Genomic DNA, 49,037 nt, shown 5'->3' on the forward strand with positions numbered 1-49,037 from the left:
CGCCGGTGGTGTGCGGATCGGCTATGCCCCCACCCTCGCCGCGGCACTGGACCAGGTCTTCGGTGGCGGCGTCGGCAGTGCGGCCACCGCACCGGGTGGCGAGTCGACACCCCCGGCACCGGTTGAGGGGGCAGAGGGGACACCGCAGGACGGCCAGGCGGCGGCACCGGCGCCCGCTCCGGCGCCGAACCCCGCGCCCGCTCCGGCGCCGGCGGATCGGACGGCGGCAGTCGCCGAACTCGACGCGGCGCTCGCCGAGCTCAGCGCGGCGCAGAGCACCGGCGACTTCGCAGCGTACGGTCGGGCGCTCGAACGAGTGCAGGCGGCCGTGGAGGCGTACCAGTCCACCGGCGGCTGATCTCCTGCCGCGACCGAAGCGGGGCCCCGCGCACATCGTGCGCGGGGCCCCGTCGTTCGGGGGACGAATCAGCGTCCGGGCAGTGCGACGCCGACCACCTGGTCGAACTGCGCAGCGAAGCCGTGCTGCGCGGCGAACTCGCCGGCGACACCGAGCGCCTGCTCCACGGCCTGGTCGACCGGCGCGGCCTCGGGTGCCGGTGCTGCGGGTGCCGGTGCTGCGGGTGCCGGGGTCGCGGGTGCCGGAGTTGCGGGTGCCGGGGTTGCGGGTGCTTCGGGCGCGGGCGCGGCCTCGCTCCCGGTGGTCAGGTACTGACCGCAGACCGGCCACGCGCCCGGGCCCTGGGTCTGCAGCGTGTTCTCCGCGACGCGGATCTGCTCGGCCTTCGAAGCGGTGTGCGGGCTGCCGGTGCCGCCGTTGGCCGCCCAGGTGCTCTGCGAGAACTGCAGACCGCCGTAGTAGCCGTTGCCGGTGTCGATCGACCAGTTGCCGCCGCTCTCGCACGCCGCCACCGCGTCCCAGTTGTGCGGGGCAGCGGAGGCGGTGCCGGTGGCGAGGCCGAACGGCACCGCCACGAGGGCGCCGGTGACAACGGCCGTGCCGAGGCCACGCTTGCTGAAGAAAGTGGTCATGCGGGATGAATCCTCTCCGCGCTCGCCGACGCCGGACCCCGGGCACCGCTCGGTCGTGGCGGTGCGGACAGTCGGCCGGGTCGCGTCGCTGCCCCCCGAAGGTTTCGTCGTACCGGATCCCGCGGGCAGCTCGGCGGCGGCGGGACGGCGTCGGCTCGGTGGTTTCGAGCCGCGACCGACCGTACCGATGCGTCGCGACCCGGGCTACCGGCCGCAACCGTGCCCCGGGTGTCCATCAGATGGGACGAGCGACCCGCTTCTGCGCAGGTCACCGCGGCATGTCGACCTTCCCGTCACGCGATCGTTATACCTCCGTTATGTGAGGAGGAACATGTGCCGAGTGTGGTCCAGGACACGCGACGACGCCCGAAAAAGGCCTTCGCCCAGGCGATTTGCATTCCGTTCACCGAGCCGTGTAACTTCGTTTCTGCAACGCGGGGTGGAGCAGCTCGGTAGCTCGCTGGGCTCATAACCCAGAGGTCGCAGGTTCAAATCCTGTCCCCGCTACCACGCCGAAGGGCCCGGCACCGGTTCATCCGGTGCCGGGCCCTTCCGCATGAGATCAGGGCTTCATGTCGACGAGTACGCGTCGCAGCAGCTTCCCCGTCGCATTGCGCGGCAGTTCGTCGAGGAAGACGACGTCACGCGGGACCTTGTAACGCGCCAGGTTCGCCTTGACGTACTCTTTGATCTCCTCGGCGTCGCGCGCGGAGCCCTCGGCCGGCACCACGAAGGCGCGCAGCCGGTGACCGAAGTCCGGATCCTCCACCCCGACCACCGCGGCGTCGAACACGTCGTCCCTTTCGACGAGAAGGTTCTCCACCTCCAGCGGGTACACGTTCTCGCCACCGGAGACGATCATGTCGTCGTCCCGGCCGTCGACGAACAGCAGTCCCTCCTCGTCGAAGTGCCCGACGTCGCCCGTCGAGAGCAGTCCGTTGATGCGCTCCTTGTCCCGGCCGTCCGTGTAACCGTCGAAGCTCAGCCCGCTCGCGACGAAGATCCGGCCCACCTTGCCGGGCTCGGTGATGCGGTTGCCTTCCTCGTCGTACAGCTCCACCCGGCACGTCACCGGGGGCCGTCCGGCCGTGCCCGGTGCCCGGCGGATGTCCTCGGGCGTGGCGACGGTGGCCACCGCGCATTCGGTCGACCCGTACAGGTTGTGCAGGACGTCGCCGAAGTACTCGCGGGTGCGCCGGCACACGTCCGGCGACAGCGCCGAGCCGGCGGAGAAGATGATCTGCAGGCTCGACGTGTCGAACCGGCCGATCGCCTCGCCCCCGAGGTCCAGGATCCGCTGCAGCATCGTCGGCACGACGACGAGCACGTTCGCCCGGTGCCGTTCGATCAGGCGAACCGTCTCGAGCGGGTCGAACCGCCGCTCCATCACCACGGTCTGACCCAGCGCCAGCGCGAGTCCGAACTGTGAGATGCCGGTCCCGTGGAACGCCGGCGCCGCCATCAGCATCGTCTGTCCCGGCCGTAGCGGTACCCGGTCCAGGAACTGCGCCGAGGCGAGCGGCGACGTGCGCTCGCGCGGGGCACCCTTGGGCGTGCCGGTCGTGCCGCTGGTGAGCAGCACGAAACCACCGAGTGTGCTCGGCGCGGGAACGGCGGACCGATCGAACTGTGCGAGCACGGACTCGATGCCGGGTGGTCCCGGCTCCTCACCCTCGGGCCACGAGCTGTACGTCCGCACATCCGGCGGCAGGGCTGCGGCCACCGCCGCGAACTCGGCGTCGTAGACGAACGTGCCGACACCTTCACGTTCCGCGACGTCCGCGAGCTGGCGCGGAGCGAACCCGGTATTCATCATGACCAGCTTCGCGCCGAGTTTGGCGGCCGCGAGCATGGTGAGAACGAGTCCACGGTGATTGCGGGCCATCAGGCCCATCACGTCCCCCGCCGCGACCCCGTCGGCCTGCAGCGCCCGTACGAGCGCATTCGACTGTCCCTCGAGCTCCTCGTAGCTCAACCGGCCACGCTCGTCGACGAGGGCGACGGCGTCGTAGCCGCGCGCGGCGTGGGCATGCACCGGTCCGGCGAACGGGCCGTAGCGGCTCACGGCGACGAGGGTGCCGATTCCGTGGTCGACCCGGGGGAAGTGCAGCAGGCCGGAGCGCGCGAGTACCCGCACGGCACCCAGTGTGTCGGTCACCTCCCCGACGGCCCCGGTGATCCTGTCCTTGATGTCCTGCCCGGGCATGCTGTCCCCTTCGAGCTCGTGCCGGATTCGTCACCGCAACCCTAGTGGTGATGCACTTCACAGAAGTGGACATTCGTCCGATCTACCGGGGGTGTCAGGGCCGGGGGATTCCCGCCCGAGCAGTGCCGGTCGCAGCCGTCGGACGGCTGATCGCGGCCACCCCGGTGATCGCGGTCATCGCCCTGCTCGGTGTCGTGGCGGCCACGCCGGCGTCCTGGCTGGTCGAGCGGGTGGGGGAGCAGGACGAGGCGAGCCAGGCGGCGACTCGGGCACAGGTGGCCGCGCCGACGGCCTAGGTGGTCGCGCTCCGCGACGAGCTCCGTCGCGCGCGAGGGTGATCCCGCCCGGCCGCGCGGGTAGCGGTCCGGTCCGGAGCGTGAGAGGGCCCCCGCCGTCGGTGAGTACGGCGGGGGCCCGACCCCTCGGAGAAGTGGTCTGTGACCGGCTACTTCAGTTCGGCGCTCGACAGGCCCAGCAGCCGTCGCGCGATGATGAGCTGCTGGATCTGCTGCGTGCCCTCGAAGATGTCGAGGATCTTCGAGTCGCGCGCCCACTTCTCGAGCAGTGGACGTTCGGAGTAGCCGTAGGTACCCGCCAGCTCGACTGCCTTGAGGGTGACCGCGGTGCCGGTGCGGCCGGCCTTGGCCTTGGAGATCGACGCCTCCAGCGAGTTGGGTTGCTTGTTGTCGGCCATCCACGCGGCCCGCAGCGCCTGCAGGTAGGCCGCCTCCCAGTCGGCCTCGAGCGCGAGGAATTCGGCGGCCGCAGCGTGCTGGTTGCAGGCCGGGACGTCGTAGGACACCTCGACACCGGCCTCGGCGAGGACGCCGCGCAGTTCCTCGAGCGCCGCGCGGGCGACGCCGATGGCCATGCCGGCGACGATCGGACGGGTGTTGTCGAAGGTCTGCATGACCCCCGCGAACCCCTTCTCGACGTTCACCTCGGGGCTGCCGAGCAGGTTGTCCTTCGGAATCCGGCAGTTGTCGAGCACGAGGACGGCCGTGTCGGAGGCCTTGATGCCGAGCTTGTGCTCGAGGCGGGCCACGCTGAGGCCGGGGGCGTCCCGCGGGACGACGAACGACTTGATCGCCGCGCGCCCCTTCGACCGGTCGACGCTCGCCCACACGACCACGTGGGTGGAGCGTTCGCCGGCGGTGACGAAGATCTTCTCGCCGTTGAGGACCCACTCGTCGCCGTCGAGGACGGCGGTGGTGGTCACGGCGGCGGAGTCGGAGCCGAAGCTGGGCTCGGTGATGGCCATCGACGCCCACACCTTGCCGAAGCGCTCGAGCTGTTCGTCGGTGGCGACGGCGGCGATCGCCGAGTTGCCGAGGCCCTGATAGGGGATCGAGAGAGTCAGACCGACGTCGCCCCAGCAGGTTTCGATCACGTTGAGCAGCGACGCCATGTTGCCGCCGTTGACGTTGCCGGCCTGCTTCTTGGGCTCGTCGCCGCGGCCGAGCGCCGCGCCCGAGGCGCCCTGGCCGGAGTCGTTGAGGCCCTCGACCATCGCCGCCATCGTGTCCAGTTCGACGGGGTACACGTGCTCGGCGAGGTCGTACTTGCGTGAGACGGGACGGAAGATCTGCGCGGCGACCTGGTGGGCCTGGTTCGCCGACGCCTTGAGCCTCTTGGGAAGTTCGAGATTGATCATCGCGGGTTCCTAGGTGTGAGGGGACGCTGCCGGATCGGGCGGCTCAGACGAGGACGACGCCCTCGGCGACGCCCACGGCGCGCAGGTCGCGGTACCAGCGCTCGACGGGGTGTTCCTTGGTGAAGCCGTGGCCGCCGAGCAGTTGGACACCGTCGAGGCCGATCTGCATACCCTTGTCGGTGGCGAGCTTGCGGGCCAGCGCCGCCTCGCGGGCGAAGGACAGGCCCTGATCGGCCCGGGCGGCGCCGCGCAGCGTGACCAGCCGGATCCCGTCGAGCTCGATCTTGATGTTGGCGACCATGAAGGCGACGGCCTGCCGATGGCTGATCGGTTCGCCGAAGGCTTCCCGTTCGTTGACGTAGGGGACGACGTAGTCGAGCACGGCCTGTCCGGTCCCCGCGGCGAGGGCGGACCAGCCGAGCCGGGCGAGGCGGACGGCGTCCGCGTACTGCTCGGCGCGCACGTCGGCGTCGGCGTCGCCGAGGAGGGCGGACTGCGGCACGGCGACGTCGGTCAGGTGCAGCCGGCCGAGCCCGGCGGCGCGCAGACCCATCGACGGGTCGGCCTCGATCACCAGGCCCTTGCTGTCGGATTCGACCAGGAACAGCGACGGCTTTCCGTCGAGTTCGGCGGCGACGACGAACAGTTCGGCGCTGCCGGCGGCCGGCACCAGGGACTTGACGCCGGTGAGCCGGTAGCCGCTGGGGGAGCGCACCGCCTTGGTCTGCAGCGCGAAGGGGTCGAACAGGGCGCGCGGCTCGGTGATCACGACGCAGGCCTGGGGGACGTCGTCGCCGGCGAACGCCGGCAGGTACGTCCGCTGCTGCTCCTCGGTGCCCCACTGGGTGAGGGCGACCGCGACGCCGCTCGGCGCGAGGATCGGCAGCGCCAGCCCCATGTCGCCGTGGGCGAGTGCCTCGGCGACGAGGGTGTTGGTGACGGCGCCCCGCTCGGTGGCGGCTCCCTCGAATGCCTCGGGCACGTTGACGAGGGTGATGCCGAGTTCGGCGGCCCGGGCGAGGAGGTCGGCGGGGGCGGCGGCTGCCTCGTCGGCATCGTGTGCAGCGGGCCGCAGGATCTCGGCGGCGAACTCGCGGACGGTCTCGGCGATCATCTGCTGATCGTCGGTGGGGGTCAGGTCGAACAGGTCGGTGCGGACGGCGGTGTCGAGGCGCTGCGGTGTGCCGGATCCGCCGGTGACCTTCTTGAAGGTGCGGGTGGCGGCGCCGAGCGTCTTGAAGCCGGTCTTGGTGGACTGGTAGGTCACCCGGTCGATGGCCTGCCGGAGGTTGTACCGGTCCGCGAGTTCCGAACCGGTGATCCGGGTGAGCACACGCATCGCCGCGCCCATGGCGTCCCGCCGGAGGGGGTTCAGGCCCACGGCGGACGTATCGCGGGGGGTGTTCCGGGCCACACTGTCTTGCTTGCTCATGATCACCAGAGGTTTCTCGATGTGGGGACGGACGCCCACAATCTTACTGCGGAGTAAGATTGCTGTCTACTATCGAGTAAGTTGGTGGTGCGTGCCCTATCCGGCGTGCTGCAGACGGGTGAGCACACCGTCGTGCAGCGCTCCGTTGGTGGCGACCGCGCTGCCACCGTGCGGGCCGGCCGCACCGTCGAGATTCGTGAACCGGCCCCCGGCCTCCCGGACCAGCACGTCCAGCGCAGCCAGGTCCCACAGGGACACCTCGGGCTCCAGTGCGACGTCCACCGCGCCCTCGGCGAGCAGGCAGTACGAGTAGAAGTCGCCGTAGGCCCGCACCCGCCACACCTCGTCGGTGAGCGCGACGAACTCGTCGCGCCGGCCGCGGTCGCGCCAGCCGGACAGGCTCGAGAAGCTCAGCGACGCGGCGGACAGCTCGGCGACCTGCGAGACCGAGATGCGGCGCGGCTGCCCGCCGTCGTACGCCAGCCACGATCCCGCGCCGGCCGCGGCCCACCAACGGCGGTTCAACGCCGGGGCGCTCACCACCCCCACCACCGGCACGCCGTCGTCGAGCAGGGCGATCAGGCTGGCCCACACCGGCACACCGCGCACGAAGTTCTTGGTCCCGTCGATCGGATCGACCACCCACTGGCGGCCGGTGAACACCGCGTCGCCCCCGAACTCCTCGCCGAGGATCGCGTCCCCCGGGCGCTCGGCGCCGAGCGTGCCGCGCACGGCGCGTTCGACGCCGAGATCGGCATCCGACACCGGGGTCAGGTCCGGCTTGTCGGTGACGGTCAGGTCCAGGGCGCCGAACCGGGTGCGGGTGATGGCGTCCGCCTCGTCGGCGAGGCGCAGGGCGAGATCCAGATCGGCCGAGAAGTCCGTGCTCATGCCCCAGACGCTAGTCGAGGCCCACCCGGCCCCCAGCGGTGGCGAGGTCACGCCGCACACCCGGTAGCCTTGAGAATCGTGCATCCCGATGTTTCCGCAGACCTGGCCGAACTGGCGACCACCCTCGAGACCGTCGAGGCGGTCCTCGACGTGGACGAGCTGCGCCGGCGCATCGACGAACTCGAGCACCAGGCCGCCGACCCGGAGTTGTGGAACGACCAGGAGCATGCGCAGCAGGTCACCAGCCAGCTCTCGCACGCCCAGGGTGAACTGCGGCGCGTCGAGGAGCTGCGCTCACGGCTCGACGACCTGCCGGTGCTCTACGAACTCGCCGAGGGCGAGGAGGGGGAGGACCGCACCGTCGCGCTGGCCGACGCCGACGCCGAGCGTGCCGCCCTGCGCACCGACATCGAGGCGATGGAGGTGCGGACCCTGCTCTCCGGCGAGTACGACCAGCGCGACGCGCTGGTCAACATCCGCGCCGGCGCCGGCGGCGTCGACGCCGCCGACTGGGCCGAGATGCTCATGCGGATGTACATCCGGTGGGCCGACAAGCACGGCTATCCGGTGGAGGTCTATGACACCTCGTATGCGGAGGAGGCGGGCATCAAGTCCGCGACCTTCGCGATCAAGGCGCCCTACACGTACGGCACCCTCTCGGTCGAGATGGGCACCCACCGGCTCGTGCGTATCAGCCCCTTCGACAACCAGGGCCGGCGCCAGACGTCGTTCGCCGAGGTCGAGGTGCTGCCCGTCGTCGAGACGACCGACCACATCGACGTCGACGAGAACGACATCCGCGTCGACGTGTACCGCTCGTCCGGCCCGGGCGGGCAGTCCGTCAACACCACCGACTCCGCGGTGCGACTGACCCACATCCCCACGGGCATCGTCGTCACCTGCCAGAACGAGAAGTCGCAGCTGCAGAACAAGGTCTCGGCCATGCGCGTGCTGCAGGCCAAGCTGCTCGAACGCAAGCGGCAGGAGGAGCGCGCCGAGATGGACGCCCTCAAGGGCGACGGCGGGAGCTCCTGGGGCAACCAGATGCGCTCCTACGTCCTGCACCCCTACCAGATGGTCAAGGACCTGCGCACCGAGCACGAGGTGAACAATCCGTCGGCCGTCCTCGACGGCGACATCGACGGGTTCCTCGAGGAGGGCATCCGGTGGCGCATGCGCGAGAACCAGAAGCAGAACCAGTAGTCCGGAACCAGCGACACGGAGGATCGAACCCTGTTTCCCGGTAGCAGGATTCTCGACTGGCTGTCGAGCAGCGGTCTGCAGATCGCGCTCACGGTGCTCGGCGCCGCGCTCGTCGCGCGATTCGTGAGCTGGGTCGGTGGCCGGATCACGCGGCGCATCGACGAGACCTACCAGCAGTCCGACGCCCTGGTGCGCTCGGAGGTCACCAAGCACCGCCACTCGGTGGCGCAGGTGATCACCTGGGTGGTCATCACGTTCGTCTACATCGTCGCGACCCTGAAGGTCTTCGACTACCTGGCGCTCCCCATCGGCAGCCTCGTGGCGCCGGCCACGGTGCTCGGTGCCGCGCTCGGTTTCGGTGCCCAGCGCATCGTCCAGGACATCCTCGCCGGATTCTTCATCATCACCGAGCGGCAGTACGGGTTCGGTGACACCGTCCAGATCTCGGTCACCGGTGCCTCCGCCGATGCCGTCGGCACGGTCGAGGACGTCACCCTGCGGGTGACGAAACTGCGCAACGCCGCCGGCGAGGTCATCACCGTGCCCAACGGGCAGATCAACAAGGCTGTCAACCTGTCGAAGGACTGGGCCCGTGCCGTCGTCGACGTGCCGATCCCGGTCACCGCGGACATCGCAGAGGTCAACGACATCCTGCACGAGGTCGGTGTCGCGGCGTTCGAGGACGAGAAGCTCAGGGAACTGCTGCTCGACGAGCCGACCGTGATGGGAGTCGAGAGTCTCGAGGTCGATCAGGTCAGCGTCCGTATGGTGGCCCGGACCCTGCCCGGCAAGCAGTTCCAGGTGGGCCGCGAACTCCGGGTGCGCGTCGCGCTGGCGCTGCGCCGCAGGGGGATGAGCGTCAACCCCCAGCTGGACACCTCCACCCCGATCCACGGTATCGAGGCGGTGCAGTGAGCGAGCGACGCCGATTCCACATCCCGGACCACGTCCTCGGCGGCCGGGTGCGCACCACCACGTTGAGCCTGTGCGTGCTCTGGGTCGGCCTGTGGTTGCTGTACGTGTACCTGAATCCGGAGGACGAGCAGAACGCGGCGGCGCCGCCGGGCGCGGTCGTCGTCAGCGACGTGCCGTACGTGCCGTACGTGCCGGAGGCCCCGGTCGAGCCCACTCCGACCACCACCGTCCCCACCACCACCGAACCGGCTCCGACGACGGCCGACCCCACGCCGACGGGCACCGGATCGACTCCCGGCGGACGCGGCTCGGAGGCGGTGCCCGGTGCCCCGGCCCCGACGACCACGACGACCCAGCCCGGCCTGCGGTTGCCCGAGATCCCGATTCCCGGCCTCGGCGATTCGTCCCCCACCGAACCTACCGGCGAGTCGGTTCCTTAGGTCACCGTCCGATAACGGCTAGCATGGCGGCGTGATCCGCCTGGAGAATGTGTCCAAGTCGTACAAGACGTCGACCCGGCCGGCTCTCGACAAGGTGAGCGTCGAGATCGACAAGGGCGAGTTCGTCTTCCTGATCGGCCCGTCCGGTTCCGGGAAGTCGACCTTCCTGCGGCTGCTCCTGCGTGACGACACGCCCACCTCGGGTGACATCCACGTGGCGGACTTCCACGTCAACCGCCTGTCGGCGCGCCGGGTGCCCAGGTTGCGGCAGAACCTGGGCTGCGTGTTCCAGGACTTCCGGTTGCTGCAGCGCAAGACGGTGGCCGAGAACGTCGCGTTCGCGCTCGAGGTGATCGGCAAGCCCCGCTCGGTCATCGCGCGCACCGTGCCCGAGGTGCTCGACCTCGTCGGCCTGTCCGGCAAGGCCGACCGCCTGCCCACCGAGCTGTCCGGTGGCGAACAGCAGCGCGTCGCGATCGCGCGGGCGTTCGTGAACCGCCCGCTCGTGCTCATGGCCGACGAGCCGACCGGCAACCTCGACCCGGACACCAGCCAGGACATCATGATGCTGCTCGAACGCATCAACCGAACGGGAACCACCGTGCTGATGGCCACTCACGACCATCACATCGTCGACTCGATGCGGCGCCGGGTGGTCGAGCTCGACCTCGGGCGGGTCGTGCGCGACGAGGCGCGCGGCGTCTACGGCGTCGGCCGCTGACCGCGTTCTCCCGCTCCACCGCACTCGCCCCCTCCGGCAACCGAAGGACTTCGACACTCCATGCGTGCCAGCTTCATCCTGAGCGAGGTCGCCACCGGCCTGCGCCGCAACCTGACCATGACCGTCGCGATGATCCTGACCACCGCGATCTCCCTCGGCCTGTTCGGCGCGGGCCTGCTCGTCGTGCAGATGGCGGACAAGACGCAGCAGATCTTCCTCGACCGGGTCGAGGTGCAGGTGTTCCTCACCGAGGACATCTCGACCCTCGATCCGGACTGCGAGCAGGACATCTGCCGGACCCTGCGCTCGGACCTCGAGAACACCCCGGCAGTGGTGTCGGTGCAGTACCTCAACCGCGAGGACGCCGTCGCCGACGCGACCGAGCGGGTTTTCAAGGACCAGCCGGAACTCGCCGAACTCGTCAGCCCCGAGAGCTTCCCGGCCTCGTTCAAGATCAAGCTTTCCGACCCCGACCGGTTCGGGGTGATCGAGGACCAGTTCGCCGTCCGCCCCGGGGTCGACAGTGTCCTCAACCAGAAGGACCTCGTCGAGAGGCTGTTCAGCGTGCTGGGCGGCGTCCGCAACGCCGCGTTCGCGATCGCCACGGTCCAGGCGGTCGCTGCGATCCTGCTCATCGCGAACATGGTGCAGATCGCCGCGTTCACCCGCCGCACCGAGGTGGGCATCATGCGGCTGGTGGGCGCGACCCGCTGGTACACCCAGTTGCCGTTCCTGCTCGAGGCCGTCGTGGCGGCCGTGATCGGCGCGGCGCTGGCCATCGCCGGGTTGTTCGCCGCGAAGGGCGCCTTCGTCGACGAGGTGCTCTCGGAGGTCTACGAGGCCAACATCGTCGCCCGCATCTCCAACAGCGACGTACTGCTGGTCTCGCCGATCCTGGTGCTGGTGGGCGTCGGCATGGCGGCGTTGACCGCCTACGTCACCCTGCGCCTGTACGTGCGCGAATAGCTCCGCGCCGGTGCGCGGGAATATCCGGTTGTCTCCGCTACCTATGCTGTACACAGATCTGTCGGACGCATCGAGGACCGGAGGGGCCCGAAAGTGAAGGAAAAGGGCCGCAAGGTCATTGCGACCAACCGCAAGGCGCGGCACAACTACACCATTCTGGACACGTACGAGGCCGGAGTCGCACTCCTGGGCACAGAGGTCAAGAGCCTGCGCGAGGGCAAGGCCTCGCTCGTCGACGCGTTCGCCACCGTCGACGACGGTGAGGTGTGGCTGCGCGGGTTGCACATCCCCGAGTACGGACACGGTACGTGGACCAACCACGCGCCGCGGCGCACCCGCAAGTTGCTGCTGCACCGCCGGGAGATCGACAACCTCGTGGGCAAGACCCGCGAGGGCAACCAGACCCTGGTGCCGCTGTCGATGTACTTCTCCGACGGCAAGGTGAAGGTCGAGCTGGCTCTGGCCCGGGGTAAGCAGGACTACGACAAGCGCCAGGATCTGGCCCGTCGCACCGCCGAGCGCGAGGTGACCCGCGAACTCGGCCGGCGGGTGAAGGGCATGCGCTGACGGCGATCGTGCTCGCCCTGGTGGCCGCGGTCGGCTACGGGGTGAGCGACTTCCTCGGCGGAGTCGCGTCCCGGCAGGTGGCGGCGCTGCGGTTCGTGCTCGTGTCGTACCCGCTGTCGCTGCTGCTGGTGCTCGCCGTCGCGCCGCTCGTCGGCGGTGACGTCACGGCCGGGTCGCTCGGCTGGGGTGCGGCGGCCGGTGTGGCCGGCGGCGTCGCGATCTGGTGGTTCTATCTCGCGCTCGCCGCCGGTCCGATGTCGGTGGTGTCCCCACTCACCGCCGTGCTCGTGGCCGGGATCCCGGTGCTCGTCGGCGTCACGGCGGGGGAGCGGCCCGGGCCGGTCGCCTACGCCGGAATCGCGATCGCCCTCGTCGCCGTCGTGCTGGTCAGCAGGGAATCGAGGGAGAGCGTCGCCGGGGACGAGCAGCCACGCTTCACCGCGAACGTGGCGTGGCTGACCGTCGGCTCCGGGGTCGCGTTCGCGCTGATGTTCGTCGCGCTGCACCGAGTCCCCGAGGGCACCGGCCTGTGGCCTCTCGGCATGTCGCGGCTCACCGCGACGCTCGTGGTGTGGGCCGTGGCTCTGGGGGTGCGGCAGCTGATCCGGCCGCCGGGGCGGGTGTACCCGCACATCGTCGCGGTCGCGGTCCTGGACGTGATCGCCAACGGTGCGCTGATGTTCGCCTTCCAGGGCGGCATGCTGTCGCTGGTCAGCGTCATCGGCGCGCTGTACCCGGCGGCGACCGTGCTGCTGGCGATGATCGTGCTGGGCGAGCGTATCGGGCGTGGTCAGACGGCCGGCATGCTGCTCGCCCTCACCGCCGTAGGCATGATCACCGCGGCCGCGTGACGGCTGTGATCCACGTCATCCGCGGCGCGGCGGAAATGGGAATGACGAAGGGGGGTCCGCGCGTTAGAGTGGGTAGTCCTGCGAAGGTCGCAGGTACGTACGGGGCTGAACGGTTTCGACTGCGTACGTTGAGCTAGGGGAAGCGTGTCGGTGCAGGCAAGAGACCACCGTAAGCGTCGCTGCAAACCAATAAGCGCCGAGTCTACTCAGCGCGAGTACGCCCTCGCTGCCTAAGCGAGTGCGTCTCTGTCAGACCGGGTGTGCTCCCGCCCCGGATCCTGGCATCGACTAGGGAGCTTCACCGTACGGCTCGGTCGCGGAGCCGTACGGGACAGCAAACAGCGACTGGGATCGTCATCTCGGCTTGTTCGCGGGACCGGGAGATCCAAGTAGAGACATAGCGAACTGCACACGGAGAAGCCCTGGCGAGGCGGCGGAGGACCCGGGTTCGATTCCCGGCAGCTCCACCGGAACGCGAAGGACCCCGGCCACCCGGCCGGGGTCCTTCGCATCTGCCGGACCTCTACGGTTACCGGCATGGAGTACAAACCGACGGCCGTGGTCGCCGCGGGCGGAGCGGTGGGCGCCGTGGCCCGGTACGCCCTGGCCGTGCAGTTCCCCGGCATCTGGACGATCGCGGCGATCAACGTCGCCGGCTCGCTGCTGCTCGGCCTCGTCGCCGCGCTGCTCGGTCCCGATCGCCTGTGGCGCCTGTTCCTGGGTGTCGGCGTACTCGGCGGCTACACCACCTTTTCCACGTTCGCCGTCGACACCGTCCGCCACCCCGCGACGGCCGTCCTGTACGTGACTGTGACCCTCGTCGGGGCACTCACGGCGGCACGCGTCGGGATGGCCACCGGTGAGGCGTGGCGGCACCGGTCGGCGACCCGATGACCGTCCTGCTCGTCGCCGTCGGCGGCGGTGCCGGTGCGGTCCTGCGCTACCTCGCGGGCCGGCACGTCCGCTCCTATCGCAGCGTCCCGGTGGCGACGATGACGGTCAACGTTCTGGGCTGCCTGCTGCTGGGCCTGCTGTCCGGCGCCGCGCTGGCACCGGCGACGTTCGCGCTGCTCGGCACCGGATTCTGCGGAGGCCTGACCACCTATTCGACGTTCGCCGTCGAAGCGGTCGGTCTCGTACGCGTGCGCCGCCCGGCCACCGCGACGGCATATGCGGTGGTGAGCGTGCTGGCCGGGACGGCCGCGGCCTGGGCCGGGTTCGCCCTCACGTCCTGACCGCCGGCGATCGACGCGCGCGGTGCACGCAGGCCGGGCAAGATGAGCAGGGCAAGGTCGGGTGGACGAGGAGGTCACATGGCGCACGAACGAGCGGGACAACCGGCGGCAGCCGCGGATCTGGAGGATCTCGCGCACCTGGTCACCGCGTACTACACGGTGACGCCGGACCCGCAGGATCCGTTGCAGCAGGTTGCCTTCGGCACCTCGGGTCACCGCGGATCGAGCCTCGACGGCGCCTTCAACGAGCAGCACATCCTCGCCACGACCCAAGCGATCGTCGAATACCGGGCGGCGCAGCAGGTCACCGGGCCGCTGTTCCTCGGCCGCGACACCCACGCGCTGTCGGAACCGGCATGGACGAGCGCACTCGAGGTGCTCGCCGCCAACGGCGTCGATGTGGTCGTCGACGCCCGCGACCGCTACACACCCACCCCGGCCGTGAGCCACGCGATCCTGCGGCACAACGCCGCCGCCGGATCCGGGGCCCGCGCCGACGGGATCGTCGTCACCCCGTCGCACAACCCGCCCCGCGACGGCGGATTCAAGTACAACCCCCCGCACGGTGGGCCGGCCGACACGGACGCGACGTCGGCGATCGCGGCGCGCGCCAACGAGCTGCTCGCCGCGGGACTCGACGGGGTGCGCCGGGTCCCTGCCGCCCGGGCGCTCGCCGCAGCCGGCCGGCACGACTTCCTCGCCGCCTACATCGACGACCTGCCGAACGTCGTGGACCTCGACGCCGTCCGTGAGGCCGGGCTGCGCGTCGGCGCCGACCCCCTCGGCGGTGCGAGCGTCGACTACTGGGGCGAGATCGCCGAGCGGCACCGGCTGGACCTGACCGTCGTCAACCCGCTCGTCGACGCCACGTGGCGGTTCATGACCCTCGACACCGACGGCAAGATCCGGATGGACTGCTCGTCGCCCAACGCGATGGCGTCGCTGATCGGCACCCGCGACCGCTACGACCTGGCCACCGGCAACGACGCCGACGCCGACCGGCACGGCATCGTCACCCCCGACGGGGGGCTGATGAACCCGAACCACTACCTCGCGGTCGCCATCGACTACCTGTACCGGCACCGTTCCGGGTGGTCCGCCGAGGCGAAGGTCGGCAAGACCCTCGTGAGCTCGTCGATGATCGACCGGGTGGCCGCGGGCCTGGGCCGCGGGCTGCTCGAAGTTCCGGTGGGCTTCAAGTGGTTCGTTCCCGGCCTGCTCGACGGCACCCTCGGATTCGGCGGGGAGGAGAGCGCCGGCGCGTCGTTCCTGCGGCGCGACGGCTCGGTGTGGACCACCGACAAGGACGGCATCCTGCTGGCCCTGCTCGCGTCCGAGATCACCGCCGTGACCGGCACGACCCCGTCCCGGCGCTACGCCGAGCTCGCCGAGCGCTACGGCGACCCGTCGTACGCCCGGGTGGACGCACCCGCCACGCGGGAGCAGAAGGCGGTGCTGGGGAAGCTCTCGCCCGAACAGGTCGACGCCACCGAACTGGCCGGCGAGCCGATCACCGCGACCCTCACCGCCGCGCCGGGCAACGGTGCCGCGATCGGCGGACTGAAGGTCACCACGGAGAACGCGTGGTTCGCGGCCCGGCCGTCGGGCACCGAGGACGTGTACAAAATCTACGCCGAATCGTTCCTCGGCCCCGACCATCTCGCGCAGGTCCAGGACGCGGCCCGCGACCTGGTGTCCCACGTTCTCGGCTGAGTCCGTACCGGCGGGACGCGCCTGCCGGACCGGTCGTGCGCGTCGCTAACATCAGGCCCATCATGCGAACACGCGACGCCGCCTTGCCGCGGGAGATCTGGGTCCTGGTCAGCGCGGCCTTCGTCATCGCTCTCGGCTTCGGTCTCGTCGCGCCCGCGCTGCCGCAGTTCGCGCGCAGTTTCGGCGTCGGGGTCACCGCGGCGTCCGTCGTGATCTCCGCGTTCGCGGCCATGCGGCTGCTGTTCGCTCCCGCCAGCGGAAAACTCGTGCAGCGGCTGGGGGAGCGGCCGGTGTACACCGCCGGTGTGCTCATCGTGGCGCTGTCGACCGGCGCCTGCGCCTTCGCGACGGACTACTGGCAGCTGCTGCTGTTCCGGGCGCTCGGCGGGATCGGCTCGACCATGTTCACCGTCTCGGCGTTCGGGTTGCTGATCCGCATCTCCCCACCGAACGCGCGGGGCCGGGTGTCGGGGCTCTACGCGACGAGCTTCCTGCTCGGCAACATCGGCGGTCCGCTCGTCGGCGGCGCGCTGGTAGGACTGGGGTTGCGGGCACCGTTCCTGATCTATGCGGTGGCCCTCCTCGTCGCAGCGGCCGTCGTGTTCGTGAGCCTGCGCCACTCCGCGCTCGCCGCGCCGGACTCGGGCGCCGGCATGCCCGCGATGCGGCTGCGGGAGGCCCTGCGGTCGCCGGTGTACCGGGCCGCACTCGGATCGAACTTCGCCAACGGCTGGGTCGTCTTCGGCGTGCGGGTGGCGATGGTGCCGCTGTTCGTCGTAGAGGTGCTCGGACGCGACGCCGGGCTCGCCGGGGTGGCGCTGACGGTGTTCGCCGTGGGCAACGCCCTGGTCCTGATGGTCTCCGGGCGGTTGTCCGACCGGTTCGGCCGCCGCCCGTTCGTCCTGCTGGGGCTCGTGGTGTGCGGGACCAGCACCATCGCGATGGGCCTGACCACGAACCTCGCGCTGTTCTTCGCGACCTCACTGCTGGCCGGCGTCGGGTCGGGCCTGATGAACCCGGCCCAGCAGGCGTCCGTCGCCGACGTCGTCGGCAGCAAGGCGCGCGGCGGCCCGGTGCTGGCGACGTTCCAGATGACCGCCGACGTGGGCGCGGTGATCGGACCGGTCGCCGCCGGAGTCCTGGCGCAGCACCTGTCGTACGGGGCCGCCTTCGCCGTGACCGGTGCCGTCATGCTGCTGGTGGCCGTGCCCTGGGCGCTGGCGCCGCGGCTCACCCGGGAACCCGCGGTGACCGAAGCCACGGAGCGCTGAGCGTCGACCTCGGTACTGTCGATGACGTGTGGATTCCCCTGCTCAGTCTGATCGCCCGGCTCGGTCTCGCCGCCGTGTGGCTGATCTCCGGCTGGATCAAGTTCGTCGATCCGTCGCAGACCGTGGTGGCCGTCCGCGCGTACCAGCTGCTGCCCGAGGTCCTCGTGCGGCCCGTCGCGGCCGGGCTGCCGATCCTCGAGCTCGTGCTCGGACTGCTGCTGCTGATCGGGCTCGCGGTGCGCGCGGCAGCGGTCGTGGGGGCGGCCGCGCTGCTGACGTTGATCGGCGTGATCGCGTCGGTGTGGGCGCGCGGGCTGTCGATCGACTGCGGGTGTTTCGGTGGCGGTGGGGCCGCCGACGTGGACGGCTGGGACTACGCCGGAGAAATCGCACGAGACCTCGGCTTCCTCGCCCTGGCCGCATGGCTGACCGTGTTCCCCCGCAGTCCGCTCGCGCTCGGTCCCGGCTCCCGGGCGAGGCTCTCAGCACGCACTCAGCCCGCGATGGCAGAGTGATCCCGCATCGATACCCGGACAGCGAAGGGCAGATTTCGTGAGCGCCAAGAAGGTCAAACCGGTCAAGTACACGCCGGAGCCGACGTCGAGCAAGTCCACCTTCATCCTCGGCGGGATCGCGGTCGTGGTGATCGCGGTGCTGGTCATCGGGGGGGTGCTGTGGCAGGCGAACCGGAGCAAGGCGCGCAACGAGGGCTACGGGACGGTGCAGAACGCGGCGGTGCAGGTGGAGTTGCAGGACGACGGGGTCGTCCTCCTCGGCCTCCCCGACGCCGCGACGACGATCGACCTGTTCGAGGACCCGCTGTGCCCGTACTGCGCCGAGCTCGAGCACAAGCACGGTCAGGAACTCGCGCAGGCGATCGACGCCGGCGACGTCGCTGTGCGATACCACATGCTCGCGTTCCTCGATCAGCTCTCGGCGAGCGGCGACTACTCGACCCGCGCGGTCGCGGCCGGTCAGTGCGTCGCGCAGGCCGGGGACGCGACGGCGTTCTCCGCGTTCCACGGTGCGCTGCTCTCGCCGGAGAACCAGCCCGCCGAGCGGGGCGACAGCGACCTCACCAATGCCGAGCTGGCACAGATGGCACGGGACGCCGGGGCGTCCGACGAGGCGGCGCAGTGTGTCGCCGACGGCGCGCGCGTCGAGCAGGCTGCGGTCGACGCGGAGGCGGGACGGCAGGCGCTCGCGGCGGCGGGCGCGTCCGGCACCCCCGCGGTGGTGCACAACGGCACCGTGATCGACGCACTCGGTAACGACAACTGGGTGGCCGAGCTCGGCTGAGGTGGCGGCGACGGTGGTCGGACGGACGACCGCCGTCGCCTCCCGGTCCGCACTGACCAGGCGATTTGTTGTCGTCGACGGCGATGGTGTAATTTTCTCTTCGCACCGGGGAGTAAATCCCGGGCGACGGTACGGGGCTATGGCGCAGCTGGTAGCGCACCACACTGGCAGTGTGGGGGTCAGGGGTTCGAGTCCCCTTAGCTCCACCATCGCGACACGAGGCGAGAGTGAATGCTCTCGCCTCTTGTCGTGAGAGGCCACCTCGGGTGGTCCGGTTGTTCAGGGGCTATGGCGCAGCTGGTAGCGCACCACACTGGCAGTGTGGGGGTCAGGGGTTCGAGTCCCCTTAGCTCCACTCCCGCACCCTCTCCACCCCCTCCGGGACGCCCCGATCGTTGTGCGGCCGGACCGGTATCCCGGGCAATGCCGACATTTTCCCCCTCGGAACCTGCTTCATGCTCTCTCGTAGCGGCGCACACTGTGATGGATCGCTTCGAAAACGGGAGAGGTGAGCTGTCGTGTCCGAAGGTTCGAACATTACCCCGGGTTCTTCTGCCGGTGCCGGTGCCGGTGCCGCACCGGGTGCGGGTGCTACTGCCGGTTCGGGTGCTACTGCCGGTTCGGGTGCTACTGCCGGTATGGGTGCCACTGCGGCAGCGGGTGCGTCTGCGCGCCATGCGGGTGGTGCCCACGAGGGTGGCGGCCCCGCCGCCGCTGTCCGCCACGGATCGGGGCCGGCGACCGGCTCGGGATTGAAGCAGGGTTTCGCCGCCGGCACGTCGATCGCGGCCGGCATCCTGCTGGCCACGGTCGGTGTCCTGCAGTTCCTGCAGGGCATCGCCGCGATCGCCAAGGACGACATCATCGTCGTGGGGCAGGAATACACCTTCTCCTGGGACGTCACGGCGTGGGGCTGGGTGCATCTGATCCTGGGCATCCTGGTGGCCGTGGTCGGTCTCGCGCTCGTCACGGGGGCGACGTGGGCGCGCGTCGCCGCGATCGTCATCGCGGCGCTGTCGATCATCGTGAACTTCCTGTGGCTGCCCTACTACCCGGGCTGGTCGCTCGCGATCATCGCGATCGACGTGGTGGTGATCTGGGCGGTGTCGACCTGGGACGCCGATCGCACCTGGGACGCCGGTCGTACCGAGCCGGGCTACCGTCCCTGATCAATCCTCGTACAAACGCTGCACGACGTCGGCGCAGCGCACGAGCACCCGCTCCGGCAGCGGGTGCCCGTGCGCGTCGACGTCCGTCGGCGGAAGCGGTGCGGGCAGCACGATGAACCGGCGAATGCGTTCCCAGCGGCCGAGGTCCGCGTTGAGCCGGTCGACGGCGGCCGCGGCCTCCGCCGGTGGGATCGGCCGGTCCGACATGGGGACGACCAGTCCCACGCAGTAGGGCCGGAGTTCACCTGCCACGACGAGGTCCGCGTCGGGCAGCAGTGCCCGGAACCGGCGTGCGACGGCAGCAGGCGCGACGTACTTGCCGGTGGAGGTCTTGAACACCTCCTTCTTACGGCCACGCAAGGTGACGAATCCGTCGTCGTCGACGGCGCCGCGGTCGCCGGTATGGAACCAGCCGTCGCGGTCGATGGCGGCCGCGGTGCGTTCGACATCGTCGTGGTACCCGGCCATGACCGCAGGGCTGCGGACGAGCAGTTCCCCGTCGGGGGCGATACGAACCTGCGTGCCGGGCAGGGGCCGGCCTACGGAGCCGAGACGCCGGCTGTCCGGGCGGTTGACGCAGGACGGTCCCGCCGTCTCGGTGATGCCGTAGCCCTCGAGGGCCGGCACACCGGCCCCGTCGAACCACTCGGCCAGCGGGCGGGCGAGCCGGGCCGACCCGGACAGCACGAATCGCAATCGACCCAGATCCGCGGCGCCGGACTCGACGCCGGTGCGGATCTTGCCCAGTACATGGGGAACGGATCCGAGGAAGGTGGGCCGGACGTCGCCGAGGTGCCGCACCACCCGGTCGGCGCGGCCGTCGACGAACGTCGGCAACCCCAGGTGCACGCCCACGAACAGCAAGGCGCGCCCGAAGACGTGGGAGAGCGGCAACCAGAGCAGTTGCAGGTCCGAGGAGGTGAGCATCCCCAGGCGGGCCATCGCCCGGGCTTCGTAGGCGACGGCAGCGTGCGACAGACAGGCACCCTTGGCGGTGCCGTCGGAACTGGAGGTGTAGATCAAGGTGGCCAGGTGGTCGGGGGTTACGCCCGCGATGCGGGCCGCCACCGCTTCAGGATCGGCGGCCAGGAGGCGCCGGCCCTCGTCCTCGAGCTCCCCGAGCCGATTCAGGTACAGCAGTGGCGTGGTGGGCAGCGGCCGGTCCGTGAACGTCAGCACGCTGCCCGAGTGCCGGAGCAGTGCCGCCACGTCCGCCGGCGGGGTAGCGGGGTAGATCGGCACGGTGACCGCCCCCGCACACACGATCGCCAGGTCGGCGAGGATCCACTCGTAGCTGGTGACGGCGCAGACGGCGACGTGCGCGCCCGGGGCGATGCCCCGTCCGATCAGCCCGGCGGCCAGCGCAGTGACCCGGCTGCCGACCTCGCCCCACGACACGCTCGACCAGTCGTCACCCGCGGGATGCCGGAACGCCTCCGCATGGGGCGTGCGGGCGACCCGGTCGAACAGCAACCGCGGCACGGTGCGGGCGGGTTCAGCCATCGCTGCTCGTCAATCCGCCGGGTCGCAGGGCGCGGCCGATCGCACGCGCCGCGGTGCGCACGAGCTGGGTCAATGCGGTGACCTGCGCGGTGTCGGCGGCCGCGACGATCGACAGTGCCGCGACGGCGATCCCGGGCCGCTCGAAGATCGGTGCGGCCACCGAGACTGCCTCCATCGTCACCTGGCGGTCGCTCACCGCGATCTCGGAACGGCGCACCTCGGCCAGGACCCGGCGCAGCTCGGCCGGTGAGGTGAGGGTGCGTTCGGTGAACCGTTCCAACGGCCGCGACAGCACCTCCTCCTGAACGGAGCGCGGGGCGAACGCGAGCAGCACGAGTCCCAGGCCGGACGCGTGGAGGGGAAAGGGACTGCCGACCCGGGCGAGGGTCTTCACCGCCCGCTGACCCCCCAGCCGTTCGACGAACACCACTTCTGTGCCCTCGCGCACGCCGAGCTGCACGTTCTCCTGGGTGATCTGCGACAGGTCTTCCAACACGGGCAGTGCCAGCTCGCGCAGCAGCGCACCGCGGGGCGCGAGGGCCCCGACCTGCCACAACCGGAGCCCGACGCTGAAGCGGCCGGACGAGTCGCGCTCCAGCGCGCCCCATTCGGTGAGATCCCCGGCCAGCCGGTGCACTGTGGTGAGCGGCAGACCCGTGCGCCGGGAGATCTCGCTCAGGGTCAGGCTGGGCTGCTCACGCGTGAACGCCTCGAGAAGGGTGAGCGCCCGTACCGTGACGGAACCGGTGGCCGGGCGGGCGGCGCCGGTAGGGGTCACGGTGTGTTCACCCCTTCCTCGGGAACTGCTCCGGCCGGGCCGGTACGACTCTGAGCGGAATGCTAGTCCAGCACTCGAGCGCGTTGTTCGGTTGCAGCATCGGATCCCGGTCGCGTCGATCCGGCGCGGTGAGCAGCACCGCCGCCCCGGGACGTGCACCCGGCCCGCCGACCTGCGCGCCCGGGGGAGCGCCCACCGAGCGGGGAGCCGGTTCCCCGGGCGTCCGCGCTATCGTGGCCGGAGTGAGCACCGCGATCCCGGCCCCCGACACGCTGATCACGCACCTACGGGACGTGCTGGTCGGGCCGCTCACCGAGATCGGCCAGCGCTTCTCGGCGCTGCTCACCGACCTGGTCCCGCACACCGCCCTGGTGATCTTCACGCGGGAATGCACCGGGCGGCCGCGCAAGGTGGCCGGCGACCCCGGTGTCGTCGACCGGGTGACCATCGCCGAACTCGACCGCATCCGGAGCGAACTCGCCACCGGGCAGATCCGTCGCGGCCCGGCCCGGATCGCGGGCCGGGACCGCGACGTGTGGGTGATCCTCGACGCCACCGATACGCTGCTCGTGCTCGTCCCGGACGGTGCCCGCACCGCCGCGATTCCCCTCGAGCTGGTCCGGGCACTGTTCGCCGTCGTGGCCACCGGCATCCAGCTCCAGGTCCGCAACGCCAGCCCGGCGTATCTCGCCGAATCGCGTGCCGCCTCGTCCGAACGCGCACGGACCGTCGCCGAGCTCACCGAGGCCCATGCGATGACACTCGAGTCGATCCTCGCGACGTTGCGGTCGAAGGACCTCGACGACACCCGGGCGCGCATCACCGCGCGTGAGACCGCCACCAATGCCCTCATCGGGCTCCGCTCGGCCGTCGACCGTCACCGCGAGCTCGCCGAGGAGGCAGTGACCACGGCCTTCGCTCGGCTGCACGGCGAGCTGCGTGGTCTGCTCCGGCACCGCGAGGTGGTTCTCGAGATGGTCGCCCCACCCGTGGACGGGCGGGCGCTGCCCGGAGAGGTCGCGCATGCCGCCCGGGCTCTCGCTCGCGGCGCGGTGCTCGCGATGTCCGCGCAGGCGGACCTCGGCCGCGTCCGGGTCGCCTGGCACTGTCACGGCGGCGACCTGCTGATCGACATCCGGGACGACGGGGACGGCGAGGCCGACGCCGCCGACCTCGCGCGGCAGTTGCGGGACCGGGCCGAGACCCTCGGCGGCACCGTGGAGGCCGAGTCCACACCGGGATGGGGTTGCCGCGTCGCGGCGCGGCTACCGCTCGACATGCCCGCTCCGGTGGCCGGTAGCTCCGCACTCGAGGCGCTGGCGGTGCTCGCGCCCCGTGAGGTGGAGGTGCTCGAGCACCTCGTCGCCGGCCGGCGGAACCGGGTGATCGCCGAGCGGCTCGGCGTCAGCGAATCGACGGTCAAGTTCCACGTGGCGTCGGTGCTCCGCAAGCTCGGCGTGAGCACCCGCGGAGAGGCGGCCGCGCTCGGCGCGGAGGCGGGGATCAAGGCCGCGGGCTGACGTCCGTCCCGGGCGTCCACTCGGCCGCGCGCCTGACGATTTCGGCGGCGATCTCGGCGGGCTCGGCGTCGATGCCGACGACGATCGCCGCCTCGTCGGGTTCGAGCGGCTCGAACGCGGCGAACTGCGAGTCCAGCAGGCCGGCCGGCATGTAGTGCCCGCGCCGTGCGCGCAGTCGTTCCCGGATCTGTTCGCGCGTGCCCGCCAGGTACACGAAGACCACGTTCTCACCGGCCAGGTCGTCGCGGTAGCTGCGGCGCAGTGCGGAACACGTCACCGCCCCCGGTCGGTTTCGCGCGGTGTGGTGCCGGATCCACTCGCCGATCGCCGCGAGCCACGGCGCTCGGTCCGCGTCGCCGAGTGGCCGGCCGGCGGCCATCTTCTCGACGTTGGCACGCGGATGCAGGTCGTCGCCCTCGAGCAGGTCCCATCCGAGGGTGTCGGCGACGAGTGCCGCGACGGTCGACTTACCGGAGCCGGACACTCCCATGATCACGAGAACCGGTGCGCCGGAGCGGCCGGGTGAGTCCATCTGTGCCTCCGTCGGTCGACGCCGGGGCGCTCGTCAGCGCCCCAGCATGCCCCACCGGGTGGACCGATTCACGGCGGCCCGGCGCGAGCGACGCTCGGACTCCGACATTCCACCCCAGACACCGTACGGCTCCCCGACTTCCAGGGCGTGGGTGCGGCAGCGCTCGAGAACCGGGCATCGGGCGCAGACGAGCTTGGCGCGGTACTCGCGCAGCTCGCGCGCGTGCCCACGTTCGCCGTCGGGATGGAAGAAGGCCGACGACTCGTGGCCGCGGCACGCAGCGTGCAGCTGCCAATCCCAGCTCTCGCTGCGGGGGTGGGGGAGGGTCACCGTGTTGGCGATCGACATTGCACTCCTCGGGCCTGCGAGGGGTCGCCTCGCCTGGACGCTGCGCCCTGTGAGGGCGGTCATACCTAAGCCTAACCCGACTTTCGTACTCGATCAACGACACTTCTGCATTCTTCAGGCAAAAGTGGCGGGGCTGGTCTTTCGGGCAGGTGAAGCCCGTCCTTCGATCAGGTACCGAGGCGTCTCGCCGCCGATAGCGTGTGCGCATATCGCGATACGTCGCCGACGTTGCGCGAGCACCGCACGAGAAGAAGGAGACACCGTCATGCCACAGCAGGTCCGGGGCGTCGTCGCCCGCGCGAAGGGCGCTCCCGTCGAGGTCGTGCCGATCGTCATCCCCGACCCGGGGCCGGGCGAGGTCGTCGTCGCGATCGCCGCGTGCGGAGTGTGCCACACCGACCTGCACTACCGGGAGGGCGGCATCAACGACGAGTTCCCGTTCCTGCTCGGCCACGAGGCCGCCGGGGTCGTCGAGTCCGTTGGAGAGGGCGTCGACTCGGTCGCGGTCGGCGACTTCGTCGTCCTCAACTGGCGGGCCGTGTGCGGGCAGTGCCGCGCCTGCAAGCGGGGCCGTCCGCAGTACTGCTTCGACACCCACAACGCGACGCAGAAGATGACCCTCGAGGACGGCACCGAGCTGACCCCGGCCCTGGGCATCGGCGCGTTCGCCGACAAGACCCTCGTGCACGCCGGGCAGTGCACCAAGGTCGACCCCAGCGCCGACCCGGCCGTCGTCGGCCTGCTCGGGTGCGGGGTGATGGCCGGACTCGGTGCCGCGGTCAACACCGGCGGGGTCACCCGCGGCGACTCGGTGGCGGTCATCGGCTGCGGCGGTGTCGGCGATGCCGCGATCATGGGTGCCCGCCTCGCCGGCGCCGACAAGATCATCGCGGTGGACCGGGACGCGAAGAAGCTCGAGTGGGCCACCGACCTCGGCGCGACCCACACCGTCAACGGCGCCGAGACCGACCCGGTCGAGGCGATAGCGGAGCTGACCGGCGGCTTCGGCGCCGACGTCGTCATCGACGCCGTCGGCCGCCCGGAGACGTGGAAGCAGGCCTTCTACGCGCGTGACCTGGCCGGCACCGTCGTCCTCGTCGGCGTGCCCACCCCGGACATGACCCTCGAGATGCCGCTGATCGACTTCTTCTCCCGAGGCGGGTCGCTCAAGTCGTCGTGGTACGGCGACTGCCTGCCCGAGCGGGACTTCCCCATGCTGGTCGATCTCTACCAGCAGGGCCGGCTGCCGCTCGAGAAGTTCGTGACCGAGCGCATCGCCCTCGATCAGGTGGAGAAGGCGTTCGAGACCATGCACCGCGGCGAGGTGCTGCGCTCGGTGGTGGTCCTGTGACCGGGGCGAGCGGAGCGACGGGGGATGTGACCGGGGCGAGCGGAGCGACGGGGGATCGGCACCGTCTGCGTATCGACCGGGTCGTCACCCACGGCACCTTCGCCCTCGACGGCGGCGAGTGGGAGGTCGACAACAACATCTGGCTCGTCGGTGACGACGACGAGGTGGTCGTGATCGACGCCGCGCACACCGCACAGCCGATCGTCGACGCCGTCGGGGGCCGGAAGGTGGTGGCGATCGTGTGCACGCACGGGCACAACGACCACGTCACCGTCGCCCCGGAACTGGCCGCGACGCTCGACGCGCCGATCCTGCTCAACCCGGCCGACGACGTGCTCTGGGAGATGACCCACCCCGGGGTGCGGCACCGGCCGCTCGAGGATGGTGATCGGATCACGGTGGCGGGCACCGACATCCAGGCCATCCACACTCCCGGGCATTCGCCCGGCTCGACGTGCCTGTATCTGCCGGAGGCGGGTGAGCTGTTCACCGGCGACACCCTGTTCTCCGGCGGGCCGGGGGCGACGGGGCGCTCCTACTCGGACTTCCCGACCATCATCGGCTCGATCCGGGACAAGCTGTTCGCGCTGCCCGCCGAGACGAAGGTGCACACCGGTCACGGCGACGGCACGACGATCGGCACCGAGTCCCCGCACCTCGAGGAGTGGATCCGCCGGGGCAGCTGACCCCGCCGCGGTGCGTCCCGTCGCCGGACCGCCGGACGGGACGCACCGCTACGCTCGCCTCATGGCGAACGAGCGGATCCCCGTGGTGATCGTCGCAGGCTTCCTGGGCTCCGGGAAGACGACCCTGCTCAACCACCTGCTGCGCAACAACCGTGGTGCGCGAATCGGAGTGATCGTCAACGACTTCGGCGCGGTCAACATCGACTCGATGATGGTCGCGGGACAGGTCGACTCGATGGTCTCGCTGAGCAACGGCTGTCTGTGCTGCGCCGTCGACGTCGCCGACATGGACGCGATGCTCGACCGGCTCGCACACCGCACCTCGGACATCGACGTCATCGTCGTCGAGGCCAGCGGACTCGCCGAGCCGCGCAACATGATCCGGCTCGTCGTTGGCTCGGGCAACGAGTACGTAGGCTACGGCGGACTCGTCCTCGTCGTGGACGCGGCCGAATTCGGCGGCACCCGTGAGCGGCACCCCGAACTCGACCAGCACGTCGCACTGGCAGATCTCGTGCTGCTCAACAAGACCGACCGCATCGACGGTGACGCCCACGACGAACTACTCGAATTGCTGTGCCGCCTCAACGACCGCGCCGCGATCGTGTCCACCGTGCACGGGCGCATCGATCCGGCGCTGTTGTTCGACATCCCCGAACGTCCCGAGCCGCAACCCGGCGAACAGCTCAGCCTCGACCGGTTGCTGTACGAGGAGCACGACGGCGAGCACACCCATCTGCACGACGGTTACGACGCCGTGGACTTCGATTCGCCGGTACCGCTGCATCCCCGCGCCCTCGTCGGCTTCCTCGAGGACCAGCCGGCCGGGGTGTTCCGAATCAAGGGGTACGTCCACGTCGTCGCCGGTGGTCGAACGCGCACCTATCTGCTGCACACCGTGGGCGACCACATCCGCTTCGACCCGGTGCGGCGTACGGGCGACATCCCTGCCACCACCCGGCTCGTCGTGATCGGTGCCGACCTGGACCCCGATGCGGTACGCGCTCGGCTCGCCGCGTGCGTACCTACCGAACCGGTGCCGGCCGATGCAATGCTGGCCGTGCACCGGTTCACGCCGCGCTGAGCGAAGGTGCGTGGACCCTCTACCGGGGTTTGTCTACCCCCGCGCGACGGTCGCCGACGTGCGGTTCGGGCGACGACGGCGGCTGCCCGGCTGTGCGCCGCGTTCCTGCCGAGCCGCCGGCTGCTCCTGCCGCGACGAGCTCTGCTGCCGGGCGGCACCGCCGCCGTGCTGTCGGGCGGCACCGCCGCCGTGCTGTCGGGCACCGCGCTGAGCGGTCGCCCCGCTGCCGCCGCGTCGGGCCGGCCGTCGCGATGCGCCACCCGAGGGAGCCGCGGCCTGCTTGGCCGACGGTGCCACGTGCGGGGCGATCTCGCCGACCAGGTCCAGCACGTGCTCCGACTTCGCCGTCACCCGTACCGGGGTGACCTTGATCGCAGCCTTGCGCATGATGACGGCGAGATCCTTGCGCTGTTCCGGCAGGACCACGGTCACGACGTCGCCGGTGCTCCCGGCGCGGGCCGTACGACCCGAGCGGTGCAGGTACGCCTTGTGTTCGGCCGGCGGGTCCACGTGCACCACCAGTTCCACGTCGTCGACGTGCACGCCGCGGGCCGCGACGTCGGTGGCCACGAGCACCCGCGCCTCCCCGGAGGAGAACGCCGCGAGGTTGCGGTCGCGTGCGTTCTGCGACAGGTTGCCGTGCAGATCGACGGCGGGAATGCCGGACTCGGTGAGCTGACGGGCAAGCTTGCGGGCCTGATGCTTCGTGCGCATGAACAGGATTCGCCGGCCCGTGCCGGAGGCCAGGGTCCGCACGAGGTCCTTCTTCGTGTCGGCGTTGTCGACGTCGAACACGTGGTGCGTCATCGCCGCGACCGGGGAGTGCGCCTCGTCGACCGAGTGCAGCACCTCGTTGCGCAGGAACCGCGTGACGAGCTTGTCGACCCCGTTGTCCAGCGTGGCCGAGAACAGCAGGCGCTGACCGTCCTTCGGCGTCGCGTTCATGATCCGCGTCACGCCGGGAAGGAAGCCGAGATCGGCCATGTGGTCGGCCTCGTCGAGCACGGTGATCTCCACCGCGTCGAGTGTGACGAACTTCTGCCGCATCAGGTCCTCGAGCCGGCCCGGGCAGGCGATCACGATGTCCACGCCGCGGCGCAGCGCGTCGACCTGACGGTTCTGCGAGACCCCGCCGAAGATGGTGGTCACCCGCAGCCCGGCGACCCGCGCAAGGGGTTCGACGACCGCGGCGATCTGCGTGGCCAGCTCGCGGGTAGGGGCCAGCACCAGTCCACGCGGGCGGCCCGCGGCGCGGGTGGCGCCGCCGGCCAGGCGCGCGGTGAGCGGGATGGAGAACGCCAGCGTCTTGCCGCTGCCCGTGCGGCCGCGGCCGAGCACGTCACGGCCGGCCAGCGTGTCGGGCAGCGTGTCGACCTGGATCGGGAACGGGCTGGTGATGCCGTTGTCGTTCAGGGACGCCACCAGGGTCCGGGGAACGCCGAGGTCGGAGAAGGAAACGGTCATAGGTACAGAACTGCCTTTCGATGCAGCGTGCACGCACTCCGAGACGATCTCGGAGGGCGCAGTGGATCGCCGCAAGGAAAGCCGATGCCGGTGTTGCATGCGGAGCCGGGCACGATCCCGGCCCGCCGGTATCCCACGACGGTGGGCATCGTCGTGATGCCCGAACTACCGCAGCCTACCCCACGCCGGGATGCTCGTCGGCGCACGCGTCGAGACCCACCCACTCGGACAGACCGTCGTCGAATCGCTGCCGCTTCCAGATGGGGACCTCGCGTTTGATGCGTTCGACCAGTTCGGCGCACACGGCGAAGGCTTCGGCCCGGTGCGGTGCCGCCGCCGCCGCTACCAGCGCGAGATCGCCGATGGTGAGATCGCCCACTCTGTGGACCGCGGCGACCGGCAGTCCCGAATCGGCAGCCACCTGTTCGCAGCAGCGGCGCAGGAAGTGCTCCGCCTCGGGATGGGCCTGGTACTCCAGCGCCTCGACCGAGCGCCCCCCGTCGTGGTTGCGCACCACGCCGCTGAACACCACGACCGCGCCGTGCTCCGGGCCGGCCACGGCGGCGTCCACGGTTCCCGGATCGAGCGGTTCGCTCGAGATCCGCGCCAGCAGTTCACTCATGCGCTCCTCCTCCGGCGACCTGAGCCAGCAGGTGGCCGAGAATCGGCTCGAGCACCGCCAGCCCGTCCTTCACGCCGCCCGGCGAGCCGGGCAGATTGACCACGACCGTGCGGCCCACGAGTCCGGCCACACCGCGCGACAGCGACGCGTGCGGGGTGACCTGCAGGCCGCGCAGGCGGATGGCCTCGGCGACCCCCGGCAGCTCGCGGTCCAGCAGTGCCAGCGTCGCTTCCGGCGTCGCATCCGTCGGGGAAGCACCGGTCCCACCGGTGGAGATCACGAGTGCGGGATCGCCGGCGAGCGCATCCTCGAGTCCCCACGCGATGTCCGCGTCGGCGTACACCAGCGGACCGCGCACCGTGAAGCCGCGCGTCTCGAGGAATTCCGCGATCAGCGGGCCCGTCCTGTCCTCCCGCGTACCGGCGGCCACACCCGTGGACGCGACGAGCACCGTCGCCGGTGCGCCCGTCTGCTCGACGAACTCGGCGTCCTCCGGCGCGACGGTCCCGGCCTCCCCGGCAGTGGTGGTCTCCTCCTCGCGACGACGCCAGTGCCCGCGTTTGCCGCCGTCCTTCGAGAGCAGCCGCACCCCGTTCAGCGCCGCGGCGGGGTCGACGGCCTTGACCATGTCGTGCAGCGTCAGCCCGGCCACCGCGACGGCGGTGAGGGCTTCCATCTCGACGCCCGTGGGGCCCTTCGTCTTTGCCGTGGCTTCGATCGTGATCGCGTTGCCGGTGAACCCGAAGGTGACCTGCACCGACGACAACGCGAGCTGGTGACACAGCGGAATCAGCTCCCACGTGCGCTTCGCCGCAGCGATCCCGGCGATCCGCGCGGTGGCGAGCACGTCCGCCTTGGGCATGTCGTCGGCCCGCACCAGCGACACCACCTCCGCGGTGGTGACGAGCTCGCCGGCGGCGACCGCGACGCGGGCGGTGTCGGACTTGCCGGACACGTCGACCATCCGGGCGCGGCCACGGTCGTCGAGGTGGCTCAGCGGCCCGCTGTCGGGCGTGGTGACGTCGTGCGGTTCGGTCATAGAGGCAGCACCCTTACGAGTTCTCCGGGTTCGAGGCCCGTGGTGTCGGCGGGGATGTCGAGCAGCACATCCGCGGTGGCCATCGCGGCGATCAGGTGGGACCCGGCACCGGGGATCGCCACCACGGCGTCGCCGTCGCGCCGTCCGCGCAGGAACTGACGCTTGCCGGGAACGGAGGCGAGACTCGTTGCCAGAGGGCGCTTCTCGGGGTCGATCGCGGGCAGGCCCGCGGCGGAGCGCAGCACCGGCCTCGCGAACACCTCGAACGAGACCAGTGCGCTGACCGGATTGCCGGGAAAGGTCAGCACTGGTACCGCATCCACGAGCGCCGTGCCCTGCGGTCCGCCCGGTTGCATCGCCACGGAGACGAACTCGGCACCGCGCGGGCCGAGCACGTCCTTGACGACTTCGAAGTCGCCTTTCGACACCCCACCCGAGGTGAACACCACCTCGGCCACGGAGGCAGCGTGCGCGAGTTTCGCTGCGAACACCTCCGCGTCGTCGCCGCTGCGATCCACCGAGACCACCAGCGCGCCGTTGGCGGCCGCGCCGGCGGCCAGGGCCGGCCCGTTCGAGTCGTGGATCCTGCCCGTCGCGAGAACGCTGCCGCCGGGCACCAGTTCGCTGCCGGTCGAGATCACCGCCACGCGCGGCCGGGTGCGGACGGGCACGTGGGTGAGACCGACGGCGGCGAGGGCCGCGACGTGCCGGGCGGCGACGACGGTCCCCGCCGGCAGCAGGGGGCGGCCGCGACCGATGTCGCTGCCGCGTTCGCGCACGAACGCGCCCGGGGCGGGCGCTGTGCGCACGGTGACGTGACCTCCGCCGTCGGTCACGGTGTCTTCGACCGGGACGACGGCATCGGCGCCGACGGGCAGCGGCGCCCCGGTCATGATCTTCGTCGCAGTTCCCGGCACGTGCGTCGACTCGCCGTCACCGGCTGCCAGGACGGCACGAACGGGCAGGGTCACCGGTGCGGTGGTGACCGACGCCGTGTCGACCGCGTAGCCGTCCATCTGGGAGTTCCGGAAGGTGGGCAGGTCGATCGGAGCGACGAGGTCCTCGGCCAGTACCCGGCCGAGCGCCTCGAGCAGCGGGACCGGCTCGGTGCCGCGGATCAGCAACGGGGAGAGCAACGTCGCCACGTGTCGCGCATGCTCCTCCACCGACCGCCTGCCGCCCGCCATGGACCAATCCTAGGCACATCGGTCACGGCGCCGTGCGGCCTCGTCCGGGTCGTGTCCGTGCTCCTCCCACGCGACGGGGCGCGCGACGGCATACTGAGGGTCATGAGGACGGAGGCCCGATGACGGCGGTGCACGTGGGGATCCCGGCGGTGCGCCCTGCCGCGGCCGACGACGTCTCCGACCGGCCCGACACCCCCGTACTGCTGGACCGGTTCGGGCGCGTCGCCCGCGACCTGCGGGTGTCGATCACCGAGAAGTGCTCGCTGCGGTGCACGTACTGCATGCCCGAGGAGGGTTTGCCGGCGATCCCGCGGGAGCGGCTGCTCAGCGCCGAGGAGATCGTCCGTCTCGTGGCCGTCGCGGTGCACCGGCTCGGTATCCGGGAGGTCCGCTTCACCGGCGGCGAACCGCTCATGCGGCGGGACCTCGAGCAGATCGTCGCCGGGTGTGCCCGTGCCGTCCCCGGCATCCCGCTGGCGGTGACGACCAACGCGGTCGGTCTCGCCCATCGTGCCCAGGCGCTGGCGGAGGCGGGCCTGACCCGGGTCAACATCTCCCTCGATTCGGTCGACCGCGCGCGGTTCGCGCAGCTGACCCGGCGTGACCGGCTCGATTCGGTGCTGGACGGGATCCGCGCCGCCAAGGCGGCGGGGTTCGCGCCGGTGAAGGTCAATGCCGTGCTGATGCCGCAGACCCTGGACGGGGCTACGGACCTGCTGGCCTGGTGCCTCGACGAGGGCGTGCAGCTGCGGTTCATCGAGCAGATGCCGCTCGACGCCGACCACGAGTGGGCCCGCGCGAACATGGTCCCCGCGCAGCGGCTGCTCGACGTGCTGGCCGCCCGTTTCTCCCTCACCGAGGTGGGGCGCGAGGATCCGTCCGCGCCGGCCGAACGCTGGGCGGTCGACGGCGGGCCCGCGACGGTCGGCATCATCGCGTCGGTGACCCGGTCGTTCTGCTCCGACTGCGACCGCACCCGCCTGACCTCGGAGGGCACCGTGCGCTCGTGCCTGTTCAGCGACCGGGAGACCGATCTGCGGGCGGCGCTGCGCGGCGGGGCGGGCGACGACGAACTCGCCGCGCTGTGGCGCGGCGCGATGTGGAACAAGTGGGCCGGGCACGGCATCGACGCGGCGGACTTCACGCCGCCGCAGCGCAGCATGGGAGCAATCGGTGGCTGAGACGACGACGGGTATCGAGGTGCGGTATTTCGCCGCGGCGGCGGATGCGGCCGGGGTGGAGAAGGAGACGGTGGCGTTGCCGCCGACGGCGGACCTGGGCGCGCTGAAGGCGGCGCTGGTCGACCGGCACGGCGCCGAGATGGCGCGCGTGCTGTCGGTGGCGGCGTTCCTGGTCGACTCCGAACTCACCCGTGACCTCGGACGCGCCGCCGGCCCGGCGGTCGACGTGCTGCCCCCGTTCGCCGGCGGCTGACGGGATCGCCCGCCCGGTGCCGGGTGCCCGTCAGCGCCACCAGGTGTCGAGCGGCGACACCGGCACGGTCCGCTTGTGGCGGGTGTTCAGGTACGTCCGTTCGAGCTTCTCGGCGAGCGCCGGGGTGACGTCCTTGCCCTCGAGGTAGTCGTCGATCTCCGCATAGGTCATACCCAGGGCCACCTCGTCCGGAAGGGCGGGCCGATCCTCCTCGAGATCCGCGGTCGGGACCTTCTGCCACGTGCTGTCGGGAGCCCCGAGTTCGCGGAGCAGGGCCGCGCCCTGCCGCTTCGTCAGGCCGGTGAGCGGGGTCAGGTCCACCCCGCCGTCGCCGTGCTTGGTGAAGAACCCGGTCACCGCCTCGGCTGCATGATCGGTCCCGACGACCAGAAGCCCGAGCTGACCGGCGATCGCGTACTGCAGGATCATCCGCTCACGGGCCTTGATGTTGCCCCGCACGAAGTCGCTCAGCTGCGACCCGTTGCCGTAGATCTCGTGCATGGCCTGCCCGGCCTCGGCGGCGGAGGCATCGGCACCGGGCTTGACGTTGATCCGCAACGAGCGGTCGGGGCCGATGAATTCCATCGCGACCTGCGCGTCGTGCTCGTCGGACTGTTCGCCGTAGGGCAGTCGCACGGCGACGAACTCGGCCTCGTGGCCCTCCGCGCGCAGTTCCTCCGCGGCGAGCTGGGCGAGGCGGCCGGCGAGTGTGCTGTCCTGGCCGCCGCTGATGCCGAGAACGAATCCCTTGGCGGAACTCGACACGACGTAGTCCTTCAGGAACTGCACGCGGGACCGGATCTCCGCCTGGGGGTCGATCGTCGGCCGGACGCCGAGTTCCTCGATGATCTGCGCGCGAAGGTTCGTCATCGTTCGAACCCTAGCGGGACGTCCGGCGGTGTGCTCGGGTGACATGCGCGGCGCGCGGCGGGCACACTCGTGACGATGAGCAGCGACCGCTTCCGCAAGCACCGGGCCGGGGCCCACCCCGACTTCTTCCGGGCAGAGGCCGCAGGGCTGGCCTGGCTCGCGGCCGCGGGCATGTCCGTCGTCGCCGTCCGCGAGGTCGCGGCGGACCACATCGATCTCGAGCGGTTGACCGAGGTGGCCCCCAGCGTCGCCGCGGCCCGGGGGTTCGGTGCGCGCCTCGCCCGCATGCACGCTGCGGGCGCCGGCGGGTTCGGTTGCCCACCGGACGGATTCGACGGCCGGCTGTTCATCGGCAAGCGCCCGATGAGCAGCACCGTCCACGCGAGCTGGGGCGAGTTCTACGTGGCGGAACGGGTCGCGCCGTTCCTGCGGATCGCGGTCGACGCCGGCAGCGTCACCGCGGCGCAGCTGCCGGACATCGAGCAGGCCTGCGCGCGCGTCGCCGCCGGCGAGTTCGACGACGACGAGTCGCCCGCCCGCCTGCAGGGTGACCTGTGGAACGGCAATGTGCTGTGGACCGCCGCGGGTGTGGTGCTGATCGACCCGGCGGCGCACGGCGGTCACCGGGAGACGGATCTGGCGATGCTGGAGTTGTTCGGCTGCCCCCACTTCGACGAGATCGTCGCGGCCTACGACGCCACGTGCCCGCTGCGCGAGGGGTGGCGCGAGCGCGTGCCGATGCATCAGCTGCATCCGCTGGCGGTGCACGCGGCGGGCTACGGTGCAGGGTACGGGCGGGCGCTGCACCGGGCGGCGCTCGCGACCCTCGCGCTGGGAGAGAAGAGTTGACCGAGATCCTCGTCGTCGCCGCCACGAAGTCCGAGGCAGCGCACGTCCCGGCGCGCTACGAGACGGTGATCACCGGCATCGGCAAGGTGCACGCAGCCGTCGCGGTGACCGAGGCGCTGGCCCGGCACCGGCTCGGGACCCCGCCGACGGTGGTCAACATCGGGACCGCCGGCGCGCTGCACGTGCACCACGGCGGGCTCTACCTGCCGTCGGCGGTGATCAACCACGACATCAGCAGCGAGGTGCTGCGCAGCCTCGGCTATCCGGTCGAGGACGTACTCGAGCTCGACGACGGCGACGGGACGGTGCTCGCCACGGGCGATTCCTTCGTCTCGGACGCGCAGGTGCGTGACGCGCTCGCCGCCCGCGCCGACCTCGTCGACATGGAGGGTTTCGCGATCGCTCTCGCCGCGTCCCGCATGGGCGCGCCGTGCCGGCTGGTCAAGCACGTCAGCGACCACGCGGACGAGAGCGCGCTGGACTGGCCGGCCAGGGTCGACGCCAGCGCCCGCGAACTCGCGCAGTGGCTGGTGGAGCGGTACTGAACCGGCTCGTCAGCGCGCGGTGTACCCGAGACCGGTGACGCCGTCCGCGGCGGTCAGTCGCATCTGCGCGCCCTCGACCGTGTAGCGCACCTCGCCCGACAGCACGGCCAGGACGGCCGACTCGATGTCTGCGAGCTCCGGGTCGGGGCACGCCGCGCGGGTGGTGGCCAGCGGCCCGAACGTCAACGCGGTGTCTCCGACGGCGGCGTTGCCCGTGAACCGGTTGCAGCCGGTGCTGCCCGAGACCGTGCCGTCGGCGGCGACGGTCAGCGTGGGCGCGGCCTTCTCGAGGACCCGGGAGGTCGAGACCGCGGTGGCCGTGACGAGCTCGGTGAGCACCCACTGCGTGCCCACGACGGGACGGTCCGGGTCGGCGACCGTGCGGTCGAGCAGTGAGACGGACACGTCGCCGCCGTCGAGGGTCAGCACGTCGCCGTCGAGGTGCCAGCGCGGCTGCGCGGCGAACAGGTCGGACAGCCAGGTGTCGGCGCCGTCGATCGGCGGCGGGCACGACATGAGGGTGCTGGCGAGCCGATCGGCGCGCAGCACCCCGTCGGCGAGATCGACCGCGCCCACCGACCGGTTGCAGCCGGCGGTCGCGGCGATCCGGCCCGACTCGGGGAACTCCACGACGAGGGGTCCGCCGCCGGGAATCGGTGGGCCCGACACCGCGGTGGAGACGAAGGCGCGTCCCGTGAGCACGGCGGGGTCCTGGGGCGCGGTGGCGGCGCCGTCGCCCGCGCAGGCGGCCGTCGTCGCCGCCAGGGTGAGGAGCACCGAGAGCCCGAGCGTCCGCAGCATGCCGGTCACCGTACCGTCCGCCCGGCGGCGGCCGGTGCCGTGACGACGCGGCGCGCGAGGTCCGCCCACCCGTCGGCGAGCCGGTCGAGCGAATACCCGAGATCGCGCCACTGATGCAGGACCAGGGTGGCCTCGAGGGGGGCGAACAGGGACTGGGCCAGCAGCGGCAGGTCGCCGTCGACCCCCGCGGTGCGCAGCAGGAACTCGATGTGGGTCAGGCTCACCGCGCGCGCCGGGGCGTTGAACCGGGCTTCGGCGGAGCTCTCGGCGGCCCGCAGCACCTCGCCCTGCACCTCCACGAGGCGGATGCGGGCCCGGCCGAACGCGACGAGCCGGTCGACGGGATCGGCGCCGGGGCCCAGGGGCGGGGGACCGGTGAGGAACTGCTGCTGCAGTGCCTGTTCGGAGTGGTCGAGCAGGGCACGCATGAGTCCCGCGCGGGAGCCGAAGCGCCGGAAGACGGTGCCCTTGCCGACCCCGGCGCGGGCGGCGACGGCATCCATCGTGACCGCGTCGACGCCGCGTTCGGCGACGAGGAGCGAGGCCGCCTCGAGGAGCCGGCGCCGGTTGCGGGCGGCGTCGCATCGTTCGACGCTCTCGTCCCCGGCGAGCGGCAGCAGCGGAATGTCCACCACGTCACAGTACCGCCCGGGAACATAAGTGGACCGCAGTCCGTTTATAGTGGCGTCAGACCCGGACACCCGAATCGAAGGAACACTCCCATGTCCCAGACCCGCGTTCTCGCTCTCGTCGGCAGCCTGCGCTCCGCCTCCGTCAATCGCCGCCTCGCCGAGACCGCGGCCGCCGTCGCGCCGCAGGGTGTCGAGGTCGCCGTGTACGAAGGCCTCGGCGAGGTGCCCTTCTACAACGAGGACCTCGACGGCGAGCCGGGCGCGCCCACCGCCGCCGAAGCGCTGCGCGTCGCGGCGAACGAGGCCGACGCCCTCCTGCTCGTCACCCCCGAGTACAACGGCACCATCCCCGCCGTCCTCAAGAACGCCATCGACTGGCTCTCCCGCCCGTACGGCGCCGGTGCCCTGGCCGGCAAGCCCGTCGCCGTGATCAGCGCCTCGCCCAGCGGCAACGGCGCCAAGTGGGCGCTCGAGGAGACCGTCAAGGCGCTCGGCATCGCCGGCGGCCGGACCGGCCTGCAGCTGTCCATCGCCGGCACCCTCGACAAGTTCGGCGACGCCCACCCGAAGGAGAACGCCGAGGTCGCCGGGCAGATCTCCGCGCTGCTCTCCGAGCTTGCCGCCGCGCGTCGCGAGCTCGTCGACGCCTGACCCGATCACGCCTCGGACGGCCCCGGACCGCGCGCGGTCCGGGGCCGTCGGTGTCTGTGCCCGATTCCCGTCCGCGGCCGTGATTGCCGGGGCATGCTGCGGGGAATACCTCGCCAGTCCCCATCGCGACGGAGGAGCCCATGGCGCACGAGAGCGACAGTCCCGGCGAACACGAGCACACGATCACCCTGCGCGTCGACGGCCGTGAGCGCCGCTGCACCGTCGACGTGCGCACCACGATCCTCGACGCCCTGCGCGACCGGCTCGGGATCTACTCTCCGAAGAAGGGCTGCGACCACGGTCAGTGCGGCGCGTGCACGGTCCTGCTCGACTCCCGGCGCATCGTGAGCTGCCTGTCGCTCGCAGTCGCCCACGACGGCGCCGACGTCGTCACCGCCGCCGGGATCTCGGACGACGGGCCGTCGCACCTGCCCCAGGCGTTCGTCGAATGCGACGCGTTCCAGTGCGGCTACTGCACGCCGGGCCAGATCTGCTCCGCTGTCGGCATGTTCGACGAGATGGCCAAGGGTGCCCCGAGCCACGTCACCGCGGACCTCACCCAGGATCCCGAGCCGACCGACGACGAGATCCGCGAACGCATGAGCGGAAACCTGTGCCGCTGCGCGGCCTACCCGAACATCGTCGAAGCGCTCCGGCACGTCGCGCGCGGGGAAGGACACTGCTCGTGAAGACGTTCCGCTACGAGACGCCCGCCGATCCCGCCGCCGCGGTTGCCGCGGTCGCCGGCCACCCGGGCGCCGCCTACCTCGCCGGCGGCACGAACCTGGTGGACCACCTCAAACTCGGGGTCACCGCGCCCGACGTGCTCGTCGACGTCTCCCGTCTGCCGCTCGACGTCGTCGCGGAGACCGCAGAGGGCGGGCTGCGGGTGGGCGCCAACGTGCGCAACAGCGACCTGGCCGCCCACCCGATCGTCCGCCGTCGGTACCCGGTCCTGGCCCGGGCCCTGCTGGCCGGGGCGTCCCCGCAGCTGCGCAACATGGCCACCACCGCCGGCAATCTGCTCCAGCGCACCCGCTGCGTGTACTTCCGGGACCCGTCGACCCCGTGCAACAAGCGCGCCCCGGGCAGCGGCTGCACCGCACTCGGCGGCTACACCCGCTACCACGCCGTCCTCGGCGCCTCCGAACACTGCGTCGCCACCCATCCGTCGGACATGGCGGTCGCGCTGCTCGCGCTCGACGCCGAGGTGACGGTGCTCGGCGCGCAGGGGGAACGGTGCGTTCCCGTCGAGCAGCTCTACCGGCTTCCCGGCGACAGCCCCGAGCGCGACACGGTGCTCGAGCGCGAGGAGCTGATCCTGCACGTCGAGATCCCCGCCCCCGAGGGCGCCGTCTCGACGTACCGCAAGGTGCGCGACCGGGCGTCGTACGCGTTCGCACTCGTCTCGGTGGCGGCGGATCTGACGATCGTCGACGGGCTGATCACGGGATGCCGCGTCGCTCTCGGCGGCGTCGCGCACCGGCCGTGGCGCGCCCACCGCGCCGAGCACGTCCTGCTGGGCAGCGCCCCCGGCGACGCTGTCTTCGCCGCGGCCGCCGACGCGGAACTCGCCGATGCCCGGCCCCTCGACGGCAACGAGTTCAAGGTGCCGCTGCTGCGCCGCACCCTCGTCTCGGTGCTGCGCGAACTCACCTCGGAGGCAGTCGCATGACCCCCTCGGCCCAGCGCCCGATCGGCACGTCGACGGCGCGGGTGGACGGCCCGCTCAAGGTGGCCGGCGCCGCGCCCTACGCGTACGAGCATCCGTTCGACGACCCCGCCTACCTCGTCCCGGTCACGGCGACCGTCGCGCGGGGAACGGTGACCCGCGTCGAGACCGCCCAGGCGCTGGCCCTGCCCGGCGTACTCGCCGTTCTCACCCCGTGGGATGCGCCCCGGCTGGCGGACACATCGGAGGCCGAGTACGCGGTCCTGCAGGACCCGGCCGTCGCCTTCCGGGGGGAGATCGTCGCCGCCGTGGTGGCCGAGACACCCGAGATCGCCCGACACGCCAGCGAACTGGTGCAGGTCGAGTACGAGTCCGCACCACACGACGTCGCGTTCCGGCCCGATCATCCGCGCAGTTATGCCCCCGAACAGGCCAACGGCGGCTATCCCACCGACTCGGAGCAGGGCGACGCCGCGGCGGCCGAGGTCGCGGAGCGCGACGGCGTCGTGGTCGACGGCTGGTACTCCACACCCGAGGAGCACAACAACCCGCTCGAACCGCACACCGTCGTCGCGGTGTGGTCCGGGGAGTCGTTGACGCTGTACGACTCCACGCAGAGCACCCACGGCGTCGTCTCCACCCTGGCGCCCGTGCTGGGTCTGCGCCCCGAGCAGATGCGGGTGATCAGTCCCTACGTGGGGGGCGGTTTCGGCTCGAAGGGGGCGCCGCACGCCCACGACGTCGTGGCGGCGATGGCGGCGCGCCTGCTGCCCGGCCGGGCGGTCAAGTTCGCGGTGTCCCGGCAGGACATGTTCGGCTACGTCGGGTACCGCCCGCCCACCGTCTCGCACGTCCGGTTGGTCGCGAGCCGGGAGGGGCGGCTCGAGGCGGTGGTACACGAGGCCTTCTCGCAGTCCTCGCACGTGCGTGAGTACGCGGAGCAGACGGCGGTGTCGTCGCGGGGGATGTACGCCGCGCCGTATCGGCGTACCTCGCACCGCATCGTCGCCCTCGACGTGCCTGCTCCCTACTGGATGCGGGCACCGGGGGAGGCGCCGGGGATGTTCGCGGGGGAGGTCGCGATGGACGAGCTCGCGGTGGCGTGCGGGCTGGACCCGATCGAACTGCGAGTGCGCAACGACCCGCCCGTCGACCCCGAGTCCGGACGTCCGTGGTCGTCGCGACGGCTGGTGGAGTGCCTGCGTGAAGGTGCGCGGGTGTTCGGCTGGGATCCGGCCGACCGCACCCCCGGCACCCGCCGCGACGGCCGGTGGCTCGTCGGCACCGGAGTCGCGGCAGCGAGCTATCCGCACCTGCTCAACCCCGGCACCGAGGTCACGGTCCGCCACGACGGTGACGGTCGCTACACCGTGCGCACGGGCGCCGCGGACATCGGGACCGGTGCGTGGACCGCGCTCACGCTCATCGCGGCCGATGCGCTCGGATGCGGACCCGAGGACATCCACCTCGAGATCGGTGACTCGGCCCTGCCGAACGCCACGGTCGCCGGCGGGTCCTCCGGCACCTCGTCGTGGGGCACCGCGATCGTCGCCGCGGCCCACGCCTTCCGCAAGCGGCACGGTGACCGGCCGGATCCGGGCGCCGAGGCCTCGGCGACGGCCGAGGAGAACCCCGCCCTCGAGCACTACCGAATCCAGTCGTTCGGCGCGCATTTCGCCGAGGTGCGGGTGGACGTCGACACCGGCGAGATCCGGGTGCCGAGGATGCACGGTGTGTTCTCGGTGGGGCGGGTGGTCAACCCCCGCACCGCACGTTCGCAGCTGATCGGCGGGATGTGCTTCGGCATCTCCATGGCGCTGCACGAGGAGAGCATCCGCGATGCCCGCACCGGGCACGTGGTCAACCACGATCTGGCGGAGTACCACATCCCCACCCATGCCGACATCGGTGACGTGGACGCGACCTGGCTCGACGAGGACGACCTGCACGCGACACCGATGGGGTCGCGCGGGGTCGGGGAGATCGGGATCGTCGGTAGCGCGGCGGCGGTCGTCAACGCCCTGTGGCACGCCACCGGGGCGCGGGTACGACGGCTGCCGGCGCGCCTCGAGGACGTGCTCCCGCACCTGCCCGACAGCGCTGCGGGCGAGTGACGACCTGGGAATATCAAGGCTGTAACTCACAACATCTCGCGTTCTATGATTCTGTCCGCCACTAGGTGTAGTGTCTAGAGCGCTGGAAGGCTTGATCGTTTCCGGTCCCTCGGGGAAGCGGGATCGCAGTGGTACGACGGGCCTCGAGGCACTGCTGTGCAGTCAGTCGTCAGGTTGCCGAAAAGGGGAAGCCATGAACATCACCGTCTACACCAAGCCTGCCTGCGTTCAGTGCAATGCCACCTACCGGGCCCTCGACAAGGCCGGTATCGAGTACTCCGTCGTCGACATCTCGGAGAACCCCGAAGCGCGGGACTACGTGATGGCCCTCGGTTACCTGCAGGCCCCCGTGGTGGTCGCCGGCGACGAGCACTGGTCGGGCTTCCGCCCGGACCGGATCAAGGCCCTCGCCGTCGCTGCCTGACCCCGTCGCGAGCCGACCCACCGCCCCTGCGGCCGGTCGCCGGACCCGAGCGAAGTGATGTGAGACATCCATGACCTCGTTGGTGTACTTCTCGAGCGCATCGGAGAACACGCACCGATTCGTCCGGCGACTGGGGTTGCCGGCCACCCGGATCCCGTTGCACGACCGGGACGGCGCCTTCGAGGTGCACGAACCGTACGTGCTGATCCTGCCGACCTACGGCGGTGGCACCACCGCAACCGGCCGGGACACGAATTTCGTGCCCAAGCAGGTGATCCGGTTCCTCAACAATCCGCACAACCGTGCGCTGATTCGCGGGGTCATCGCCGCCGGCAACACCAACTTCGGCGAATCCTATTGTTACGCCGGGGATGTGGTTTCCCAGAAGTGCAAGGTTCCGTACCTCTACCGGTTCGAACTCATGGGTACCGCCGAGGACGTCGAGCGCGTCCGGGAGGGCCTGACGCAGTTCTGGGCGCAGTCGTTGCAGTCGGCCTGACCGCGACCCCACCCGTCCACTCCATCAACGCTGCGCCGCCGTCGGGCTACGGGCGCGGCGAACCCGTCTACTCACAGTGGGAGCAAGCACCGTGACCGTCACCGATGCCGCGCCGGCAGCGAGCGCCAAGATCGACGAGTCCCTCAAGGGCCTCGACTACCACGCGCTCAACGCGATGTTGAACCTGTACGGACCCGACGGCGAGATCCAGTTCGACAAGGATGTCGCCGCCGCCCGCCAGTACTTCCTGCAGCACGTCAACCAGAACACGGTGTTCTTCCACAACCTCGACGAGAAGCTCGACTATCTCGTGGAGGAGAACTACTACGAACCCGAGGTGCTCGAGCAGTACTCCCGGCCGTTCGTCAAGCAGCTCTTCGAACACGCCTACTCGAAGAAGTTCCGCTTCCCGACGTTCCTGGGCGCGTTCAAGTACTACACCTCGTACACGCTCAAGACGTTCGACGGCAAGCGCTACCTCGAGCGGTTCGAGGACCGCGTCTGCATGGTCGCGCTGACCCTGGCCGCCGGCGACGAGCAGCTCGCGACCCACCTGGTCGACGAGATCATCTCGGGCCGGTTCCAGCCCGCGACCCCGACGTTCCTCAACTCCGGCAAGAAGCAGCGCGGCGAGCCCGTCTCCTGCTTCCTGCTGCGGATCGAGGACAACATGGAGTCGATCGGCCGCTCGATCAACTCGGCGCTGCAGCTGTCCAAGCGCGGCGGCGGAGTCGCATTGCTGCTCAGCAACATCCGCGAGCACGGCGCGCCGATCAAGCAGATCGAGAACCAGTCCTCCGGCGTCATCCCCATCATGAAACTGCTCGAGGACTCCTTCTCCTACGCCAACCAGCTCGGGGCCCGCCAGGGCGCCGGCGCGGTGTACCTGCACGCGCACCACCCCGACATCTACCGATTCCTCGACACCAAGCGCGAGAACGCGGACGAGAAGATCCGCATCAAGACCCTCTCGCTGGGCATCGTCGTCCCCGACATCACGTTCGAGCTCGCGAAGCGCAACGAGGACATGTACCTGTTCTCGCCGTACGACGTCGAGCGCATCTACGGAGTGCCGTTCGCCGACATCGACGTCACCGAGAAGTACTACGAGATGGTCGACGACAAGCGCATCCGCAAGTCGAAGATCAAGGCGCGCGAGTTCTTCCAGACCGTCGCGGAACTGCAGTTCGAGTCCGGCTACCCGTACATCATGTTCGAGGACACCGTCAATCGGGCCAATCCCGTCAAGGGCAAGATCACCCACTCGAACCTGTGCTCGGAGATCCTGCAGGTCTCCACACCCTCCACCTTCAACGAGGACCTGTCCTACAGCCATGTGGGCAAGGACATCTCGTGCAACCTGGGATCGCTCAACATCGCCAAGGCGATGGACTCGCCGGACTTCGCGCACACCATCGAGGTGGCGATCCGGGCGCTGACCGCCGTGTCGGACCAGACCCACATCTACTCGGTGCCGTCGATCGAGCAGGGCAACAACGACTCCCACGCGATCGGGCTCGGGCAGATGAACCTGCACGGCTACCTCGCCCGCGAGCGCATCTTCTACGGCTCCGAAGAGGGCGTCGACTTCACGAACATCTACTTCTACACCGTGCTCTACCACGCGCTGCGCGCGTCGAACCGGCTCGCCATCGAGCGGGGTACGTACTTCAAGGGCTTCCCCGAGTCGAAGTACGCCTCGGGCGAGTTCTTCGACAAGTACACCGACCAGGTATGGGAGCCGGCCACCGCCCGCGTGCGGCAGCTCTTCGCCGACGCCGGCGTGGCGATTCCCACGCAGGACGACTGGCGCGCGCTGAAGGCGTCGGTCCAGGAGCACGGCATCTACAACCAGAACCTGCAGGCCGTGCCGCCCACCGGGTCGATCTCGTACATCAACAACTCCACCAGCAGCATCCACCCGGTGGCGTCGAAGATCGAAATCCGCAAGGAAGGCAAGATCGGTCGCGTCTACTACCCGGCTCCCTACCTGACCAACGACAACCTGGAGTACTTCCAGGACGCGTACGAGATCGGGTACGAGAAGATCATCGACACCTACGCGGCGGCCACCCAGCACGTCGACCAGGGCCTGTCGCTGACGTTGTTCTTCAAGGACACCGTCACCACCCGCGACGTGAACAAGGCGCAGATCTACGCCTGGCGCAAGGGAATCAAGACGCTGTACTACATCCGGCTGCGGCAGATGGCGCTCGAGGGCACCGAGGTGGAGAACTGCGTGTCCTGCATGCTGTGACGAATCTTGCCGGTACACATCGAAACTCAGGTAGGGAAAGACAGATGACCTCCGCACCCCGCGCGCATTCGCCGTCCCACGGCGCCCACGTCAAACTCGTCGACCGTGTCTCGGCGATCAACTGGAACCGCGTTCCGGACGAGAAGGACTCGGAGGTGTGGGACCGTCTCACCGGCAACTTCTGGTTGCCCGAGAAGGTTCCGGTGTCCAACGACATCCCGTCATGGGGCACGCTCACCGAGTACGAGCAGGAACTGACCATGCGGGTGTTCACCGGTCTGACCCTGCTCGACACGATCCAGGGCACCGTCGGCGCCGTGTCGCTGATCCCGGACGCGGTGACCCCGCACGAGGAGGCGGTGCTCACCAACATCGCGTTCATGGAGTCGGTGCACGCCAAGTCGTACTCGAGCATCTTCTCGACGCTGTGCTCCACCCGCCAGATCGACGACGCGTTCCGCTGGTCGGAGGAGAACGAGAACCTGCAGCGCAAGGCTCAGATCGTCCTCGACTACTACCAGGGCGACAGTCCGCTCAAGCGCAAGGCCGCCTCGACCCTGCTCGAGTCGTTCCTGTTCTACTCGGGCTTCTACCTGCCGATGTACTGGTCGTCGCGGGCGAAACTGACCAACACGGCGGACATGATCCGGCTGATCATCCGCGACGAGGCGGTGCACGGCTACTACATCGGCTACAAGTACCAACGCGGACTCGAGCAGATCACCCAGGCCGAGCGCGACGAGCTCAAGGACTGGGTCTTCGAGCTGCTCTTCGAGTTGTACGACAACGAAACCCAGTACACCGCAGACCTCTACGACGAGGCCGGCCTCACCGAGGACGTCAAGAAGTTCCTGCGGTACAACGCCAACAAGGCCCTGATGAACCTCGGCTACGAGGCGCTGTTCCCCAAGGACGAGACCGACGTCAACCCGGCGATCCTGTCCGCGCTGTCGCCGAACGCCGACGAGAACCACGACTTCTTCTCCGGGTCGGGCAGCTCGTACGTGATCGGTAAGGCAGTCGTCACCGAGGACGAGGACTGGGACTTCTGATCCCCCACCCGCTGTGACCGAATGTCACATGGGTTCGATGTGATCGAACCCATGTGACATTCGGTCGTCGGGCTCAGTTCGAGTAGCCGTTGAGGGTGTTGCGTACGTCCGTCAGAACGGCTTTCGCGGCCACCGGGCCGGGCGTGGACCACACGAGGTCGTCCACTGCGAACAGCCGGCTGTCGGTGACCGCCCCGAGGTCGAGCCAGGCCTCGGAGTCCATCACCTCACTGCCGTGTGCGACGCCGTCCTCGCCGGCGAATCGGACGTAGATCAGGTCGCCCTCCGCGGCGGCCGGGTCGTCCTCGTCGAGCGGGGCGGCGGCACTCCCGTCCTGCACACCGAACCGCTGTGCGGGCGGGCGCGCGACGCCGGTGTCGGCGAGGACCTGGCCGGCGAACGACGCGGTGCCCTCGACGACCGCGCCGTCACCGGTGAACCGCACGATCGACGCCTGGGTCTGTGACGCGGTCGTCGCCGTGCCCACGTCCGTTGCGGTGGCGCGGTAGTCGTCGAGCACTCGGCCGGCCGCCTGTGAGCGCCCGAGTGTCTCTGCGGCGCGGAGGAACTGCTGCCGCCAGAACACCGGATCGGAGCCGACGAGCACCGTCGGAGCGACGTCGCCGAGGCGGCGGTAGAGCTCCGGGTCGGCCGAGGAGCCGAGGATCAGATCGGGCTCCGCACCGTCGATGAGCGCGACGTCGGGCGCCGACGTCGCGCCCACCGAGGGCAGTTCGGCGATGCCGGTGCCGAGGTACTCGGCACGGGCGACGTCGGTGGTCGTGCCGACCACGCGCTCCCACAGGCCCAGTGCGCACACCGCGTCCATCGCGGCAGCGTCGAGGACGACGATCCGCTGCGGGTCGACGGGCACCTCGGAGATGCCGCCGGTGTGGATCACCGATCGGGTGCCGCCGGCGGGCTGGCCCGGATCGAGGGGACTGGGTAGCGCGCACGCGGTCGTGGTGTCGCGTTCGATGCCGACGACGGCAGCCCCGGCGATGCGGGTGGTCGTGCGCACGATGCTGCTCGCCGGATCGTCGGTCGTCTCCGCGCATCCCGCCAGGCCGAGTGCCGCCACGGCAGTGAGGGCGACGGTGCACGTGACGGCGCGGGACCGGGACGCTGCGGGCATACGACCACTCCTGTCTAGGGGACGGTCCAGGTTAACTGGTGTGCGGATCGACCCCGAAAGCCTCGGCGAGGTCGTCGAGGATCTTGTGCGCGCCCTGGACGGACACCGGCGTCATCCAGAGGCTGTCGTCCACGTCGACCTTCCGGCCGCGCAGGTTCTGCCACAGCGGATTGGACAGGAACGGCTGCGCCGCCGCCTCGGACTTGCCCTCCCCGTCGCGGTACATGCTGACGAAGATCACATCCGCATCCGCCTCGCCGATGAGTTCGGGGCTGATCGCATTCATGATGCTGCTCGGATCGGCCGGATCGGGTCCCTGGCTCGCGGGCCGGGCCAGGCCGGCATCCTCGAGGACGATGCCGCTGAACGACGTGGTGCGGTAGAGGCGGGCGGTGGGCTCGCCGGCGAAGCGGACCACCGAGACGGTGGGGTTGCCGGCCGTGGCGTTGATCTCGTCGCCGATGGCTTTCGCCCGGGCCTCGTAGTCGGCGATCTTCTGCTCGGCGAGGTCCTCCTTGCCGAGGGCTCGCGCGGCGAGCCGGATGTTGTCCTTCCAGGTCGGTCCGGTGCTCTGGGAGAACACCGTCGGTGCGATGGCGGACAGCTTGTCGTAGTTCTCGCCGTCGCGCACGTCCGCGGACAGGATCAGATCGGGCTGCAGAGCGGCGACCTTCTCGAGACTCGCATCGGACACCGCGCCGACCGACGTCGCGTCCGCGGCGAACTGCTCGCGCGTGTCACCGAGGTAGTCGGGCAGGCCCTCGGTGCGGTAGTCGACGTAACCGACGAGTTCGGATTCGAGGAGCAGCGTCGCATCCGCATAGCTGGTGTCGAGCGCGACGACCCGAAGCGGCGGGGAGTCGAGAGTGGTCGTTCCGCGGAAGTGCTCGACGGTACGGGGGAAGCCCGCGGTGGCCGGGGCCTGCTCGGCCGTCTCGCCGGAGGAGCAGCCGGCGAGCAGCACGGCCGTGAGGGTCGTCGCGAGCGCGGCGATGCCGCGGCGCAGGGGGAGGGGGTGCACGGTGAACCTCGTCTCTCGGGACCTTCATACTTAGGAGACGCTTACCTTATGTCCTGGAGGAAACGGGAGGTGCGGGGGGTGGTGGACGGCCCCCGGGTTGCGTGGGTCACAGACCCCCGTGGGTATGCTCGAGGGCCGAGTACGACACTGAGTAGGACCCGGTGAGCGTGCGGTGGTCGCACCGTCTACGATTCGATCAGCGCAAGCCAGAGAACGTTCGCCTCGCACTGCGAGTCGAGCGCGCAATCAGGAGGATTAGTGACTGCCGTAGCGCCCCAGCCAGTCCCGGAGATAGCTGCAGCGAGGCCGTACCCGCCGCGGCAGGGACCCAAGGGCTCGTTCTTCTACAAGATGATCACGACCACGGATCCCAAGATGCTCGGGATCATGTACATGGTCACCTCGTTCGCGTTCTTCCTCATCGGCGGCGTGATGGCTCTGCTCATCCGCACCGAACTCGCGGTTCCGGGTCTGCAGTTCCTGTCGAACGAGCAGTACAACCAGCTGTTCACCATGCACGGCACGATCATGCTGCTGATGTACGCGACCCCGGTCGTGTTCGCCTTCGCGAACTACATCCTGCCGCTGCAGATCGGCGCCCCCGACGTCGCGTTCCCGCGCCTGAACTCCTTCAGCTACTGGCTGTACCTGTTCGGCGCCACGATCGTGACCGCCGGCTTCATCACCCCCGGTGGTGCGGCCGACTTCGGCTGGACCGCGTACAGCCCGCTCACCAGCGAGCTGCACTCGCCCGGCGTCGGCGGTGACTTCTGGGTCCTCGGCCTCGGTGTGATGGGTCTGGGCACCATCCTCGGTGCGGTCAACTTCATCACCACCGTGGTGTGCCTGCGCGCCCCCGGCATGACCATGTTCCGGATGCCGATCTTCACCTGGAACATCCTCATCACCAGCGTGCTGATCCTCCTGGCGTTCCCGCTGCTGACCGCTGCGTTCTTCGGCCTCTTCGTCGACCGCCACCTCGGTGGGCACATCTTCGACCCCGCCAACGGCGGTGTCATGCTGTGGCAGCACCTGTTCTGGTTCTTCGGTCACCCCGAGGTGTACATCATCGCGCTGCCGTTCTTCGGCATCGTCTCGGAGATCTTCCCGGTCTTCTCCCGCAAGCCGATCTTCGGCTACACCGGCCTGGTCTACGCGACCCTGGCGATCGCGGCGCTCTCCATCGCGGTGTGGGCGCACCACATGTACGCCACCGGCGCCGTGCTGCTGCCGTACTTCTCGTTCATGACGTTCCTGATCGCGGTGCCCACCGGCGTGAAGTTCTTCAACTGGATCGGCACCATGTGGAAGGGCCACCTGACGTTCGAGTCGCCGATGCTGTTCTCGGTCGGCTTCATCGTCACCTTCCTGTTCGGCGGCCTGTCCGGCGTCATCCTCGCCAGCCCGCCGCTCGACTTCCACGTGACGGACTCCTACTTCGTCA

Annotated in this window: 51 protein-coding genes, 3 tRNA genes and 1 other RNA gene (1 of these 55 only partly in view); 37 read left to right on the top strand and 18 right to left on the bottom strand. The window is 70.4% G+C overall.

Going from position 1 to position 49,037, the window contains the following annotated elements; translation table 11 throughout:
* Positions 1 to 358, top strand: partial view of a UPF0182 family protein gene (locus tag RR3_RS19690; RefSeq protein ID WP_029540056.1) — the 3' end only. Its footprint begins 2,639 nt before the window's first position; the window shows 358 of its 2,997 coding nt (coding positions 2,640-2,997); the start codon falls outside the window, past its left edge; its stop codon occupies positions 356 to 358.
* Between the two features lie 68 nt (positions 359 to 426).
* Here the strand turns inward: RR3_RS19690 and RR3_RS19695 are convergent, their stop codons facing one another.
* Entirely contained in the window at positions 427 to 990 is a 564-nt protein-coding gene (locus tag RR3_RS19695; RefSeq protein WP_040272500.1) for a transglycosylase family protein, read from the bottom strand.
* Between the two features lie 433 nt (positions 991 to 1,423).
* Between RR3_RS19695 and RR3_RS19700 the strand changes: the two genes are divergently transcribed.
* Positions 1,424 to 1,500, top strand: a tRNA-Met gene (locus tag RR3_RS19700).
* A gap of 52 nt (positions 1,501 to 1,552) precedes the next feature.
* Here RR3_RS19700 and RR3_RS19705 read toward each other — a convergent pair.
* Positions 1,553 to 3,196, bottom strand: coding sequence for an acyl-CoA synthetase (locus tag RR3_RS19705; RefSeq protein ID WP_048770764.1), 1,644 nt, complete (start codon positions 3,194 to 3,196; stop codon positions 1,553 to 1,555).
* A gap of 50 nt (positions 3,197 to 3,246) precedes the next feature.
* On the opposite strand from RR3_RS19705, the gene RR3_RS19710 reads away from it, so the two are divergent.
* Complete coding sequence (locus RR3_RS19710) at positions 3,247 to 3,492, top strand: ion transport protein (RefSeq protein ID WP_237210792.1); 246 nt, start codon at positions 3,247 to 3,249, stop codon at positions 3,490 to 3,492.
* Between the two features lie 149 nt (positions 3,493 to 3,641).
* On the opposite strand, the gene RR3_RS19715 is transcribed toward RR3_RS19710, so the two are convergent.
* The 3 genes from RR3_RS19715 to hisN all read right to left on the bottom strand — a co-directional run bounded on the left by RR3_RS19715 (position 3,642) and on the right by hisN (position 7,173).
* Positions 3,642 to 4,850: an acyl-CoA dehydrogenase family protein gene (locus RR3_RS19715; RefSeq protein WP_010594677.1), complete on the bottom strand. Its 1,209-nt coding sequence runs from the start codon at positions 4,848 to 4,850 to the stop codon at positions 3,642 to 3,644.
* A gap of 43 nt (positions 4,851 to 4,893) precedes the next feature.
* Complete coding sequence (locus RR3_RS19720) at positions 4,894 to 6,288, bottom strand: acyl-CoA dehydrogenase family protein (RefSeq protein WP_026137793.1); 1,395 nt, start codon at positions 6,286 to 6,288, stop codon at positions 4,894 to 4,896.
* Between the two features lie 90 nt (positions 6,289 to 6,378).
* Positions 6,379 to 7,173 carry a histidinol-phosphatase gene (gene hisN, locus RR3_RS19725; RefSeq protein WP_017680856.1) on the bottom strand — a complete coding sequence of 265 codons (795 nt, stop codon included), beginning with the start codon at positions 7,171 to 7,173 and terminating at the stop codon, positions 6,379 to 6,381.
* A 78-nt stretch (positions 7,174 to 7,251) separates the two neighbouring features.
* On the opposite strand from hisN, the gene prfB reads away from it, so the two are divergent.
* The 17 genes from prfB to RR3_RS19810 all read left to right on the top strand — a co-directional run bounded on the left by prfB (position 7,252) and on the right by RR3_RS19810 (position 19,523).
* Complete coding sequence (gene prfB, locus RR3_RS19730; RefSeq protein WP_010594673.1) at positions 7,252 to 8,376, top strand: peptide chain release factor 2; 1,125 nt, start codon at positions 7,252 to 7,254, stop codon at positions 8,374 to 8,376.
* Positions 8,377 to 8,406: 30 nt separating this feature from the next.
* Positions 8,407 to 9,291: a mechanosensitive ion channel family protein gene (locus RR3_RS19735; RefSeq protein WP_026137792.1), complete on the top strand. Its 885-nt coding sequence runs from the start codon at positions 8,407 to 8,409 to the stop codon at positions 9,289 to 9,291.
* Positions 9,288 to 9,731, top strand: a complete 444-nt coding sequence (locus RR3_RS19740) for an Rv3103c transmembrane domain-containing protein (protein ID WP_010594671.1) — start codon at positions 9,288 to 9,290, stop codon at positions 9,729 to 9,731. The genes RR3_RS19735 and RR3_RS19740 overlap by 4 nt, the downstream gene beginning before the upstream one ends.
* A 31-nt stretch (positions 9,732 to 9,762) precedes the next feature.
* A complete protein-coding gene (gene ftsE, locus RR3_RS19745) occupies positions 9,763 to 10,452 on the top strand; it encodes a cell division ATP-binding protein FtsE (protein ID WP_010594670.1) in 690 nt (229 codons plus the stop codon).
* 60 nt (positions 10,453 to 10,512) lie between these two features.
* Positions 10,513 to 11,418 carry a permease-like cell division protein FtsX gene (gene ftsX / locus RR3_RS19750; protein WP_010594669.1) on the top strand — a complete coding sequence of 302 codons (906 nt, stop codon included), beginning with the start codon at positions 10,513 to 10,515 and terminating at the stop codon, positions 11,416 to 11,418.
* 93 nt (positions 11,419 to 11,511) lie between these two features.
* The gene (smpB, locus tag RR3_RS19755; protein WP_010594668.1) at positions 11,512 to 11,985 is read left to right on the top strand and encodes an SsrA-binding protein SmpB; all 474 of its coding nucleotides are present in this window, start codon (positions 11,512 to 11,514) and stop codon (positions 11,983 to 11,985) included.
* The gene (locus RR3_RS19760; RefSeq protein ID WP_483475738.1) at positions 11,982 to 12,836 is read left to right on the top strand and encodes an EamA family transporter; all 855 of its coding nucleotides are present in this window, start codon (positions 11,982 to 11,984) and stop codon (positions 12,834 to 12,836) included. The genes smpB and RR3_RS19760 overlap by 4 nt, the downstream gene beginning before the upstream one ends.
* 101 nt (positions 12,837 to 12,937) lie before the next feature.
* Positions 12,938 to 13,306, top strand: a transfer-messenger RNA (tmRNA) gene (ssrA, locus tag RR3_RS19765).
* Positions 13,307 to 13,373: 67 nt separating this feature from the next.
* Entirely contained in the window at positions 13,374 to 13,730 is a 357-nt protein-coding gene (locus RR3_RS19770) for a fluoride efflux transporter FluC (protein WP_010594666.1), read from the top strand.
* A complete protein-coding gene (gene crcB, locus RR3_RS19775) occupies positions 13,727 to 14,071 on the top strand; it encodes a fluoride efflux transporter CrcB (protein WP_026137790.1) in 345 nt (114 codons plus the stop codon). The genes RR3_RS19770 and crcB overlap by 4 nt, the downstream gene beginning before the upstream one ends.
* Positions 14,072 to 14,149: 78 nt before the next feature.
* A complete protein-coding gene (pgm, locus tag RR3_RS19780; RefSeq protein ID WP_010594664.1) occupies positions 14,150 to 15,784 on the top strand; it encodes a phosphoglucomutase (alpha-D-glucose-1,6-bisphosphate-dependent) in 1,635 nt (544 codons plus the stop codon).
* A 62-nt stretch (positions 15,785 to 15,846) separates the two neighbouring features.
* Positions 15,847 to 17,055 (top strand): MFS transporter, encoded by a 1,209-nt coding sequence (locus RR3_RS19785; RefSeq protein ID WP_017680855.1) that lies wholly within the window; start codon positions 15,847 to 15,849, stop codon positions 17,053 to 17,055.
* A 26-nt stretch (positions 17,056 to 17,081) separates the two neighbouring features.
* Positions 17,082 to 17,570, top strand: coding sequence for a MauE/DoxX family redox-associated membrane protein (locus RR3_RS19790; RefSeq protein ID WP_010594662.1), 489 nt, complete (start codon positions 17,082 to 17,084; stop codon positions 17,568 to 17,570).
* Between the two features lie 37 nt (positions 17,571 to 17,607).
* Positions 17,608 to 18,354, top strand: a complete 747-nt coding sequence (locus RR3_RS19795; RefSeq protein ID WP_010594661.1) for a DsbA family protein — start codon at positions 17,608 to 17,610, stop codon at positions 18,352 to 18,354.
* A 133-nt stretch (positions 18,355 to 18,487) separates the two neighbouring features.
* Positions 18,488 to 18,563 (top strand) — tRNA-Ala (locus RR3_RS19800).
* Positions 18,564 to 18,636: 73 nt separating this feature from the next.
* Positions 18,637 to 18,709 (top strand) — tRNA-Ala (locus RR3_RS19805).
* A gap of 397 nt (positions 18,710 to 19,106) precedes the next feature.
* Entirely contained in the window at positions 19,107 to 19,523 is a 417-nt protein-coding gene (locus RR3_RS19810) for a DUF7144 family membrane protein (protein WP_010594660.1), read from the top strand.
* Here the strand turns inward: RR3_RS19810 and RR3_RS19815 are convergent, their stop codons facing one another.
* Both RR3_RS19815 and RR3_RS19820 read right to left on the bottom strand, forming a co-directional pair.
* On the bottom strand, positions 19,524 to 21,026 hold the full coding sequence (locus RR3_RS19815; RefSeq protein ID WP_017680853.1) for an AMP-dependent synthetase/ligase: 1,503 nt from the start codon (positions 21,024 to 21,026) through the stop codon (positions 19,524 to 19,526).
* Positions 21,019 to 21,804 (bottom strand): IclR family transcriptional regulator, encoded by a 786-nt coding sequence (locus RR3_RS19820; protein ID WP_017680852.1) that lies wholly within the window; start codon positions 21,802 to 21,804, stop codon positions 21,019 to 21,021. Before RR3_RS19820 ends, RR3_RS19815 begins: the two co-directional genes overlap by 8 nt.
* A gap of 242 nt (positions 21,805 to 22,046) precedes the next feature.
* Between RR3_RS19820 and RR3_RS19825 the strand changes: the two genes are divergently transcribed.
* Entirely contained in the window at positions 22,047 to 23,324 is a 1,278-nt protein-coding gene (locus RR3_RS19825) for a LuxR C-terminal-related transcriptional regulator (protein ID WP_010594657.1), read from the top strand.
* On the opposite strand, the gene RR3_RS19830 is transcribed toward RR3_RS19825, so the two are convergent.
* Both RR3_RS19830 and RR3_RS19835 read right to left on the bottom strand, forming a co-directional pair.
* The gene (locus tag RR3_RS19830) at positions 23,308 to 23,856 is read right to left on the bottom strand and encodes a gluconokinase (RefSeq protein WP_064066103.1); all 549 of its coding nucleotides are present in this window, start codon (positions 23,854 to 23,856) and stop codon (positions 23,308 to 23,310) included. The two genes, RR3_RS19825 and RR3_RS19830, sit on opposite strands and share 17 nt — an antisense overlap.
* Positions 23,857 to 23,889: 33 nt before the next feature.
* Positions 23,890 to 24,204 carry a WhiB family transcriptional regulator gene (locus RR3_RS19835; RefSeq protein WP_003938109.1) on the bottom strand — a complete coding sequence of 105 codons (315 nt, stop codon included), beginning with the start codon at positions 24,202 to 24,204 and terminating at the stop codon, positions 23,890 to 23,892.
* A gap of 265 nt (positions 24,205 to 24,469) precedes the next feature.
* On the opposite strand from RR3_RS19835, the gene RR3_RS19840 reads away from it, so the two are divergent.
* The 3 genes from RR3_RS19840 (at position 24,470) to RR3_RS19850 (ending at position 27,325) form a co-directional block, all read left to right on the top strand.
* Entirely contained in the window at positions 24,470 to 25,555 is a 1,086-nt protein-coding gene (locus RR3_RS19840) for an S-(hydroxymethyl)mycothiol dehydrogenase (RefSeq protein ID WP_010594655.1), read from the top strand.
* A 26-nt stretch (positions 25,556 to 25,581) separates the two neighbouring features.
* Positions 25,582 to 26,241 (top strand): MBL fold metallo-hydrolase, encoded by a 660-nt coding sequence (locus RR3_RS19845; RefSeq protein ID WP_017680850.1) that lies wholly within the window; start codon positions 25,582 to 25,584, stop codon positions 26,239 to 26,241.
* 61 nt (positions 26,242 to 26,302) lie between these two features.
* A complete protein-coding gene (locus tag RR3_RS19850) occupies positions 26,303 to 27,325 on the top strand; it encodes a CobW family GTP-binding protein (protein WP_010594653.1) in 1,023 nt (340 codons plus the stop codon).
* 33 nt (positions 27,326 to 27,358) lie between these two features.
* On the opposite strand, the gene RR3_RS19855 is transcribed toward RR3_RS19850, so the two are convergent.
* From RR3_RS19855 to RR3_RS19870, 4 genes are all read right to left on the bottom strand, one after another.
* Positions 27,359 to 28,789 carry a DEAD/DEAH box helicase gene (locus RR3_RS19855; protein WP_064066104.1) on the bottom strand — a complete coding sequence of 477 codons (1,431 nt, stop codon included), beginning with the start codon at positions 28,787 to 28,789 and terminating at the stop codon, positions 27,359 to 27,361.
* A 175-nt stretch (positions 28,790 to 28,964) separates the two neighbouring features.
* On the bottom strand, positions 28,965 to 29,411 hold the full coding sequence (locus RR3_RS19860; RefSeq protein ID WP_010594651.1) for a molybdenum cofactor biosynthesis protein MoaE: 447 nt from the start codon (positions 29,409 to 29,411) through the stop codon (positions 28,965 to 28,967).
* Positions 29,404 to 30,450 (bottom strand): bifunctional molybdenum cofactor biosynthesis protein MoaC/MoaB, encoded by a 1,047-nt coding sequence (gene moaCB, locus RR3_RS19865; protein ID WP_017680847.1) that lies wholly within the window; start codon positions 30,448 to 30,450, stop codon positions 29,404 to 29,406. The genes RR3_RS19860 and moaCB overlap by 8 nt, the downstream gene beginning before the upstream one ends.
* A complete protein-coding gene (locus tag RR3_RS19870; RefSeq protein WP_043805479.1) occupies positions 30,447 to 31,637 on the bottom strand; it encodes a molybdopterin molybdotransferase MoeA in 1,191 nt (396 codons plus the stop codon). The genes moaCB and RR3_RS19870 overlap by 4 nt, the downstream gene beginning before the upstream one ends.
* 119 nt (positions 31,638 to 31,756) lie before the next feature.
* Here RR3_RS19870 and moaA point away from each other — a divergent pair, with 119 nt between their 5' ends.
* A complete protein-coding gene (gene moaA, locus RR3_RS19875) occupies positions 31,757 to 32,818 on the top strand; it encodes a GTP 3',8-cyclase MoaA (RefSeq protein WP_048770775.1) in 1,062 nt (353 codons plus the stop codon).
* Positions 32,811 to 33,071 carry a MoaD/ThiS family protein gene (locus RR3_RS19880; protein WP_010594647.1) on the top strand — a complete coding sequence of 87 codons (261 nt, stop codon included), beginning with the start codon at positions 32,811 to 32,813 and terminating at the stop codon, positions 33,069 to 33,071. Before moaA ends, RR3_RS19880 begins: the two co-directional genes overlap by 8 nt.
* Before the next feature lie 30 nt (positions 33,072 to 33,101).
* Here the strand turns inward: RR3_RS19880 and nadE are convergent, their stop codons facing one another.
* The gene (nadE, locus tag RR3_RS19885; protein ID WP_010594646.1) at positions 33,102 to 33,941 is read right to left on the bottom strand and encodes an NAD(+) synthase; all 840 of its coding nucleotides are present in this window, start codon (positions 33,939 to 33,941) and stop codon (positions 33,102 to 33,104) included.
* A gap of 75 nt (positions 33,942 to 34,016) precedes the next feature.
* Here nadE and RR3_RS19890 point away from each other — a divergent pair, with 75 nt between their 5' ends.
* Complete coding sequence (locus tag RR3_RS19890) at positions 34,017 to 34,790, top strand: fructosamine kinase family protein (RefSeq protein ID WP_064066105.1); 774 nt, start codon at positions 34,017 to 34,019, stop codon at positions 34,788 to 34,790.
* Positions 34,787 to 35,335: a nucleosidase gene (locus RR3_RS19895; RefSeq protein WP_017680845.1), complete on the top strand. Its 549-nt coding sequence runs from the start codon at positions 34,787 to 34,789 to the stop codon at positions 35,333 to 35,335. The genes RR3_RS19890 and RR3_RS19895 overlap by 4 nt, the downstream gene beginning before the upstream one ends.
* 9 nt (positions 35,336 to 35,344) lie before the next feature.
* Here RR3_RS19895 and RR3_RS19900 read toward each other — a convergent pair whose 3' ends face one another.
* Positions 35,345 to 36,136: an META domain-containing protein gene (locus tag RR3_RS19900; protein WP_026137785.1), complete on the bottom strand. Its 792-nt coding sequence runs from the start codon at positions 36,134 to 36,136 to the stop codon at positions 35,345 to 35,347.
* Positions 36,137 to 36,141: 5 nt separating this feature from the next.
* Entirely contained in the window at positions 36,142 to 36,771 is a 630-nt protein-coding gene (locus tag RR3_RS19905) for a TetR/AcrR family transcriptional regulator (protein WP_017680843.1), read from the bottom strand.
* An 87-nt stretch (positions 36,772 to 36,858) separates the two neighbouring features.
* On the opposite strand from RR3_RS19905, the gene RR3_RS19910 reads away from it, so the two are divergent.
* The 8 genes from RR3_RS19910 to nrdF all read left to right on the top strand — a co-directional run bounded on the left by RR3_RS19910 (position 36,859) and on the right by nrdF (position 45,437).
* Entirely contained in the window at positions 36,859 to 37,419 is a 561-nt protein-coding gene (locus RR3_RS19910; RefSeq protein ID WP_017680842.1) for an NAD(P)H-dependent oxidoreductase, read from the top strand.
* Positions 37,420 to 37,559: 140 nt separating this feature from the next.
* The gene (locus RR3_RS19915) at positions 37,560 to 38,108 is read left to right on the top strand and encodes a 2Fe-2S iron-sulfur cluster-binding protein (RefSeq protein WP_010594640.1); all 549 of its coding nucleotides are present in this window, start codon (positions 37,560 to 37,562) and stop codon (positions 38,106 to 38,108) included.
* Positions 38,105 to 39,094: an FAD binding domain-containing protein gene (locus RR3_RS19920; protein ID WP_010594639.1), complete on the top strand. Its 990-nt coding sequence runs from the start codon at positions 38,105 to 38,107 to the stop codon at positions 39,092 to 39,094. The genes RR3_RS19915 and RR3_RS19920 overlap by 4 nt, the downstream gene beginning before the upstream one ends.
* Positions 39,091 to 41,205, top strand: a complete 2,115-nt coding sequence (locus RR3_RS19925; protein ID WP_064066106.1) for a xanthine dehydrogenase family protein molybdopterin-binding subunit — start codon at positions 39,091 to 39,093, stop codon at positions 41,203 to 41,205. The genes RR3_RS19920 and RR3_RS19925 overlap by 4 nt, the downstream gene beginning before the upstream one ends.
* 193 nt (positions 41,206 to 41,398) lie before the next feature.
* Positions 41,399 to 41,629: a redoxin NrdH gene (locus tag RR3_RS19930; RefSeq protein WP_003936942.1), complete on the top strand. Its 231-nt coding sequence runs from the start codon at positions 41,399 to 41,401 to the stop codon at positions 41,627 to 41,629.
* Between the two features lie 70 nt (positions 41,630 to 41,699).
* On the top strand, positions 41,700 to 42,128 hold the full coding sequence (gene nrdI, locus RR3_RS19935) for a class Ib ribonucleoside-diphosphate reductase assembly flavoprotein NrdI (RefSeq protein WP_010594637.1): 429 nt from the start codon (positions 41,700 to 41,702) through the stop codon (positions 42,126 to 42,128).
* Positions 42,129 to 42,219: 91 nt separating this feature from the next.
* Positions 42,220 to 44,385, top strand: a complete 2,166-nt coding sequence (gene nrdE, locus RR3_RS19940; RefSeq protein ID WP_017680840.1) for a class 1b ribonucleoside-diphosphate reductase subunit alpha — start codon at positions 42,220 to 42,222, stop codon at positions 44,383 to 44,385.
* A gap of 44 nt (positions 44,386 to 44,429) precedes the next feature.
* The gene (gene nrdF, locus RR3_RS19945) at positions 44,430 to 45,437 is read left to right on the top strand and encodes a class 1b ribonucleoside-diphosphate reductase subunit beta (RefSeq protein WP_017680839.1); all 1,008 of its coding nucleotides are present in this window, start codon (positions 44,430 to 44,432) and stop codon (positions 45,435 to 45,437) included.
* A gap of 73 nt (positions 45,438 to 45,510) precedes the next feature.
* Here nrdF and RR3_RS19950 read toward each other — a convergent pair whose 3' ends face one another.
* A complete protein-coding gene (locus tag RR3_RS19950; protein WP_017680838.1) occupies positions 45,511 to 46,572 on the bottom strand; it encodes an ABC transporter substrate-binding protein in 1,062 nt (353 codons plus the stop codon).
* 31 nt (positions 46,573 to 46,603) lie between these two features.
* Positions 46,604 to 47,593, bottom strand: coding sequence for an ABC transporter substrate-binding protein (locus tag RR3_RS19955; protein WP_010594633.1), 990 nt, complete (start codon positions 47,591 to 47,593; stop codon positions 46,604 to 46,606).
* A gap of 258 nt (positions 47,594 to 47,851) precedes the next feature.
* Here RR3_RS19955 and RR3_RS19960 point away from each other — a divergent pair.
* A partial coding sequence (locus tag RR3_RS19960) for a cbb3-type cytochrome c oxidase subunit I (RefSeq protein WP_072786542.1) occupies positions 47,852 to 49,037 on the top strand: 1,186 nt, incomplete at its 3' end.

Origin of the sequence: Rhodococcus ruber NBRC 15591 (genome assembly GCF_001894945.1) — a bacterium.
Classification (GTDB): Bacteria; Actinomycetota; Actinomycetes; order Mycobacteriales; family Mycobacteriaceae; genus Rhodococcus; species Rhodococcus ruber.

What these genes read in the sequence shown, in the direction of transcription:
- RR3_RS19840 (WP_010594655.1), top strand. Translation starts at nt 24,470, where the DNA reads ATGCCACAGCAGGTCCGGGGCGTCGTCGCCCGCGCGAAGGGCGCTCCC.
- RR3_RS19710 (WP_237210792.1), top strand. Translation starts at nt 3,247, where the DNA reads ATGCACTTCACAGAAGTGGACATTCGTCCGATCTACCGGGGGTGTCAG.
- ftsX (WP_010594669.1), top strand. Translation starts at nt 10,513, where the DNA reads ATGCGTGCCAGCTTCATCCTGAGCGAGGTCGCCACCGGCCTGCGCCGC.
- RR3_RS19695 (WP_040272500.1), bottom strand. Translation starts at nt 990, where the DNA reads ATGACCACTTTCTTCAGCAAGCGTGGCCTCGGCACGGCCGTTGTCACC.
- RR3_RS19835 (WP_003938109.1), bottom strand. Translation starts at nt 24,204, where the DNA reads ATGTCGATCGCCAACACGGTGACCCTCCCCCACCCCCGCAGCGAGAGC.
- moaCB (WP_017680847.1), bottom strand. Translation starts at nt 30,450, where the DNA reads ATGACCGAACCGCACGACGTCACCACGCCCGACAGCGGGCCGCTGAGC.
- RR3_RS19950 (WP_017680838.1), bottom strand. Translation starts at nt 46,572, where the DNA reads ATGCCCGCAGCGTCCCGGTCCCGCGCCGTCACGTGCACCGTCGCCCTC.
- RR3_RS19910 (WP_017680842.1), top strand. Translation starts at nt 36,859, where the DNA reads ATGTCCCAGACCCGCGTTCTCGCTCTCGTCGGCAGCCTGCGCTCCGCC.
- RR3_RS19715 (WP_010594677.1), bottom strand. Translation starts at nt 4,850, where the DNA reads ATGATCAATCTCGAACTTCCCAAGAGGCTCAAGGCGTCGGCGAACCAG.
- RR3_RS19870 (WP_043805479.1), bottom strand. Translation starts at nt 31,637, where the DNA reads ATGGCGGGCGGCAGGCGGTCGGTGGAGGAGCATGCGCGACACGTGGCG.
- moaA (WP_048770775.1), top strand. Translation starts at nt 31,757, where the DNA reads ATGACGGCGGTGCACGTGGGGATCCCGGCGGTGCGCCCTGCCGCGGCC.
- RR3_RS19860 (WP_010594651.1), bottom strand. Translation starts at nt 29,411, where the DNA reads ATGAGTGAACTGCTGGCGCGGATCTCGAGCGAACCGCTCGATCCGGGA.
- RR3_RS19925 (WP_064066106.1), top strand. Translation starts at nt 39,091, where the DNA reads ATGACCCCCTCGGCCCAGCGCCCGATCGGCACGTCGACGGCGCGGGTG.
- pgm (WP_010594664.1), top strand. Translation starts at nt 14,150, where the DNA reads ATGGCGCACGAACGAGCGGGACAACCGGCGGCAGCCGCGGATCTGGAG.
- RR3_RS19855 (WP_064066104.1), bottom strand. Translation starts at nt 28,789, where the DNA reads ATGACCGTTTCCTTCTCCGACCTCGGCGTTCCCCGGACCCTGGTGGCG.
- RR3_RS19815 (WP_017680853.1), bottom strand. Translation starts at nt 21,026, where the DNA reads ATGGCTGAACCCGCCCGCACCGTGCCGCGGTTGCTGTTCGACCGGGTC.
- nadE (WP_010594646.1), bottom strand. Translation starts at nt 33,941, where the DNA reads ATGACGAACCTTCGCGCGCAGATCATCGAGGAACTCGGCGTCCGGCCG.
- nrdF (WP_017680839.1), top strand. Translation starts at nt 44,430, where the DNA reads ATGACCTCCGCACCCCGCGCGCATTCGCCGTCCCACGGCGCCCACGTC.
- nrdI (WP_010594637.1), top strand. Translation starts at nt 41,700, where the DNA reads ATGACCTCGTTGGTGTACTTCTCGAGCGCATCGGAGAACACGCACCGA.
- RR3_RS19890 (WP_064066105.1), top strand. Translation starts at nt 34,017, where the DNA reads ATGAGCAGCGACCGCTTCCGCAAGCACCGGGCCGGGGCCCACCCCGAC.
- RR3_RS19900 (WP_026137785.1), bottom strand. Translation starts at nt 36,136, where the DNA reads ATGCTGCGGACGCTCGGGCTCTCGGTGCTCCTCACCCTGGCGGCGACG.
- RR3_RS19830 (WP_064066103.1), bottom strand. Translation starts at nt 23,856, where the DNA reads ATGGACTCACCCGGCCGCTCCGGCGCACCGGTTCTCGTGATCATGGGA.
- hisN (WP_017680856.1), bottom strand. Translation starts at nt 7,173, where the DNA reads ATGAGCACGGACTTCTCGGCCGATCTGGATCTCGCCCTGCGCCTCGCC.
- RR3_RS19850 (WP_010594653.1), top strand. Translation starts at nt 26,303, where the DNA reads ATGGCGAACGAGCGGATCCCCGTGGTGATCGTCGCAGGCTTCCTGGGC.
- crcB (WP_026137790.1), top strand. Translation starts at nt 13,727, where the DNA reads ATGACCGTCCTGCTCGTCGCCGTCGGCGGCGGTGCCGGTGCGGTCCTG.
- RR3_RS19705 (WP_048770764.1), bottom strand. Translation starts at nt 3,196, where the DNA reads ATGCCCGGGCAGGACATCAAGGACAGGATCACCGGGGCCGTCGGGGAG.
- RR3_RS19915 (WP_010594640.1), top strand. Translation starts at nt 37,560, where the DNA reads ATGGCGCACGAGAGCGACAGTCCCGGCGAACACGAGCACACGATCACC.
- RR3_RS19785 (WP_017680855.1), top strand. Translation starts at nt 15,847, where the DNA reads ATGCGAACACGCGACGCCGCCTTGCCGCGGGAGATCTGGGTCCTGGTC.
- RR3_RS19770 (WP_010594666.1), top strand. Translation starts at nt 13,374, where the DNA reads ATGGAGTACAAACCGACGGCCGTGGTCGCCGCGGGCGGAGCGGTGGGC.
- RR3_RS19930 (WP_003936942.1), top strand. Translation starts at nt 41,399, where the DNA reads ATGAACATCACCGTCTACACCAAGCCTGCCTGCGTTCAGTGCAATGCC.